This is a genomic window from Actinoplanes couchii (genome assembly GCF_016862075.1).
Lineage (GTDB): Bacteria > Actinomycetota > Actinomycetes > Mycobacteriales > Micromonosporaceae > Actinoplanes > Actinoplanes couchii.
Map to the genome: position 1 here is coordinate 1 of NZ_BOMG01000100.1, position 48516 is coordinate 48516.

Sequence of the window (48516 nt, forward strand, 5' to 3'; positions counted from 1 at the left end):
GGCGCTTCCGGCCTTTCCGCCTCTCCCGGCCGTCCTGGTGCTTCCGGCCCGTCCGCCCCTTCCGGCCCCCAAGCACAGCCCAGGCCCACCTCACCTGCTCCCGGAACTCCGCTGGCGTCGTCTGCTCGGCCGGATACGGAGCCGGCTGCCGGAGCGCAGGCATGGCCTGGTAACCCCGCATCGCCGGGCGCCGGGACATCCTGGTCCGGCGGCGGGCAGGCGTGGCCGGGCGAATCCGTCCCGGCATGGCCCGGCGAGATGCCCGGACCGGCCGAAGCCTGGCCCGGTGAGACCGGCGGATGGTCCGCCGAGGCCGTCGACGCCCCTGGTTGGCAGGACGCGGCCCGCCAGGCCCCGCCCCCGGTCTCCGGTGTTCCGGGTTCAACGCCGACTTCCGGCGGCCCCGGCTCATCCCAGGTCCCCGGTGGCCCAGGTTCACCCTCGGCCGCGGATGGCGCCCACTCACTACTTCATTCCGACATTTCCGGTACGTCGGGAGCCTCCCGCTTCGACCCCCATCCCCCGACCGGCGGCTCCGCTTTCCCGAACCGACCGCACCAGAACGGTGCCCCGTCGAGGGACTCCGGCGCCGACCCTAATCTCCCAGGCCTGTCATCCGAGGCCCCGTCGGCGAGCACGTCTCCGTGGGCCCCCATCAGCGGCCCACCGGCAACGCCCTTCCACCGTCCCGCAAGCAGCCAGGATCCGAGTGCGAGCCGACCACGCAACAACCTGACCAGCCGGGACACCGCCGCCACGGCAACGCCCCGACCGCAGCCCACCGAGACCACGGGCGCATCCCCGGTCAGCGATCCGGCGGACATGCCTCCGGCCTCGCCGGACGAGCGACCCCAGCACTCATCCGCCGAACACCCCGGGTTGCCGCACCCCGACCACCTCACCACCCATCAGGCCGGAGCCGGCAACCACGCAGACCAGCCCGACAGCGCTGCCCGACGACCCGGAGCCGGTGATCCGGCGGCAGACCAGCCGCACCCCACCGCAGGCGGCACCGCAGAGGCACCCGAGTCCACCGAGGATGCCCTGCTCACTGCCCCGAAGGCGACGGTCCGAGGAAGGTATCCCCTAGCCGGAACAGCAGATCTCCCCACAGTGCCGAACGAGGAGAACCCGCCCCGGCCCGACCCCGCGGTAAAGCAACCCAGCGACGCACCCACCTCAGGGCCCGCCACGGATGCACCCACCCCAACGGTGTCTGCGGCACTCACCCGGCCCGTGACTTCGCACGATGATGCGGACGACCCTGTTCGAGGACCGGCCGCCAGGCCCGAGCCACTCTCGAGTAGCACCGAGCCACCAACGAACAGCACCAGCGCGGACACCGATCCCGAACCGGCCGACCCGATCCAGGCAGATTCCGTCCTGAAGAACAGCCCCGAAAGCGACCCGGTCGAGAAAACCAGCCGATCCGAGCCGTCACCAGACCCGGCATCGAACGAGAACACCCCCGGACAACCCGAAGGGTCAGCGGCCGGAGGTTTCGTAGGCTCCTGGCCCGGAGGCTGGGGACGAACCGATCCCGCCACCCTGTGGCCAACAGCAGCCACCGCACCGGAAAAGTCCCCGCCCCCGTCGGCCACAACGGATCCCACGCCAACTTCCGCCCCCAGCCCAGCCGAGCCCAGCACCACCCATCCCAACATCACCGATCCTGGTACCGACAGGCCCGAGAGCAACAAGCCCGGTACCGACCAGCCTGGTACCAACCAGCCTGGTACCGACCAGCCTGGTTCTGGCAAACCTGATGCCAACAAGCCTGGTACCGGCAAACCTGAGAGCAAAAAGCCTGGTACCAGCCAGCCTGGCACCGAAAGTCCTAGTACCGAAGGATCCGACCTCAATAGCCCAGACCCCAACAGACCCGCCATTGACAGTCCTGGTACCAGCAAAGCTGGTACCGGCGGTCCTGGCATCGGTGAACCTAAGCTCGATGCGCCTCGCCCGGAGGGTCCTGGATTCGAAGGACCCCGATCCGACGGACCTGGTTCTAATGGACCTGGTTCTGACAGACCTAGTTCTGACGGACCTAGTTCTGACGGACCTGGATCAACCGGACTTGGATCAGACGGACCTGACTCAGACGGTCCTAGTACCGGCGGGCGCAGTCTGTCCATTCCGGCCCAACGGCGCCCCGCGGAGGACCAGGAGCCTCCCAGCGGCAATGCGTCACCGGAGCAGGTCGGAGCGGTTCAAGGATGGTTCGCGGACGTGGGAACCGCCTCAGGAGGCGCCAGCCCAGCCAACACGGCCCACACAGCCAGCGTTGCCCGCACAGACGATGCGGCCCACACAGTCAATGCGGTCAACACCACCGAAACCGTGACCACCGGCAACATCGAACGGACGGACGCTCCTTCGCCGGTGCATGGATCCGCGGCGGGTTCAGACTCCAAACCTAAGACCGGCACTGGGACTGGGACTGGGATTGAAGCCGGGACTGAAGGTAGGACTGAGACTAGGAACGGATCCGGGGCCGAAGGTAGGACCGAGGCTGGGACCGGGGTCGGGAGTGGGGCTTCGGGGTGGGGTGGGGTAGGAACGGCTGCTGGGGCTGAGGTACCGGTCGGTGGGGTGAGTGGTCCGTGGGGATCTTTGCCTCCGCGGGCAGAAACAGCAGCCGACAGCCACGGATCGCAGTGGGCCGTGAGGTCTTCCGGCCAACGGCCTGACGATCATGGGCAAGGTTGGCGTTCTCCGGTCGATCCCGGAGATGGAGGGCAAACTCCGGGCCCGGGTAGAGGCGACCAGCAAACGCCGGGCGGAATCGGAGGCAGTCCGCAAACGCCTGACGAGCACGGCGATGGCTGGCGAATGCAGGCCAGCTACGGCGATCGACAGCAAACCCCGGATGAGCACAGCGATGGACAGCCAACGCCGAGCGGGCATGGCGATGGACAGCCAACGCCGGATGGGCACGACGATCGGCAGCAAACGTCGGGTGGGCATGGTGATGGGTGGCCGGCGGCGGACGGGCTTGGTGCGGGGCGGCAGTGGGCTGCGGAACGGGGTGGGAGTGGGCCCTGGGCCGGGCGGCGCGACGAGGCTGACGGGTGGGGTGAGCAGGAAGCTGCTGGAGGTGCCGGAGCTTCTGGGAACTGGTCCGGGTCTTCGGGGGGTGAGTGGCCTGCCTCGCCGGCTGCCGGTGAGTGGCCTACCTCGCCGGCTGATGCCTGGCCGGGTTCTTCGGCTGCGGCCTGGCCCGGTTCTCCGGCTGGGGCTTGGCCTAGTTCTCCGGCTGGGGCCTGGCCTACGACGGATCCGTGGGCTCATGGGACGGGTGGTTCCGCCTACCCCCGGGGGCCGCAAGGGGACGGTGGCACGGAACCGGATGGCACGGCTGGAGGCTATCGCGCTTCCGGGCAAGGTAGTGCGATTGAGCGTGATGACGCCGCTGAGGAATTCGGCTGGGCTCATGGGGCTGCTGGATATCCCACTGGATCGAGCTATTCGAGCGAGTCCGGGTATCCCGGCGCGCCTGGTGGAACCGGGGATCCGAGCGGGTCCGGGTATCCCAGTGGGCCGGGACATCCCGGCGGGCCTGGACACCCGGGCGGGCCGGGACACTCTGGTGGGCCGGGGCACTCTGGTGGGCCTGGATATCCCGGTGGGCCGGGGCACCCCGGCGGGTCGGGATATTCCGGTGGGGGTGGGGGGAACGGCTGGGGTGAGGGGCCGGCCCCGGGTGAGGTGGAGAGGGCGCGCGGCGGGCGGAAGCGGCGGGTTGCTCTGGTTGCGGGTGGGGTTGTTCTGCTTCTGCTGCTTGCTGGTGGGGCCTATGTGGGGATTCGGTTCGCGGCGGATCGGGGGGCGGGGGGCGATACGGCTGGGCGGCCTGCTCCTACCGCTACCGAGAACGAGCCGCCTGCTGGTGGGCAACCCACTGCGCCGGCCACGGAACCGGCGGGGACTCAGGCTCCGGTTGTCAGTCTGGCGAAGCCTGTGGTTCTCGAGCAGATCAAGCTTGGGCGTGAGCCTGAGGGGATCGCCGTATCGCCGGACAATCGGACGCTCTACGTCGCTGATCAGGATTCCAAGGACGTGCACTTCGTCGATGTTCGGTCCAAGCAGGTCAGTGCGGTCAAGGTGCCGAACACTCCGCGGTTCCTTGCGCTCTCGGCGGATGGATCCCGGCTCTACGTCTCGCTCTTCGAGGATGACTTCACCGGGAACGGGATGGCGGTCATCGATACCGCCGGCAAGAGTCTTGTCAAAACCATTCGGACCGGGCCCCGGCCGTTCGAACCGGCTGTCGCGCCGGACGGGCGCGTGTGGCTGCCCATTCACAACGGGGCCCGGGTGGAGATCTACGACGACAAGACACTCACCGAGGCCGCCCGGATCTCGGTTCCGCCGAATCCGCACTGGATCGTTTTCACGCCGGACGGGAAGACCGCCTTCACCGCCAATCATGAGTCGAATCAGATCTCGGTGGTCAACGTGGCGGATCGGCTCGTACTCAAGAATTTCAAGGTCGGGAAATCACCGCACGCGCTGGCCGTCACGCCGGACGGGGCCAATCTGGTGGTCACCAACTACGACCTCGACACGGTGGAGGTCTACGACACCGGGAATCAGCGGCTGGTCCACAAGGTGAACGTGGGCAAGGAACCGCAAGCGGTGATGATCTCCTCGGACGGGAAACACGCCTACATCGTCAACGAAGGGTCGGACAACATGTCGGTCATCGATCTGAAGACCGGCAAGGTGGTGTCGGTGGTGAACGTCGGTGACAGCCCCCGGGTCAACGCGCTGTCACCGGACGGGCTGCGACTCTACGTGACGGACGGGCGGGGGAAAACGGTTACCGTTCTGCGAACCACTGAGGAGTGACGAATCCCTGGTAGCGTCGCGTCATGTCGACGGATTCCGGGATTTCTCGCGGTCTTCTCCACACGTTGTCGGGGCGCGAGCTGGCCACCTTCGCCGACCGGCATCAGCGGTCGCGGGCCGCCTACGACCGGGCGGACCACCTGTTCGGGCGGGTTCCGATGACGTGGATGAACAAGGCCGCCGGGCGGTTCCCGATCCATCTGGCGACGGCTCGCGGGAATCGGATCACCGACGTCGACGGCAACGAGTTCATCGACTTCGCTCTCGGTGACACCGGGGCGATGGCCGGGCACTCCCCCGCCCTGGTGGTCGAGGCCGTCACCCGGCGGATGAGTGATCTCGGTGGGCTCAGCACCATGCTTCCGACCGAGGACGCCGCGGTCGCCGCCGGGGAGCTGGCGCGCCGGTTCGGCGTACCACAGTGGAGTTTCGCCCTGACCGCGACCGACGCCAACCGGTGGGCGATCCGCCTGCTCCGGGCCGTCACCGCGCGTCCGAAGATCCTGGTGAACAGTTTCTGCTATCACGGTTCGGTCGACGAATCGCTGATCGTTGTCGGTCAGGACGGGCGCGGCGTGAGCCGGGAGGGCAACGTCGGCGCGCCTGTCGACGTGACTATGACGAGCCGGGTCGCCGAGTTCAACGATCTCGCCGGGCTGGAACGGGAGCTGGCGCACGGCGACGTGGCCGCGGTGCTGATGGAACCGGCGCTCACCAACATCGGCATCGTGCTCCCCGAGGACGGGTACCTTGCCGGGGTCAGGGCTCTGACCAGGAAATACGGCACCTATCTGATCAATGATGAGACGCACACGTTCTCGGCCGGGCCGGGTGGGGCGACCGCGTTCTGGGGGCTGGAACCGGACGTCGTCACGATCGGCAAGGCGATCGGGGGCGGGGTGCCGGTCGGGGCGTACGGCCTCAGTGATGATCTTTCGGAGGTTCTTCTCGGGCGTCCTGACCTGGACCTCGTCGACATGGGCGGGGTCGGTGGCACACTGGCCGGCAATCCGGTGTCGATGGCCGCGACCCGGGCCACACTGACCGGGGTGCTGACCGCCGAGGCTTTCGACACGATGATCGTCACGGCATCGGCGTTCGCCGACGGACTGATCAAAATCATCCGCTCGTACGATCTACCCTGGTCGGTCAGCAGGCTCGAGGCCCGGGTCGAGTACCGGTTCGCCGATCCGGCACCGCGCACCGGAACCGAGGCGGCGGCGAGTGCGGACGGTGAGCTGGAGGACTTCCTGCACCTCTATCTGGCGAACCGGGGTGTGCTGCTGACGCCGTTCCACAACATGGCGCTGATGTGCCCGCAGACCTCGATGGCCGACGTGGCGCGCCACCACGAGATCTTCGACGCGGCGCTCGGCGAGCTGACCCGCGCGTGAAAGCCGGCCGTCGGAGGGGTGGGGCCGGCGTGTGAAAGCCAGCCGGCGGAAGGGTCAGGCTGGCGCGTGAATACCGGCCGCTGGAAGGGTCAGGCTGGCGCGTGAATACCGGCCACTGGAAGGGTGGGGGCCGCGCGGGTTGCTGGGCGCGGGGTGGCGGGGGAACCGGCTGGTCAGCGAGAGAACCGGCTGGTCAGCGGGAGAACCGGCTGGTCAGCGGGAGAATCGGCTGGTCAGCGGGGGCGGTAGGACTCGCGGGCCTCGATCAGTTCCGGCAGGTGGGTGCGGCACCAGTCGCGGGCGGCGTCGATCAGGGTCAGCAGGCTGCGGCCGAGCGGGGTCAGCTCGTACTCGACGTGTGGTGGATTGGCCGGGAACTCGCGCCGGACGACCATGCCGTCGCGTTCCATCGCCCGTAGCGTCTCGGACAGCACCTTTCTGGTGATCGTCCGTAACGGGACCAGCAGCTCACCGAAACGGCGCGGGCCAGGCTCCAGGCAGATCACGATCATCGCGGTCCACTTGTCGCCGATCCGGAACGGCAGCATCGTCGTCGGGCAGACGGGATCGAACACCGGGCCGCTCTCGGTCGCCGTCACGATGCCCACCGTAACGCCGGTACCGTTGCGGTAACCAGGGGGCACGCGGTTAGCGTCCGGGCCATGAGCAGCTCCGACAGTTCAGCGATCGTCGTCTTCGGCGCCGGCGGGCGGGCCGGGCGGGCGATCACCGCCGAGGCGCAGCGCCGTGGGATCCGGGTGACCGGGGTGGTCCGGGATCCGGGCGGGCATCCGGGGCTCACCGCCGACCGGGTCGTCGCCGGTGACGTTCTCGACAGCGCCTCGGTGGCCGCCCTGGTCCGGGGGCATGGGGCGGCGGTTCACGCGGTGTCGCCCGCCTCCGGGCCGGAAGCATTGCAACGACTCGGGGTGCTGGACGACCGGTTCTTCGTCACGGCTGCGGGGGCGCTGCTGGCGGGGTTGGAGTCGTCCGGCGTACCACGGCTGATCGTGATCGGTCTTTTTGCCAATCTCGTCGATGCCGGGGGCCGGCCGTTGTTCGAGGATCCCGCGGTGTTTCCTCCGGAGTTGCGGCGGTTCGCGGTGGCCCACACCGCTGGGCTGGATCATCTCCGGGGCGCCGGTTCTCCCGTCGACTGGCTGATGCTCACCCCGCCGGGCCGGTTGAGCCCGGACGCGCCTCGGACCGGCGGGTATCGCACGGGTGGGGACCGGGCCGACGGGGTGACACTCTCCTATGCGGACCTGGCGGTGGCGGCTGTCGACGAGATCGTCAGCCCCGTCCACCATCGGACCCGGATCGCCGTCTTCGACTGAACGTGAGCCGGTCGTTGACTGAACGTGAGACGGTCTGCGGAAACGGGACGGGCGGGAGTCAGCGGAAGCGGGGCGAGGCGAGGCGGGACGGGCGGGAGTCAGCGGGACGGGACGGGACGGAGTCAGCGGAAGCGGGACAGGGCGAAACGCGGGTCGGGGGCGGCGTCGCCGATGGCCAGGGCCGCGGCCGTCTCGCCGGTCAGGGCCGCGAACTTGGCGCCGTGGCCCGAGCACGGGGAGGCGATGACCAGCGGGCCCACCCGGTCCAGGATGAAGTCCTCGTCGGGGGTGTTGGTGTAGAGGCAGCTCGCCTCGGCCACCGGGGCCGGGTCCAGGCCGGGCAGGAACTCCCGCACGAACCGGGTCACGATGTCCCGGGACGCCGGGTCGATGACACGGTCCCGGCTGGTGGCGGTGGTCGGGCGGCCGCCGTTGTGCTGGGCGACCTTGAACGCGGGCTCCGGGCCGCCGTCGGCGCCGGACGGCAGGCCGTAGATCTGGGTATCGGCGTTCTTGTAGACGAAGACCGGCCAGTCCGGCGACGGGTCGATTCGGGTGAAGTGGAAGACCTGCTGCTGGGTGACGGTCAGCGCGGGCAGGGTCAGCGGCAGGCCGGGTGCCAGGTCCGGCAGCCACGGGCCGGCCGCGATCACCACGGTTCCGGCCGTGATCACCGGGCCGGCGGAGGAGGTGTGCCGACGCGTTCCGGCATCGGAGGTGGTGTGCAGGCGCGTTCCCGCATCGAAGGTGGTGTTCAGCCGCGTTCCCGCGTCGGAGGTGGTGTTCAGCCGCGTTCCCGCGTCGGAGGCGGCGTGCAGCCGCGTTCCGGCGTCGAAGACGGTGTGCAGACGCGTTCCCGCGCCGGACGGGACGATGCTCGTAACCCGGGTGTTGTCGAGAATCGTGGCGCCCAACTCCCCGGCCCGGCGGGCGAAAGCGGCCACCGCCACGTCAGCGTTCACGTGACCGGCCTGCGGATGGTGCAGCACCTGGCCCTCGAAACGCATGCCGGGCCAGCGTTCGGCGGCCTCCCCGGCGGACATCAAGGTCGACACGATGCCCTCGGCGGCCAGCTTCGGGGGCAGGGCGGCCACGTTTCGGCCGGCTCCGTGGTCGACGGCTCCGGTCAGGCGTACCAGCGCGGTGGAGGTGTCGTCCTCGGCCCGCGACCAGGAGTCGAACGCCCGGCCGGTGAGCCGCAGGTAGAAGGGGTCGTCGTAGACGCGGCGGACGATCCGGGACGTGCCGTGTGAGCTGCCGTGGGAATGGCCGATCGGGTAGGCCTCGATCAGCGCCACCGGGACTCCGCGGCGGGCCAGGGCCCAGGCGGTGGCGGCACCGGTCAGGCCCGCGCCGACGACCGCCACCTCGACGTCGATGTCACTCACCGCGACCGCCCGGGATCCCGTCGGTGCCGCCCCGCCGGCGGGTGATCTTGCGCTCGTCCATCCGCTCATTGTGTCCGAGGCCCCGGCGGCGGCGGGTGTGGGAGGGTGGGGTCATGGGCTTTCGTGACTTGCACTCGGCCGGGATCTTCCTCATGCCCAACGCCTGGGACGTCGGTTCGGCGCGGATGCTGGAGGCGGCCGGTTTCCCCGCGGTGGCCACCACCTCGTCGGGGCTGGCCGCCAGCCTCGGCAAGCTGGACCAGCAGGTGACCAGGGACGAGCTGGTCACCCACGTGGCGGCGGTGGCGTCGGCGCTGACCGTGCCGTTGAGCGTCGACGGGGAGCGGCTGTTCGACGACGTCGCCGGGACCGTCGATCTGCTGGCCGGGGCGGGCGCGGCCGGGGTCTCCATCGAGGACTACGACCCGGTTCTCGATCAGGTGGATCCGATCGAGGTCGGTGTCGAGCGGGTCGGGCAGGCCGCCGAGGCGGCGAAGCGGCACGGGCTGGTGCTGACCGCGCGGGCCGAGAACCTGCTGTACGGGCAGACCGATCTGGACGACACCATCGCGCGGCTGATCGCGTACCGGGACGCCGGCGCGGACGTGCTGTTCGCGCCGGGTCTGGTGGCCGCCGAGGACATCGAGCGGGTGGTGACCGCGGTCGAGGCGCCGGTGAACGTGCTCGCGTTCCCGGGCACCCCGAGCGTGCCGGAGCTGGCGAAACTCGGGGTGCGCCGGGTGTCGGTCGGTGGGTCGCTGGCGTGGGCGGCGTACGGCGCGCTGCGGGACGCCGCCATCGAGCTGCTGGAGTCGGGGACGACGACCTACCGGTCCCGGGGGCTCTCCTCCAGCGAGGTGGAGGCCGCGTTCCAGCGCTGATCGTTGTCGGCCAGCGCGAGACCGGCACGGTGCAGCAGCGCGACGGCGTCGGTCTCGCCCGGTTCGGCGACCGCGATGCCGAAACCGGCGCGGGGCTGCACCATCAGGTCACCGATCGGGACCGGTTCGCGCATGGCGGCGCGGATCCGGGCGACCACCGCGTCCGGCTGGGCCGGGTCGCCGATGTCCTGCAGGACGATCGCGAACAGGTCGCCGCCGAGCCGGGCGACCAGGTCGGTGCCGAGGACGTTGGACCGCAACATCCGGCCGTACGCCCGGCGCAGTTCGTCGCCGTAGTCGGAGCCGTCCAGTTCGGTCAGCACCACGGCGACCGTTTTCGGCCCGCGCGCGTTGCGGGCCAGCGCCACGGACAGCCCGGTGTGCAGGCCGCGCCGGTCGAAGAGCCCGGTCAGCGGGTCGCTGGCCGGTTCCGGCAGGGCCACCTTCGGCTTACGGAGCCGCCAGGTGACCACCGCCGCGATCGCCGCGAGCACGGTCAGGTCCAGGATCAGCAGGATCAGCTCGGACTGCTCCGGCATGCCGATCACCTCGGCGTCGGCGTGCACCGTGATCAGAGCCGCGGACAGGCCGATGGCCAGTAGCAACGTGATAGGTCCGGGTCGGGACATCGCACCTCCCATGCAGGTTTTCCCGGGCCGCCTGATCGGTGGCCCGGGGCCCGTCATGAGAAGTTCTCGGCGCGAGTCGTGTGCGCGGCCACAAAATCCGGATCGATGTCAAAACCCAGACCGGGCCGCTGCGGTACGCCCACCCAGCCGTCCCGGCAGACGACCGGCTCGGTGGTGACGTCGCGGGCCCAGTACTTGTCCGAACCGGAGACGTCGGACGGGAGCGTGAAACCGGGCAGGGCGCTGAGGGCCACGTTGGCGGCCCGGCCGACGCCGAACTCGTGCATGCCACCGCACCAGACCGGGATTCCGTGCCGGACCGCCAGGTCGTGGGCCCGTACCGCCCGGGTCAGGCCACCCATCCGGGAGACCTTGATGTTGACGATCCGGGCCGCTTCCAGGTGCAGTGCGGTGGCCAGGTCGCCGATCTCCTCGATCGACTCGTCCAGGCAGATCGGGGTGGTGATCCGTTTCTGCAGTGCGGCGTGGGCGAGCAGATCCCGGGGTGTGTACGGCTGCTCGATCATCAACAGCCGCCGTTCGTCGAGCTGTTCAAAAATGGACATCTCCTCCGACGGGTAGGCACCGTTGGCGTCGACCTGAAGTCCCAACTCCGGATATCTCGCCTTTACCGCCTCAACCGGTTCGACATCCCACCCGGGCGCGATCTTGAGCTTGACCCGGCGATACCCCTCGGCCACCCGCAGCCCCACCTGCTCGACCAGGTCGTCGATCGTCGGCTCGATACCCAGCGACACCCCCGCCTCGACCTTCGCCCGCTCGCCCCCGAGAGCCGTCGCCAGCGGCACACCCCTCGACCGCGACCACAGATCCCACGCGGCCATGTCGAACCCGGCCCGGGCGAACCAGTTCCCGCGCACCACGGGCAGCTCGGACGGATGCTCCCACGGCGTGCGCAGCAGCATCGGCGCGAGATGGTCCCGGGCCACCGCCCAGCAGCTCTCCACCGTCTCGGCGCAGTAGAACGGGCCGCTCGGCGACGCGATCTCGCCCCAGCCGGCCGCCCCGTCGCTGTCGATCAGGGTCACCAGGATGTGTTCGAGTTCCCGTTTGGCGTGCGAGCTGGTCCGGAACCGGTGCACCAGCGGCAGCCGGACCCGGCGCAGTTCGACACGGTCAATCCTGAACATCGTGCTCCACGTACAGTCCGAGACCGGCCGCCAGCGCGTCCCGTTCGCGCAACCGGCGGCCGGCGCCCTTGGAACTGGCGATGGTCAGCGTGGCGAGCAGGTGCAGGGCGAGCACGACCGAGGTGGGCGAGGTGGCGTAGGAGGCGCTGTCGGCGCCGATCACGATGCCGGCCGCGGCCACCCCGGTCAGCGGAGCGCCGTCGGCGTCGGTGATCAGAACGAGCTGCCCGTCGTTGCGGGCCCAGGTCTCGGCGATCTCCACGGTCTCCCGGCGGTACCGCGCCATCGACACGGCGATCAGCAGGTCACCCTGGCGGACGTCGCTGAGCACGTCCAGGGCGCGCAACGAGCCGTCGCCGATCAGGTGCACACCGGAGAGCCCGGCGCTGAGGTCGGTGGCGAGCATCGACGCGTAGGCGAGGGACTTGCCGTACCCGAGCAGGAACCGCCGCCGGGCCGACACGATCAGGGCGGCCGCCCGCTCGATCTCGTCGTGGTCGGCGGCCCGGGCCAGCGCCTTGTCGAACTCGGTGCGCTGCTGGTCCAGGACCCGCTGTTTGAGGACCCGGGCCGAGCGCCGCTGCACGTGCCTGTCGAACCGTTCCGACGGGCTGGTCACGACCCGGCCTCGAACGTGTAGACCACCCGGCCGTCGCGCTGATCGACCCCGGTCAGACGGCCGCCGGCGGCGAACCGCTCGCGCAGCCCGGTGCGCAGCCGGGAGCGGGAGCCGGCCGGCGCCTCCACCGGCGGGAGCGGGGCGCCGGGTTTGCGGGCGTGCCACAGGTCCCAGCTGACCAGCACCCGGTCGGTGTCGTCGCCGTAGTAGTCGGGCAGGAACCGGATCCCGGCGGCGCCGAGGACGCCCAGGTTGAAGTGGGCGTTGCGGATCGCATACGGATCGAAGGTCCAGCGCATGGTCCGCGCGCCGGTCGCCCGGGCCACCGTCGCCTGAGCCTGTTTCAGCAGCCGGCCCACCCCACGGCCCTGCGCTTCCGGGGCGACCACGGCGGCCTGCGAGTAGTGGTAGACCTCGCCGTTGTCGACGGCGGAGAACCCGTAGCAGAACCCGACCACGGTGTCGCCGGCGAGCGCCCCGATGACCGAGCCGGAGTTCTCCCGCAGGGCGGCGAGCAGCCGGGGGCTGACCCCGAACTCGGGTTGGGTGTAGCCGAAGACCGAGCGGTAGAGCGCCGACCCGGCAGTCCATTCGGCCAGCCCGGACAGCTCGCGGACGACGACTTCCATGAGCGCCCCCTGGGCAGAGATACGAATCGTATGACCGCCATCGTGTCAACATCAGCGCTCGTTGACAACGCATTCACCGAGACTTAGCGTTCGCATATGTTGGAGGCGTTGCATCGTTACACGCTGCTGGAATCGCCCACCGGAGACGCCCGGGCGCTGGCCGCGCTCGCCGCGGTGCTGGAGGCGGACGCCGCGCGGGCCGGTCTGCACACCGCCCGCGAGCCGCATCCGACCGGTGACCACCTGATCTGGTCGCTGCCCGGCCGGGGCGTCACCGGCCCGCCGCTGCTGCTGCTCAGCCACTACGACACCGTGTGGGCGACCGGCACCCTGACGGAGATGCCGTGGTCGGTGCGGGGTGACGTGGTGCGCGGGCCGGGGGTCTACGACACCAAGGCCGGGATCGCCGTCCTTCTCGCGGCGGTCGCCGCGCTTTCCGAAGATCAAGTTCCCCATCCGCCGGTACGGGTGATCGTGGTCGCCGACGAGGAGATCGGCTCGCCGACCGCGGGTGACCTGGTGCGCGCCGAGGCGGCACAGGCGTCGGCGGTGCTCGGCCTGGAGCCGCCGCACCCCGGCGGGGCGCTGAAGACCGGCCGCCGGGGCAGCACCCGGGCCCGGATCACGGTGACCGGGGTGGAGGCGCACGCCGCCCTCGACCCGGACGCCGGTGTCAGCGCCATCGACGAGCTGGTGGATCAGCTGGTGCGGGTGCGGTCGCTGGTGTCGGACCGCCCGGTGCTGCTGAACACCGGAACCATCGCCGGGGGCGGCCGGACCAATGTGGTCGCCGGCCGGGCGCACGCCGACCTGGGGCTACGGTTCACCGATCCGGCCGACGAGGAGGCGGTGCTCGGCGCGCTGCGGGCCCTGGAACCGGTGCGCCCGCGGGCCCGGATCAGCACCGAGCTGCTGTCGCACCGGCCCACCTGGCGGCCCGGTCCGGCCGGGGACGCCCTGCTGGAGCGGCTGCGGGTGATCGCCGCCGGGATCGGGCAGACCCTGGAGGGCCGGCCGGCCGACGGCGCCGCCGACACGAACACCACCGGGGCGCTGGGCCGCCCGACCGCCGACGGGCTGGCGCCATGGGGCGGGGGCGCGCACGCCCGTACCGAATGGGTGTCGTCGACCGGCATGTCCACCCGAAAAGAACTACTGACGTCGATATTGACATCGCTCGTTTAACTGGGCAGACCCTGGGTATCCCCCGGGCGGCCTAGGGGGCATTCATGATGAGTGATGAAGATCGCCGTGTGATAGCCGAACTGGAACAACGCATCCTGCTCAGTGACCCGGACTTCGCCCAGCGGATGGCCACCGGCCCGCGCGAGGTGCGGTTCCCGGCCGTGTCGGTGCTCTGCGCCGGCCTGTTCATCCTGGTCCCCCCGGTGATGCTGCTGTTCGGCTGGCCCGGTCTGATCATCGTGGTGGACCTGTTCATCGCCGCGCTGGTGGCGGTCGTCCTCAACCGGCGGTCACCGCGGTCGCCGTGACGATCCCCTCCGAGTCGGCGACACCCTGCACGGTCACCGTGATCCCGGCCAGCAGCTTGTCCAGGGTGACCACCTGACTCAGCTTGACCGTGGTGGAGTCGCCGGTGCGCACGGTGACCGTCTCCCCCGCCTCGGTCTGCACGTAGAGGGTGGTGCCGTCGACCAGCTTGACGGTGCCGGTGGTGCCCCGGCCCGGGGCGGGACCGGGCATCCGCTCGGCGGCCACGGGCGCTTCGGTGGGCGTACCCCAATGGCGGTTGGCTGCTATCCCGCCCAGGAAACCACCGATCAGCAGAGCCACCCCGAGCAGGCCGATCGTGGTCCGGTTCCACCAGCGGCGCGGCGCCACGGCGGCCAGCTCCTCGGTCAGCTCGGGCGGGGTCCCGGAACGCGGCAGGACCTCGGTCTCGTGGTCGGTGGAAGTCACGGCTCGGGCCCCTATTCGTAGCGGAATGCGTCGATCGGGCGGAGGCGGGCGGCCCGGGCGGCGGGCAGGCCACCGAAGAACAGGCCGATCACCACGGACACCCCCAGGGCGAGCACCACCGAACTGGGTACGATCACCGGCTGCACGCCGACGATCGAGAACCGGCTGCCGATCATCGCGGCGGCCACCCCCAGCCCACCGCCGATGACGCTGAGCAGGGTGGCCTCGATCAGGAACTGGGTCAGGATCACCCGGCGGGGCGCACCGAGCGCTTTGCGGATGCCGATCTCCCGGGTCCGTTCGGTGACCGTGACCAGCATGATGTTGGTGATGCCGATGCCACCGACCAGCAGACTGATCGCGGCCACCGCCCCGAGCAGGGTGGTGAACGTGTCGGCGGTCTCGGTCTGCGTCTCCAGCAGCTGGGAGGCGTTCTGGATGCGGTAGGTCGCCGAGCCGTCGCTGCCCGCCGGAACCCGCTGGTTCAGGACCGTGGCGATCTGCGACTGGACGGTGTCGACCTTCGCCGCGTCGTCCGCCTCGACCAGGATCGAGCTGAGCGGCCCGTACCCGGCGAGCACCTGCCGGACCGCGCTGATCGGGGCGACCACGGTGTCGTTCGCGTCGCCGAACCCGGTCGCGCTCTTCTCCCCCAGCACCCCGGCGATGGTGAACAGCGCCCCGCCGACGGTGACCTGCCGGCCGACCGGGTCCACACCGGAGAACATCTCCTCGGCCACCGTCTGCCCGATCACCAGCACCCGGCGGGCCTGCGCCTCGTCGTCGGCGGTGAACGCGGCGCCGGACGCGACCGGGAAGTTGGCGGCGGCGAACCAGGTCGCGGTGGTACCGACGAACGAGGCGACCTCGTGCTCGGCGCCCTCGTAGGTGAGCGTGGCCGAGGTGCTGACCACCGGCGACACCGACTTGACGTCCGGGGCGAGCATCGGATCGTCGAGGGCGTCGGCGACCCGCACGGTCAGGCCGCCGTCGCCCCGGCTGGTGCTCATCACGGTCAGCGTGTTGGTGCCGAGCGCCTCGATCCGGCTCGCGACCGCCTGCGCCGACCCGTTGCCGACCGCCACCAGCAGGATCACCGCGGCGACACCGATCAGGATGCCCAGCATGGTCAGCGCGGACCGCAGTTTGTTGGTCCCGATCCCGCGCAGCGCGAACCGGACGATCTCCGCGAAGTTCATCGCGCCACCACCGCCGCGTGCCGCCCGGTCGGCCGCTGCGGCGCGTCCGAGGAGATCCGGCCGTCGAAGAGCTTGACCAGCCGGTCGGCGCGGGCGCCCACCTCCTCCTCGTGCGTGATGAGCACGATGGTCCGGCCGGTCGCGTTCAGGTCGTCGAGCACCGCCAGCACCTCCTCGGTGGCGTGGCTGTCCAGGTTTCCGGTCGGTTCGTCGGCGAGCAGCAGCGCCGGCTCGGTGACCAGCGCGCGGGCCACCGCCACCCGCTGCTGCTGGCCGCCGGAGAGCTGATTCGGCTCGTGCTCGGCCCGGTCGGCCAGACCCACCAGATCCAGGGCGGACATCGCCCGGCGGTGCCGTTCGGCGGCCTTCATGCCGGAGTACGCCAGAGGCAGCTCGACGTTCGCGACCGCGCTGGTCCGGGGGATCAGGTTGAACGACTGGAAGACGAAACCGATCAGCCGGTTCCGGGCCAGGGCCAGCTGCTCGTCGCTGAGTTCCCGGACGTCCACCCCGTTCAGCAGGTAGCGGCCGGTGGTCGGCACGTCCAGGCAGCCCAGGATGTTCATCAGCGTCGACTTGCCGGAGCCGGACGAGCCCATCACCGCGACGTACTCGCCCGCGTCCACCGACAGGGTCACGCCGTCGAGGGCGCGGACCTCGGTGTCGCCGCGCCCGTACACCTTGGTCAGTTCCCGGACGTCCAGCACCGGCCGCATGATCAGCGCCCGCCCGTGCCGCCGCCGGGTGGCCCGCCCTGGCCGCCGCCACCGGGGAATCCGCCGGTGCCGCGGCCGGTGTTCCCGGTCGTGGCCACGGTGGTCTCCGGGATCACCACCCGTTCACCGGCGGTCAGCCCTTCGGTGATCTGCGACGCGTCGTCCCCGGCCAGCCCCACCGTCACCGGGCGGACCTCCCGGGTGCCGGCCGCGGTGAGCGTGGTGACCGACCGGCGGTTGCCGGTGCTGGTGATCGCCGCCGGGTTGACCATGACGGCGTCCGCGACGGTGCCCGTCACCACCGACACGCTCACCGTCTGACCCGGCTTGGTCCCGGCCGGCGGGGTCGGCAGGCTGATCGTGACGCCGTAGGTGACGACGTTGTTCGTGGTGGTCGCGGTCGGGTCGACGGCGACCACCTTGCCGGTCGTGGTGGCGCCGCTCAGCGCGTTCCACACCACGGTGGCGGTCTGCCCGGCCTTCAGCTCGGTCGCGGCGGACTCCGGGAACGCCGCCGTGATCTGCAGTTTCGTCAGATCCACCAGGTCCACGAACCCGCCGGTGGTGCCCTGCCCGGAGACCGTCGACGACCCGCCGAGACTGCCGTTGATCGCGACCACGGTGCCGGCCATCGGGGCCAGCAACCGGGTGCCGGCCACCGCGGCCTCCGCCTCGTCCACGGCGATCTCGGCCTCGGCCACCGCGTTCGTGGCGGTGCCGGTGTCGGTGGCCGCGATCTCCGCCCGGTCCAGGGAGGCCTTCGCGGCGTCCCGGTTCGCCCTCGCCAGGGCCAGGTCGCGCTGCGCGTCGGTGGGGTCGACCCGGGCCAGCAGCGCGCCGGCCGCCACCGCCCGGCCCACCTTCGCGCTGATCTGGGTGACCGTGCCCGCCGTGGTGAACGTCGCGGTCGCGGTGGCGGCACTGGCCACCGCCCCGTCCGCGGTCACCGTGCGGGTCACCGTGCCCTGCGAGACGGTCACCGTGCGGATGCCGGACGCACTCGCCCCGGTCGTCTCGGAGGTGTCCCGCAGCAGGGTCCAGCCCCAGACCCCGGCACCGACGATCAGCAGGGCCAGCAGGGCGTTCACCGCCGTACTGGGGCGTCGAAGCGCTTTCACACCGACATCATGCCTTCCGGGCGGTTCGTGTCGCTCACAATCGGAAAGGGTTCACCCGTCACCAGGACCGGACCACCCGGTCGCCCTCGGCCAGGCCGTCCAGGATCTCGGTGTACTGGTCGCCGCGCAGGCCGACGGTCACCAGCCGCTCCGACGAGCGGCTGCCGCTGCGCAGCAGAACCGTGCCGGCGCCGCTGGACACGTCGTGCACCGCCGTCGACGGCACCCGCAGCGCCGCCGCCACCTCACCGGTCCGTACCTTGACCTGGGCACTCTGGCCGAGCAGCAGGTCGCTGGGCGACTCGGCGAAGGAGACCAGCACGCCGTAGCGGACCAGGGTGCCGTCCGAGGTGCCGACCGGGTCGACCTGCACCACCCGGCCGGACCGGATCACGTCCGAGTCGGCCAGGGTGATCGTGGCGCTCTGCCCCGGTGTCAGCGCGCCCGCGTCCGCCTCCGGAAATTCGGCACGGACCTGCATGGTGTACGTGTCGGCCAGGCTCACGAAACCGGAACCCCCGCGCACCTGATCGCCGACACTGCCGGAGACCGCCACCACGGTCCCGGCGATCGGCGCGGTGATGGTGGCGCCGGATTTCGCCTTGGTGGCCTGCTCCACGGCCCGGGCGGCCCGGTTGATCTGCTGCTCGGCGGCGAGGATGCCGTCGTTCCCCCGGGCCGGGAAGCCCTGGGTGGCGCAGGGAGTGGCGGCCGCCCTGCGACCGGCGGGGCGGGGCATGATCTCGTCGGCGCTTTCGGTGGCTGTGGCGCTGGCGCTTTCGGTGGCTGTGGCGCCGGCGCTTTCCGGGGCGGGCGTGGACAGGATGATGACGTCGTCCGTGATCACCGCGTCGGTGGCGGCAACGGCGGGGGTGGCCGCTGGAATGGCCGCCGGGGTGGCGGCGGTGCGGGCCGGGCGGGCGCAGGTCGCGGCGCTGGCCGTCGCGCGGACGTCGGCGGCGGTCGCCGTGCCGAGCCGGGCCCGGGCCTCGGTGAGCTGGGCGTTCGCGTCGCTGACGGCGTCGGTCACGTCGGTGCCGTCCAGGGTGGCCAGGGTCTGCCCTTTGACCACCCGGTTCCCGGCGCGGACCGGCACGGTGGCGACGGTGCCGTTCACCCCGAACGCCAGGGTGCGGGTGGTGGCGGGCTCGACCGTGCCGGTGGTGGCGACGTCCAGGGTCACCGCACCCCGGTCGGCGACCGCGACCACCACGGCGGACACCGGGACCTGTCGCTGCTGGCCGAGCGCGAGGATCACCCCACCGGAGACCGCGGCCAGTACGACGAAACCCGCGCCGATCCACCGCACGCGCCGATCACGCCGCCGATCGTCCGATTCGTCGCTCATGTAGATGAATTGTGACGGGCGGTGCGGGTCATTCGTACCGAAAAGCGGGTTTGATCTCTAAAGGGCGATCAGCGGTGGAATCGCTTCGTAGAGTGAGGGCGTGCCGCTGACCGGTTACCGACCGTGGTCCGTGAAGGCCCTGCTCCGGACGGGTGTGACGCTCGCGCTGCTGGGCGTCGTCGCGGTCGGTTCCCTCGGGGTGCTGCGCAACGGCGTGACGCTGCGGCAGGAGGCCGCCGTGCGGGAGTCGGTGGCGACCCTGGACCGGATCGGTGCGGTGCAGGCCCTCTCCGACGTCGCACTCTTCCGGGCGGGCGCCGCCGGGCTGGATCCGGCGTATCGACTGAACCCGGCCGGGGACGTCGCCACGCTTCGTAAGGCCCTCGCCAGGGTCCGGGAGCGCGAACAGGTCCGGCTGGACCGGCGGCTCGGCGACCTGCGGGGCGAGGCCCGGACGACCCGCTGGCTCATCGGCTGGGCCACTGTCGCCGTCGGTCTGATCGTCCTGACCGGCGCGCTCCGGCTGCGGCGCCGGCTCACCCCGGCCACCGGAACGCCGCCGCCGTCCCCGTCTTCAGGTGTGTCTCCCCCTTCAGCCGCGTCTTCGTCTCCGGCGCCGCACACGCGGTCGCTGCTGGTGCTGGTCGCCGAGGACGATCCGGTCGATCAGCGGCTGGACCGGCGGCTGCTGGAACGGCTCGGGCACCAGGTGGTGACCGTCGGGGACGGGGAGGCCGCGGTCGAGGCCGTGCTGCGGGACCGGTTCGACCTGGTGCTGATGGGGTCGGGGCTGCTCGTGCTGGACGGTCCCGCCGCCGTTCGGCTGATCCACGCCGACCCGCCGTCGCGCGGGCTGCCCCGGATCGTCGCCGTCTGCTCCGACGCCGGTGAACACGAGGAGTTCGTCACGGCGAAGGTGGACGGGGTGCTGGCCCGGCCGCTCGACGCCGGCGAGCTGGAGGTCATGCTGGCCCGGTCGGCCGCCTTCCGGGACGTGCGGGCGGCCGCCCCGGACATCCGCACCTCGGACGACCCGGACGGCAGCGCCTCGGACGGCCCGGCCGGCGGCGCTGGGGACGGACTGGTCAGCGGTCGCCGAGCAGGTAACGGGTGACCATGTCGACCAGTTCGCTCTCGAAAGTGGGCACCGGAACCCGGCCCGGGTCGGCCATCAGCTTGTGCGTGTTGATCTCGACGGTGAACAGGATCAGGTCGGCGGCAACGGCCACGTCCCCCACCCGGACGTCGGGATGGCGGGTCAGCAGGTCCCGGATCTGAGCCGTCCGGGTCCGGCCGTGCCGGTCGATGGTGTCCAGGAGCTCCTGGGAGAGCGGCGCCTCCTCGATCATGATGCGCAGCAGCTGCGGGTCCTCGCTGTGGTTGTCGATCGCGTCGCGGACCAGCGCCCGGACCGTGGCCCTCAGGGTGCCGGGCGCCAGGTCCAGGTCGGTGGCCGAGGTCCAGGTGCCGCGGTCGATGTGCCGGATCAGCAGCTGGGCGAGGATGGCGTCCTTGTTCGGAAAATACTGGTACAGCGAGCCGATCGAGATGCGGGCCCGCTCGGCGATCCGGTTGGTGGTGCCGGCCGCGTAACCGTGCTCGGTGAAAACGTGAGCAGCGGCGGTCAGGATCCGATCCCGGGTGAGCTCGGCGCGGACCTGGCGGGGCTCGCGACGTGGCTGAAGACGACGGTCGGCCGACGGCATCCAGGGACCTCCGGGACTGGGTGAAAGCGAGTAGCCAAATAGCTGAGCTATTACTCACAATAGTGCAGTGAGCAGCAAAAACAAGAGCATCCTGACAACCGTGCAGCAGGTCGAGGCGGTCGTCGGCCGGCCCGCGGCGGTGGTCATGCGCAAACAGATCAGCGCCCTCGACGACGGCTGCCGGCTGATCCTGGAGCGCAGCCCGGTCGCGGCGCTCGGCTACCGCGACGGCGCGGGCGTGAGCACGACGGCCTTCGTCGGCGGCCGGCCCGGATTCGCCCGGATGGCGTCACCCACCCGGATCGTGTTCGACCTCCCACCCGGCGCGCGCGGACCGGTCTCGCTGTTCTTCCTGCTCCCCGGGGTGGGCGAGGTGCTGCGGGTCAACGGGACCACGACCGGCGCCGAGGTCACCGTCGCGGAGGCATTCGTGCACTGTGCGCAGGCCGTGCTCCGGTCCCGGCTGTGGCAGGCGCCCGCCCCGGCGGCGCCGGCGCCCGCGGTGCCCGGCGACGGTCCGCTGGCCGGGCCGGGAGTGGCCCGGTTCCTGGCCGCCGCGCCGTTCCTCGCCGTCTCCACCTGGGACGGCCGGGGAGGCAGCGACACCAGCCCGCGCGGCGACCAGGGCGCGGTGGCCCGGATCCTGGACGGGCGCACGCTCGTCATCGCCGACCGCAAGGGCAACAAACGCGCCGATACGCTGCACAACCTGCTGTCCGACGACCGGCTCTCGATGGCGGCGCTGGTGCCCGGCCGGGGCGCGGTGCTGCGGCTCCGGGGACGGGGCGCCCTCACCGACGATCCGGAGTTGCTGGCGACCCTCGCCCTGCGCGGGATGCCACCGCACGCCGCGCTGGTCGTCGATGTCGAGCACGCCGAGGTGTCCGAGGGCGGGGCGGTGACCGAGGCGCGGCTGTGGTCACCCGGTGGGCACGTCGTCCCCGGTGAGATGCCGGACATGATGGTGCTCGCGTCCCGTCATCTGGCGGCCGGGACCAGGCGGGGCGGTGGCCTGCTGCGGGCGGTGGCGGCGATCCCCGGGATCGACCGGCTGCTGAATCGGCTGATGGCCGGGGCGTACCGGTCCAGCTTGCGCAAAGAGGGGTACGCCGACGGGACGCTGCGGGAGGTGCGGGTCGCGGCGGTCCGGCGGGAGACGCCGAGCGCGGTCACCCTGGTGCTGGCGGATCCGGCGGGCGGGACCTTCGACTTCCGGCCCGGCCAGTTCTTCACACTGGTCACCGAGGTGGGCGGCAAACCGGTGCGGCGGGCCTACTCGGCGTCGTCGGCACCCGGCTCGAAGCACCTCGAAGTCACGGTGAAACGGGTCGAGGGCGGCCTGTTCTCCACCCACGCCCACCGGCTGCGCGCCGGGAGCAAGCTGGCGCTGCTGGGCCCGTCCGGCACCTTCCACCTGCACCCGTCGAGTCCGTCGGGGCCGCGTCCCCCGACGCTGTCCGGGCCGCTTCCCTCGGAGCCGGCGGGACCGATCTCCACAGCGCAGGCGGGACCTTTCTCCTCAGCGCAGGCAGGGCCGTCGGGGTCCTTCCGCCCGGAATCCGCGGTGGACGTCGTGCTCGTCGCGGCGGGCAGCGGGGTCACCCCGATGATGAGCATGATCCGGGCGCGGCTCGCCGGTCCGGAGCTCGGCCGGACCGCCCTCCTTCTCAGCAACCGCGACGAAACGGAGATCATCTTCGCGGCCGAGCTGGCCCGCCTCGCCGCCGGGAACCCGGACCGGCTGTCGGTCACCCACGTCCTGACCCGCCGGGACGGGCGGCTCGACGCGCCCGGCGTCCGGCGCTGGCTGGCCGAGGTAGCACCCGCCGAGGACGCGCACTACTACGTCTGTGGTCCCGAACCGCTGATGGACATCGTCCGGTCCTTGGCGCCTGACAAAAAAGTGCACAGCGAGCGGTATGCCGCGGGCCCGGTCACGGTGGCGACCGAACCGCAGGAGATGACCGTACGGGACAGCGGTGTGATGGTGGGCTCCGCCACGGTCGAACCCGGTCAGACCCTGCTCGACGCGGGGCTCGCCGCCGGGCTGCCGATGCCGTATTCGTGCACCGCCGGGGGCTGCGGCGAGTGTGCGGTCCGGCTGGTCGAGGGCGAGGTCACCCGTACCGAATCGGACGGCACCGTGCTCGCCTGCGTGACCTGTCCCCTCTCGGCGGTGAAACTCGATATCGGAGCCTGAGGCCGCCACCTAGGGTTCCGGTATGACCGAGAAGATGATCAAAGTAGGTAATGACACGCTGTGGGCGGACGACAGCGGTGACGGTCCGCCCCTGGTGCTGGTGCACCCGGGTGTGGGCGACTCACGGGTGTGGGATCCGATCCTGCCGGAGCTGCTGAGGAAGTACCGGGTGATCCGCTACGACGCCCGCGGTTTCGGGCGTTCCCCGGCGCCGACCGAGCGGTTCGTCCGGCTCGACGACCTGATCGCGGTGCTGGACCACTTCGGGGTGGACCGGGCTCCGGTGGTCGGCTGCAGCATGGGCGGGGACGCCGCGCTGGGCCTGACGATCACCCGGCCGGAGCGGGTGTCCGCGCTGGTGCTGCTCTGCCCGGGGATCTCCGGTTTCCCGGTGCCGGAGACCGACCCGGCGGTGCGCGACGCCTACGCCGCGGCGGAGAAGGAGGGGTTCGACGCGATCGTCGAGGTGTCGCTGAGCGTCTGGGCCCGGGCCGGGCGCACCCCGGAGGTGGTGGACCTGCTCCGGTCCGGGGTGCGCGGCTGGATGGCCGAGGAGGACTGGGAGCTGCCCAATCCGGAGGTGTTCGACCGGCTCGGTGAGATCGCCGTGCCGACGTCGCTGCTGGTCGGTGACTTGGACGTGGCCTGGATCGTGGACGCCGCCCGGCAGGCCGCGACCCGGATCCCGGGTGTCGAGTTCGTCGAGGTGCCGGGTGTCGATCACCTGCCGTCGGTGCGGGTTCCGGAGCGGGTGCTGGAGTTGATCGAGGCCACCGTCAAGCGCTCGGCAGGATGATGACGTGCAGGTGACGGGGGCCGTGCACACCTTCGACCCGGTTGAGTTCGATGTCGCTGGTGGCGGACGGCCCACTGATCCAGGTCAGCGGGCGGCCCGGGGTCAGCCGGGCGACGGCGTCCGGCACCGAGGCGACCACCTGTTCCGGCCGCAGCACGATGATGTGCACGTCCGGCAGCAGGGTGATGATCCGCCGCCCCTGGTCGGGTGAGGCGTCCAGCACGATGGTCCCGGTCTCCGCCACGGCGACGGCCGCGGCGGTGAGGACGGCAGCGGCCCCGGCGATGCGATCCGGCGCCAGGCCGTCGTCGGCCAGGGCACCCTCCGGGCGCCATTCTTCGAGCAGCCCTTTCGGTACGATCACCGCCCCGCTGTCTCCCGCCCCGCTGTCCCCCGCTCCGTTGGCTCCCGCCCCGCTGGCCCCCGCGATCATCCGCGCCGTCGCCGCGACGTCGGCCTCAGCGACCCGGTGCACCTCGGCCTTGTAGTCGACGAGCCGATCGATGAAAACGTCCAGATCGGCCGTGTTCGACCCGGCCGCCCGATAGTGACGCGGCACCGGTGGGGTCACCGGCGCATCGTTCAGCGCGGCCCGAACCCGGCCGAGGATCAGTTCCCGCGAGCTCATCGATCCTCTTTCAAGCCCTGAGCCGAGGCTGAGGGTGGGGGTGGGGGTGGGGGTGGGGGTGAAGGCGACGCCGAGGGCGAGGGTGGGGGTAAAGGCGACGCCGAGGGCAAGGTCGGGGGCGAGGGCGACGCCGGGGGTGACGGCGAGGGCGAGGGCGGGTGGGTTTCGGACCACCAGTCGCGGAAGGTTTGTTTGGGGAAATCGGGGAGGTCTCGGGAGGCGGTCCAGCCGGTCAGGGGTGGGGGCAAGGCTCGGCCGCGGCGGCCGGCGATGCGGGCTAGCTTGGCGGCTCGCTGGGCGGAGGCGTACAAGCGCGGGCGGTCCATGATCTTGGCGGCCGCGGACATGGCGGCGCGCTCGGCGGGCGGGTGTGGCACCTGGTCGCGGAGGTGCACCAGCAGCGCCGGGATATCGATCTTGACCGGGCAGGCGTCGAAGCAGGCCCCGCAGAGTGACGACGCGTACGGCAGCGAGGCGTTGTCGGCGACCCCGGTGAGCTGCGGTGACAGCACCGCTCCGATCGGGCCGGGGTACACCGAGCCGTAGGAGTGGCCGCCGGTCCGTTCGTAGACCGGGCACACGTTGAGGCAGGCCGAGCAGCGGATGCAGTGCAGCGCCGACCGCCCGACGGTGTCGGACAGGACCGCGGTGCGCCCGTTGTCGAGCAGCACCAGGTGGAAACTCTGCGGCCCGTCACCGGGCGTGACCCCGGTCCACATCGTGGTGTACGGGTTCATCCGCTCGCCGGTCGACGCCCGCGGCAGCAGTTGCAGGAAGACTTCCAGTTCACGCCAGGTGGGCAGCACCTTCTCGATGCCCATCACGGTGATCAGGGTGTCCGGCAGGGTGAGGCACATCCGCCCGTTGCCCTCGGACTCGACGACACCGAGCGTGCCGGTGTCGGCGATCGCGAAGTTGGCGCCGCTGACCGCGACGGTCGTGGACAGGAACGTCTCGCGCAGGTACCGGCGGGCGGCGGCGGCCAGCACCGCCGGGTCGTCGGTGAGTGCCGGGTCGACGCCGGGCATGGCGCGCAGGAAGATCTCCCGGATCTCGGAGCGGTTCCGGTGGATCGCCGGGACCAGGATGTGGCTCGGCTTGTCCTGGCCGAGCTGCACGATCAGCTCGGCCAGGTCGGTCTCGACCGGGGCGATGCCCGCCGCTTCCAGGGCTTCGTTGAGGCCGATCTCCTGGGTGGCCATCGACTTGACCTTGATGACGCGATCAGAACCGGTCTGCTTCACCAGGTCGGTGACGATCCGGTTGGCCTCGTCGGCGTCGGCGGCCCAGTGCACGACCCCACCGGCGGCGGTGACCGTCTCCTCGAGCTGTTCCAGCAGCTCGGGAAGCCGGGACATGACATCGGTCTTGATCGCCGAGCCGGCGTCCCGCAGCAGCTGCCAGTCGGGCAGCTCCGCGATCACCTTGCCCGATTTGCCACGAATAGTCGTCGTAGCATGTCGTAAATTTCGTCTCAACTGGTCATTTTTCAGCGCCGCTCGAGCGGCAACCGGAAACGACTCGTCGCCCCGCAGATGACCGACTCCCCGAGGAGCAGTGGCAGGCATGCCCAGAAATGTCGTCACGACAACTCCGTGGAGGCAAGGATCTCGGCCAGGTGAACCGTCCGAATTCCGGTCTTATTTCGCGACAAACCACCGTTTATATGCATCAGGCATGAGGTATCGCCCGCCGTGCACACCTCCGCGCCTGTCGCGACGACATTGGACATCTTGTCGGCAAGCATCGCCGCAGAAGTCTCAGCATTCTTGATCGAGAACGTGCCGCCGAACCCACAGCACTGCGCGGCGTCCGGCAACTCCACCAGGTCGATCCCGCGAACCTGACGGAGCAGACGCAACGGCTTGTCACCGACCCGCGTCATCCGCAGGCTGTGACAGGTCGGGTGGTAGGTGACCCGATGCGGGTAGTAAGCCCCCACATCCTCCACTTCGAGCACGTCGATCAGCAGCTCGGACAGCTCGTAGGTCCGCGCCGCGACGCTCTCCGACCGGGACGCGAGCCCGGCGTCACCGTACTTCGCCGCCACCATGCCGTGCTGATGACGGATCGACCCGGCGCACGACCCGGACGGGACCACGATCACGTCGTACCGATCAAAAGTGGTCGCAAATCTCTTGACGAGCGGAAGCGCGTCCTTCTGGTATCCGGTGTTGATGTGCATCTGCCCGCAGCACGTCTGCTCGGCCGGGAAGACCACCTCGTGCCCGAGCCGCTCCAGCAGCCGCACGGTGGCCTTGGCCGCCTCCGGGAAGAGCGTGTCGGCCAGGCAGGTGGCGAAGAACGCGATCCGCATCGGTCATCCCCCCACTCGTGCCGCGGCGGCGTCCCACGCCCCGATCGTGGCGGCCGGCTGGTAACGGACGATCCGCTGGGTCTGGCGGACCAGGGCCCGCATCGCGTCCAGCCCGCCCTCGACGACCCCGGCGGCACGCGCCTGCACGAGCAGGTTGCCGATCGCGGTCGCCTCGACCGGCCCGGCCAGCACCGGCAGCCCGCAGGCGTCCGCGGTCAACTGGCAGAGCAGCTCGTTCAGCGCTCCCCCACCGACCAGGTGCACCACGCCGACCGCACGCCCGGCTAGCTCGCCGGCCTGCCGGACGGCCCGCCGGTGGGCGAGCGCCAGACTGTCCAGGATGCAGCGGACGACGGTGGCCCGGTCGGCGTCACCGGGCAGCCCCGCGGTTTTCCGGAGGCGGTCTTCCATGTCGCCGGGCGGCATGAACACCGGATCGTCCAGGTCGACGACGTGTGCCAGCGCCGGTTTCGCGGCCGCCTCGGCCAGCAGTGCCGGCAGATCGGGCGAATCCCATTCGCGCAGGCACTCCTGCAGCGGCCACAGGCCCATGACGTTGCGCAGGTAGCGGATCGTCGAGTCGACACCGCCCTCGTTGGTGAAGTTGGCGGCCCGCGACTGTTCACTGAGCACCGGAGCGTCCAGTTCCAGACCGACCAGGGACCAGGTGCCACAGCTGATGTAGGCGAAATCGGTCCCGTCGGCGGGCACGGCCACGACCGCGCTGGCCGTGTCGTGCGAGCCGACCGCGACCACCGGGGTGCCCTCGAACAGCCCGATCCGGTCCCCCGGGTGCCGCACCGGGGGCAGCAGCGTGGATCGCAGGCCCAATTCGGAGATCAACGGCCAGGACCATTCGCGGGTACGCACGTCGAGCAGCCCCGTGGTCGACGCGTTGGTGTACTCGGCGCCGATCTCCCCGGTCAGCCAGTAGGCCAGCAGGTCGGGGATCATCAGCAGCCGGTGCGCCGCCGTGTACTGGGCCGTCGGCTCGGCCGCGAGCAGCTGGTACACCGTGTTGAACGGCAGTTTCTGCAGCCCGCAGATGCCGTAGATGTCCCGCACCCGGTCGGCGATCCCGTCGGTGCGGGAGTCCCGGTAGTGCACCGGGTTGCCGAGCAGCGCGCCGTCGGCGTCGATCAGCCCGTAGTCGACGGCCCACGAGTCGATGCCGATGCTGCGCACCGGACCGGCCTTGCGCAGCCCGTCGAGCACTCCGCGGTAGAGCGACAGGATGTCCCAGTGCAGAGTCCCGTTGACGCGAACCGGCTCGTTGGCGAAGCGGTGGACCACTTCCAGTTCGAGGTGGCCGTCTTCAAAGCGGCCGACCACGACGCGCCCCGAGGACGCGCCGAGGTCGACAGCTGCGAAAGCGTCGCTCATCGCAGGAACGCCGCGGCGACACCCGCGTCCACCGGGACGTGCAGGCCGGTGGTGTGGGTCAGGTCGCCGCCGGTGATGGCGAAGACCGCGTTGGCGATGTGCTCCGGCAGCACCTCACGCTTGAGCAGGGTGCGCTGCGCGTAGAACTCGCCGAGTTTCTCCTCCGGCACCCCGTAGACGGCGGCCCGGTCGGCGCCCCAGCCCCCGGCGAAGATGCCGGAACCCCGTACGACGCCATCGGGGTTGATGCCGTTGACCCGGATGCCGTGCGGGCCCAGCTCGGCCGCCAGCAGCCGGACCTGGTGCGCCTGGTCCGCCTTGGCCGCGCCGTACGCCACGTTGTTGGGTCCGGCGAAGATCGAGTTCTTGCTGGAGATGTAGATGATGTCGCCGCCCATGCCCTGCGCGATCAGCACCCGCGCGGTCTCCCGGGACACCAGGAACGAGCCCTTCGCCATCACGTCGTGCTGCAGGTCCCAGTCGCGGGCGGTGGTGTCCAGCAGCGACTTCGACAGCGACAGACCGGCGTTGTTGACGACCAGATCGACACCACCGAAAGCCAGGACCCCCTGTCGTACGGCGTCAGCGACCGCGTCCTCGTCGGTCACGTCCAGGCTGACCGCGACCGCCACGTCGGGGCCACCGATCTCGGCGGCCACCCGTCCGGCGGCCTCGGTGTCCCGGTCGCTGACCACGACACACGCGCCCTCGGCGGCCAGTCGCAGCGCGATCGCCCGGCCGATGCCCGAGCCCGCGCCGGTGACCAGGGCGATCCGGGTGGCCAGGGCCTTCGGCTTCGGCATCCGCTGGAGCTTGGCCTCCTCCAGGGCCCAGTACTCGATCCGGAACTTCTCCGCCTCGTCGATCGGGGCGTACCGGGAGATCGCCTCGGCGCCGCGCATCACGTTGATCGCGTTGACGTAGAACTCGCCGGCCACCCGGGCGGTCTGCTTGTTCGCGCCGAACGAGAACATGCCGACGCCCGGGACCAGCACGATCGCCGGGTCGGCGCCGCGGATCGCGGGGCTGTCCGCGGTGGCGTGCCGCTCGTAGTAACCGCGGTAGTCCTCGCGGTACGCCTCGTGCAGCTCCGTCAGACGGGCGACCACCTCGTCCAGGGGCGCGTCCGGTGCGGTGTCCAGGACGAGCGGCTTGACCTTCGTACGCAGGAAATGATCAGGGCACGAAGTGCCGAGTGCGCCCAGCTCGCCGACCCGCTCGCTGCCCGCGAACTCCAGGACCACGTCGCTGTCGGTGTAGTGGCCGACCTGGGCGCGGTCGGTGGAGGCGAGCCCGCGGATCACCGGGAACAGTGCGGCGGCGCGCTCTTTTCTCTCCTGGCCTGCCAGCGTCTCGACGATCCTGGGTCCGAACGGCTCGCTCCGGCCGTTCTCCGCGATGTAGGCCGCCGCCCGGTTGATGATCTCGTTGGAGTTGGCCTCGCACTCCTCGCTGGTCGCGCCCCACGCGGTGATCCCGTGACCGCCCAGGATCACGCCGATGGCCTGCGGGTTCGCCCGGTACGCGGCGGAGATGTCCAGGCCGAGCTGGAATCCGGGACGCCGCCACTCCACCCAGAGCACCCGGTCGCCGAAGATCTCCTTGGTCAGCGCGGGGCCGTCGGCGGAGGTGGCGATCGCGATGCCGGAGTCCGGGTGCAGGTGGTCCACGTGCGGGGCGTCGACCAGGCCGTGCATCGCGGTGTCGATGCTGGGGGCCGCGCCGCCCTTGCCGTGCAGGCAGTAGTCGAACGCGGCGACCATCTCGTCCTCGCGGTCCAGCCCCGGGTAGACGCCGGTCAGGGCGCGCAGCCGGTCGAGGCGCAGGACGGCCAGGCCCTTCTCCGTGAGTGTGCCGAGATCGCCGCCGGAGCCCTTGACCCACACCAGGTCGACCGCCTCGCCGGTGACCGGGTCGGTGTCGGTGCCCTTGGCGGAGGTGTTGCCGCCGGCGTAGTTGGTGGTCTTCGGGTCCGCGCCGAGGCGGTTGGAGCGGCCGATCAGATCGGTGACTACGGGGTTGGTCATGAGTCCGCTTCCCTGTCGGGGGTGAAACGTTTCAGAGTTACGGGTAGATTACGGGCGCTCTTTCCCCCGGTCAAGGGCGATCTCTCAAGGCGGCCGACGGGCTGCCGATTCAGCAGACGTGCAGACCATGTTCCCGGTGACGCCCCTGGCGCGAGCGGCGATCGTCGCTCAACTCGAGGAACTCGAGCTGCTGATCGCCCGCGACTTCCAGACCGTCTCCGCCCCCGCCGCCGTCCTCGAACTCCAGGCCCGCGAACACGGCTGGGCCGACCTCGTCTGGCGCACCCAGCTGATCATCGCCGACGTCGCCGGACGCCGCGGCGACATCGCCGAGCAGGGCCGGGTCGCCCGGCGTGCCAACATGTGGGCCGAAGAACACGGCGACGACGTCCTGCTGGCCCGCAGCCACCGGCAACTCGCGGTGGTGTTCCGGCGGCTCGGCGACTACGCGCAGGCCCTCGTGCACGCGGTCGCCGGACTCCAGCACGCCGGCCCGCTGCCCGCCCGGCTCCGGTGCAGTCAGCTGATCACCCTGGCCATCGCCCTCGACCTGAACGGCCGCTTCGACGACGCCCGCCGCCGGTTCACCGAGGCGATGCGGATAGCCGACGACAACGACGACGCCCACCAGGCGCTGACCATCCTCAACAACATGGCGTTCACCGCGTACGAGAACGAAGAGGTCGACGAGGCGAACACGCTGGCCCGGCAGATGCGCACCCTCTCCGGCACCAGCGGCATCCCGCTCGACGGGCTCTACCTGGACACCCTGGCCCGGATCCTGATGATGCAACGGCGCTGGGCCGAAGCCGAGGCGATCCTCCGGCCGATCCTCGACGACCCGTCCGGGCCGCTGCTCAGCGAAGGCGACAGCCTGCCCGAATGCCTGCTGACACTGACCGAGATCTACGCCGCCCAGGGCCGGCACGCGCTCGTCGGCGAAACCCTGGACACCGCCGGGCGGCTCTGCGCCGAACGCGGGCTCGGCTCGCACGCCGCGCGGGTGCACCGGGCGCGGGCCGAGTGGTACGCGACGGCCGGCGACTACCGGGAGGCGTACCAGGAGTACCAGATCTACCACGAGCGCACCGAGGCACTGCACTCCGCGGAACGGGAGGCCCGGGCGTACGCCATGCAGGCCCTGTTCGAGGCGACCGAGGCGCGCCAGGCGTCCGACCGGTTCCAGGAGATGGCCGAACGGGACGCTCTCACCGGGCTCTTCAACCGCCGCTACCTGGACGAGAAGCTGGCCGCGACACTGGCGGCGGCCCGGCGTACCGGCGAATCCACGGCCCTGGCGATCATCGACCTTGACCATTTCAAACGTATCAACGACACGCTGTCGCATGCGGCTGGGGACGAGGTGCTCCGCGAGATCGGGGTCCTGTTGCGCTCCTTCGCCGCCACCTCGCCCGCCGCCGCCCCGTCCACCGCTGCCTCGCTCTCCGCCGCCGCGTTCGACGCCGCCTCGTCCGCCGCTGACTCGTTGGATACCGCCGCGTTCGACGCCGCCTCGTTTGCCACCGTCGCGTTCGACACCGCCGCGTTTGCCGCCGCCGCGGAAATCCCGGCTCGCCTCGGCGGTGAGGAGTTCGTCCTGCTGCTGCCCGGTGCCGATGCGGCGGCCGCGCATGCCCGCGGGGAACAGTTGGCGGAGCTGATCCGGTCCCGCGACTGGAGCCCGGTCACCGGCGGCCTGCCGGTGACGGCGAGCATCGGCATCGCCGCGTGCGAGGCCGGCGAACTGTCCCCGAGCGTGTTGCTGGGGCAGGCCGACGAGTGGCTCTACAAGGCCAAACGCAACGGGCGGGACCAGGTCCGGTCAGTTCTGCACAGTTCCTGCGCCACCTAGGGACTTCGCTCCTACGCCGCTCTCTCCTGCGCCGTTCACTCCTACGCTGCCCTCTCCGGCGACGCCTTCTCCTGCGACGCCTTCTCCTATGCCGCCTTCTCCGGCGCCGCCCACTCCTATGCCGCTCAGGAACTCCTCGAAGGCGCGATCGACGCGGGCCACGTCGCCGGTCGACTCGACGTCCATGATCAGGCCACGGATCACCGCGAGCACCAGGGTGCCCAGCTCAGGACGGCCGATGGTGCCCAGGCCCTGCTCCAGCGGCTGCAGCCAGTCGACGGTGGCCTCCCGGCGAAAACCCGGCCACAGCTTCTGCTCGGCGTCGTCGCGGAGCTTGCCGAACATGCTCAGGTACGGTCGCCCGGCCTCACCGGTCATCATCCGCCACGCGGTGCGCAGCGTGGTCAGATAGGGCTCGCCCGGGCGGGCGGCCAGCAGCTCCCCGAACAGGTCACGTTGCCGCCGCCGGGCCCGGATCAGGGTCTCCCGCAGCAGCCCGTCCCGGGTCCGGAAGTGGTAGATCAGCATCCGGGTGGACACGCCGGCCGCCGTCGCGAGCGGCTCCAGCCGATCCGGCAGCCCGTTCGCCAGCGCATGATCCACGCAGGCGTCCAGGATCCGGTCGCGAATCTCGGGCTGTTTGTGCCGTCCCATGGCGGAACTTTTTCACGTAACTGGCGGTACGTCTATCGTTGGTCTTCCTGGCCCGTAGCCATTCTTTCCTTCGTCAGAGGAGCTGAACTCATGCGTGTTGTCTTCGTTCACGGGGCCTGCGTTCGCGACGGCTCGTGGTGGTGGCACCCGACCGCGGCCATACTCGCCGAGCGCGGCATCATCAGCGTCGCCCCGGCCCTGCCGAGCTGCGGCGAGGGCGGTCTCTCCTCGGACGGCCTTTCCTCGGACCGCCTTTCCTCGGGTGGCCTTTCGTCCAGCGATCTTTCGTCCGGCGGCCTTTCGTCCGGCGGCCTTTCGTCGGCCGATCTTTACCAGGACGTCGCAGCGGTCCGGGCCGTCCTCGAAGCGAGTGACGAGCCGACGGTGATCGTCGGGCACAGTTACGGCGGCATCGTCGCCGCCGAGGCCGCAGTCGGCGCGCAATCGGTCCGGCACATGGTGTTCGTGTCCAGCTACCTGCCGTTGCCAGGCGAATCGCTGTCCACGTTCGGTGCCCCCGAACCCCCGCCGTTCCTGGACTTCGACCCCGAGGGAGGCACATTCGGCGGAGTCCCCGAACTGTTCGCCGAGACGTTCGTCCAGGACTGCCCACCGGAGATCATCAAGGCTGCGCTAGAACGCCTGACCAGGCAGAACATCGCGGTCCTCCAGCAGCCGGTGCAAGCCGCGGCCTGGCCCGACCGACCCAACACGTATGTGGTCTGCACCGAGGACAACGGCACTCCGGCAACGGCCCAGCGAGAGTTCGCCCGCCGAGCCGACAAGGTGCTGGAACTGAAGTCCGGCCACCACCCGTTCCTGTCCCAGCCAGAGGCCGTCGCCGACATCATCACAGCCATCGCCAACCGCTGACGAGGTCACCGCCCCTCCGACGCCCACCCCTCTCGGACCTTCTACTCCCGCCTGTCCCGGGCCTTCTACTTACGCCAGTCCCGGGCCGTCTGTTCCCAACCCGTCCTGGACCTCCCACTCCCGCCAACCCCGGGCTTTCTGCTCCCGCCCGTCCTGGGCCTCCTACTTCCGCAGGTCCCGGGCGTTCTGTTCCCGCCCGTCCCGAGCCGGAGCCGCTCGGGACGGGTCGCCGGGTATGTGGCCCCACGCCAACCGCCGCCTGATCGCCTCCCCGATCCAGATCAGATCGCTGACCGGCCCGGCCCGGACGAAATGGCCGGTCCGGAGCAACCGATCCGTATCCGAGGTCACCGACGCCTCCAGCGATTCATCATCGGGGGCGGTCAGGTCGGCGAGAAGCTCCGCGACCTCGGCGACCAGCAGGGACGGCTCGCCGAGCAGGGCACGCAAGGTGGGCAGGACCAGATCCGGATCTCCGGTGGCCGCCGCCGCCGCACGCACTGCCGGATCGGGATCGTCCAGCGACGGAGGCCGCTCGGCAGAAACCGCCCGCCGAACAGGTTCAAGCAGCTCACCGTCGGTATGCCGCGGATCAGCAACCATCCCCAACAGCCAGACCAACCCGGCACGATCGTCCCCGGCCCGATCGATCCCAGCCTCGACGGACCCGGCCCCGGACCCGGACCTGGCCCGATCGATCTCAGCCTCGACGGGCCCGGCCCCGGACCCCGCACCGGACCCGGCCCCAGGCCCGAACCCGGCCTCACGCCCGGAGCCGGAACCGGCAAAACCAGGCATCGACCCGCCGCTGGAACGGGCGCGTTCAGCGAGAGCCGGAATGGCGGCGAGAGTTTCCGGGAGGAGGGTGCCCTGCGGGAAAATCAGGTCAGTGATCGTATAGAGGTCGGCCGCGCGGAAGTCGACCATATCGAGGTCGGCCGAGGGAGAACCGGCCGCGTCAAGGTCGGCCGAGGGACAACCGGCCGTGCCGAGGTCGGCCGAAGGAAAACCGGCTTTTGTCCAGCGCGGCCGCACAAAAGCCGGCCGCGCTGAGATCAGCTGCGGGAGAGCCGGCCGCGTCGAGGTCAGGCGTGGGAGGGACGGACGCGGGAGGGACGGGCGTGTGGGGTGGGTGCATCTAGCGGCCCCCAGCCGACGTCGACGGCAGGTTCTCGCCGCCGTGCCAGGAGGTCCACAAGGCCGAGTACGGGCCGTCGGCCGCGACCAGTTCGTCGTGGGTGCCGAGTTCGATCACGCGGCCTCCGTCCATCACCGCCACCCGGTCGGCGTCGTGGGCGGTCTGCAGGCGGTGTGCGATCGCGATGACCGTGCGGTCGTGCAGGACGGCGGCCAGGGAGCGCTCGGCGGCGCGGGCCGCGGTCGGGTCGAGCAGGGCGGTGGCCTCGTCGAGGATGACCGTGTGCGGGTCGGCGAGGACCACCCGGGCCAGGGCCAGCTGCTGGGCCTGGGCGCCGTCGAGCGGATTCTCGCCCAGGTCGCGGTCGAGGTCGTCGGCCCAGTCGGCGCCGACGGTGCGCAGTGCCTCGGTCAGGCGCTCGTCGGGGGCGTCGGCCATCAGGTTCTCCCGCAGCGTCTCCCGGAAGACGTGGTGCTCCTGGGTGACCAGGACGACGTGCCGGCGCAGCTCGTGCGGTGGCAGGTCGGCGATCGGGACGCCGCCGACGGTGACGGTGCCGGCGGTGGGGCGTTCGACGCCGGCGATCAGGCGGCCGAGGGTGGATTTGCCGGCGCCGGAGAGGCCGACGACGGCGAGCCGTTCGCCGGGACGGACGGTCAGGTCGACGTCGTGGAGGACATCACGGCCCTGGTCGTACGCGTAACGCACGGCCCGCACCTCGATCCGCTCGGTCTCCGGCATCCGGTCGGCGAACGGTGGCGGGGCGGGCACGGCGGCGATCCCCTCGACCCGGGCGAAGGCGGCCCCGGCGCTCTGCAGCTGGTCGAGGTAGATCAGCACGCTGTCGATCGGGCCGACGAGCTGGCGCAGGTAGAGCACGGCGGCGGCGACGGTGCCGATGCTGACCCGGCCGTCGAAGTAGAGCAGCCCGCCGAGGAGCAGGACGAGCACGGCGGGGAGCGCGTACGACGTCTCGGCCGCCGGGAAGAAGACGCTGCGCAGCCGCAGGGTGGCGAGCCGGGTGCGCCGGGTCTCGGTGAGGGCTTCCTGCCCGGCGGCGAGCCGGTGCCCGGCGAGCCCGAACGCCTCGATGGTGCGGGCGCCGGAGGTGGTGGCGGCGAGTTCGTCGGCGAGCCGCGAGTTGGCCTCGCCCTCGAGCAGGTAGGCGGCCCCGGCCCGGCGCAGGTACCACCGGGTGACGAACCAGATGCCGGTGAACCCGACGAAGCCGACCAGACCGAGGACCGGGTCGAGGACGAGCACCGCGATGATCAGGAAGGCGCCCTGGACGACGGCGACGAAGATGGTCGGCAGGACGTCGCGCAGCGCGGTGGCGATCGAGTCGACGTCGGTGCTGCCGCGGGCGGCGAGGTCACCGGCCGGGACGCGTTCGATCACGGCGGCGGGCAGGTTGACGGCCCGTTCCAGGAACGTCTCCCGGATCCGGGCGGCGGTGCGCTCGCCGAACCGGTAGGCCACCGCGAGCGCCCACCGCGACAGCAGCAGCTGGACGACCGCGCAGCCCAGCACGGCGAGGGCGAGCCGGTCGACGTGCCCGTGGCCACCACCGGCGGCGACGGTGTCGATGACCCGACCGAGCAGCCAGGGGCCGCCGAGCCCGGCGAGCGCGGCCAGCGAGCTGAGGGTGAGCATGCCGGCGACGACCCGGCGGTCGGCGGCGACCAGGGCGGCGGCGGCCCGGCCGACCCGGCGCTGGTCGGCGATCGGGAGTGTGGCGGTCATCGGGTCACCAGCGCCCGGTAGCCCGCTTCGGTGGCGAGCAGCTCGCGGTGGGTGCCGGAGGCGGCGACCCGGCCGTCGACCAGCCAGTGCACGGTGTCGGCGCGGTCCAGCAGCACCGGTGAGGTGGTGGCCAGGACGGTGCCGCGGCCGGCGCGGGCGGTGCTGAGCCGGTCGGCGATGGCGGCTTCGGTGTGCGCGTCGACGGCCGATGTCGGTTCCGGGGCGAGCAGCATCTCCGGGTCGGCGTAGACGGCGCGGGCCAGCCGGACCCGTTGCCGCTGCCCGCCGGAGAGGTTGCGGCCGCCCCAGGTGACCGGGCGGTCCAGGTCGTCGCCGACGTCGTGGGCGACCGCGGTGGCCAGGGCCCGGCGGATCCGGTCGTCGTCGGGGTCGAGGCGGCCGGCGACGATCTCGCGCAGGGTGCCGGCGAACAGGTCGGCCTCGTGGTCGGAGACCAGGACCCGGTCCCGGATCTCGGTGGTGTCGATGCCGTCGAGCGGGCGGCCGGCCCAGGTGGCGGTGGTCGGGCCGTAGGCGCCCAGCCGGTCGAGGACCTCGGCGGCGTCGGCGGGCCGGGAGCCGGCCAGGGCGGTGAACCGGCCCGGCTCGGCGCACACTCCGGACACCGGGTCGTGCAGGACGGACGGGCCGGGTGGTGCGGGTTCCCCGGCCGGGTCGTCGACGGGCAGCCGCAGGAACTCGGTCAGCCGCCGGGCCGCCACCACACCGTGCGTGACGTCGAACCCGACGAAGATCAGCACGTTCACCGGGATGACGACCATGGCGGTGTAGCCGTACACCGCGACCAGCTCTCCGGGGGTGAGCTGCCCGTCCACCGCCATCCGGGCGGCCAGCCAGATGACGACGCCGATGAAGACGGCCGGCAGGCCCTCGCCGAGGGCGCCGATCCAGCTGGATGGGCCGCCGACCCGGTAGCCCTGGTCCCGCAGCGCGGTCGACTCGCGCCGGTAGCGGTCCAGGTGGACCTCCTTGCCGCCGAGCCCGTTGAGGATGCGCAGGCCGCCGATCACGTCGAGCAGCCGCCCGTTCACCGTGCCCTGCCGCTCGCGGTAGCGGGAGCCGGCCCGCTGGGTGCGGCGCAGCAGCGGGCCGACGATCAGCACCAGCGCCGGCACCCCGATCATGATCACCGCGGCGAGCAGCCCGGAGATGCCGGCCAGGGTGATCGCGATGATCGTGCAGGCGACCACCGACGCCACCCCGACCCCGCCGGCGTTCATCGACCGGCTGATGGTCCACACGTCGGAGATGCCGATGGTGACCACCTCACCGGCGGTGACCCGCCGGGGCAGGGCCGCGCCGAGCCGGGTGGCGTGGGTCATCACCAGGTCGGCGGTGATCAGCGCGGCGGCGATCCGCAGTTTTGTCATGCTGCGGTGCCGCATGATGCCGAGCCAGGCGCTGCCGGCCCCGACGGCCAGGACCACGCCGGCCCAGGCGAAGAGCACGGCGGGCCGGTGCGGCACCAGGCCGCGGTCGATGGCCTGCGAGATGAGGTACGGCGTGAGGGCCATGCTGGCGAACCAGAGCGACCCGAACATCGCGCCGAGCGCCACCCGCCCTTTCACTCGCCGGGCCAGCCACCACAGGTATCTCACGGGTCCGCGCGCATCCACAACCGACATGCTGCCGCACCGGTACCCGCAGATGTCACCCGATTTTCACCGGTTCTCCCACCCGCCGGCGCACCGCGACCACCACGATGATCGCCGCGACCAGCGCGAACCCGCCGGCCAGGACGGTGGCGTCGCTCAGCCCGTCGGCATACGTTTTCTGCTGCTGGAAGAACGTGCCGTAGATCGCCACACCGAAGGCGAATCCGAGCTGCCGGAACGTGTTCAGCGCCCCGCCGGCCATGCCGCTGCGTTCCCGGGGGACCTCGGCCAGCACCGCCGACGACAGCACCGGCATCACCACGCCCGAGCCCAGCCCGACCAGGATCAGTCCCGGGATCAGGGCGAACGCGCTGTCGCTGACGATCGTCTGGGCGAACGCCCCGGCCCCGATCAGCGCCAGCCCGCCGCCGATCGCGATCCGCGGGTTCACGCCCTGCAAGTGCCGCCCGGCGAACACGCCGACCAGCAGGGCCGCGCCGCTCAGCGGCAGCGCCCCGATCAGCCCGGCGTCGACCGGGCCGTAGCCGAGCACCTGCTGCAGCCAGGTGGTGGTGTAGGGCAGGTAGGCGAAGGCGGCCGCCTGGCACAGGAACGCCGCCACGATCATCCCGGCGAACGGGGCCTGCCGGAACAGTCCCAGATCCAGCATCGGATGGCTGGACCGGTGCTCGACCAGCACGAACAGCGCGATCCCGGCGAGTCCGGCGGCGAGCGGGCCGAGCACGGTGAGGCTGGTCCAGCCGTCCTCGACGGCACGGATCAGGCCGTAGGTGATCGCGGTCGCGGCCAGGGTGAACGTGACCGTGCCGGGGATGTCGAAACGGCCGGCCCGTGCGGCGCGGGACTCGGTGACCGTACGCAGGGTGAACCAGACCGCGGCCACGCAGACCGGGAGGTTGACCAGGAAGATCCAGCGCCAGCCGAAATGCTCGGTGAGCAGGCCGCCGGCCAGCGGTCCGGCCGCGGTGGCGGCGCCGCTGACCGCGCCCCAGACGCCGAACGCGACGCCGCGGTCCGGGCCCTGATAGGTGACGTTGAGGATGGCCACCGTGGTCGCGAACATCGCGGCGCCGCCGACCCCCTGCAGCACACGGGCCGCGACCAGGGCGTTCGTGGTCGGCGCCAGCGCGCAGACCAACGAGGACAGAGCGAAGACCACCAGCCCGGCGACGTACGTGATCCGGCGCCCGTACCGGTCCGCGAGCGCGCCCGCACCCAGCAGCAGGGCTGCCAGCGCCAGGGCGTAGCCGTCCAGGACCCAGGCCAGATCGTGCGGCCCGGCCTCCAGGTGACCGGCGATGCTGGGCAGGGCGACGATCACGATGGTGACGTCGACGAGCAGCAGGAAGGTGCCGAGACAGACGGCAATCAGGGGTAACCACTTACGCATGCGCCGAAGAATGCCGCCCGGACCGCGAAGACGCCGACGTTTTCCGGCCATCCTTGCGGATCTCGACATCAAGATACGCTCGGCCGGTGGAATTCGACACGCTGGATCAGCAGATCGTGCACGCGCTGCGGGTCGACGGCCGGGCCGGTTACCGGGAGATCGGCGCGGCCCTCGGCGTCTCCGACCAGACGATCGCCCGTCGTTACCGCAAACTGCGGGAGACCGCCGGCGTACGCGTGATCGGCCTGCCGAATCCGATCCGGCTCGGCTACGAGACCTGGATGCTGCGGCTGCACACCGGCCCGGACATGGCGATGACCCTGGCCCGGGCGCTGGCCCGGCGCTCCGACACCAGCTGGGTGTCGCTCTCCTCCGGCGGCACCGAGGTCGCCTGCAACGTGCGGGTTCCGGCGCACGCCGACCGGGAGTCGCTGCTGCTGGAGAAGCTGCCGCGCACACCCCGGCTGGTGTCGGTGAGCGCGCACTGCCTGATCCACCACTTCGTGGGTGGCGTGGTCGGCCCGGACCGGCACGACGACTCGCTGACCCGGGCCCAGATCGAGCTGCTCACCCCGGCCGGGCCACCGCCGCCGTACTCGCACGTCGGCCCGGTGCCGGCCACCTCCGCCGCCGGGCCGCCGGTCCGATTGTCCGGCGAGGACGACGCGCTGCTGGAGGCGCTGGCCCGGGACGGCCGGACCGGGTATGCCGAGCTGTCGACGGCGACCGGCTGGCCGGAGTCGACGGTCCGCCGCCGGATGCGGGAGCTGCGCGGCAGCGGCGCGTTGTACTACGACGTCGAGCTGAAGTCGTTCATGTTCGGCTTCCTCGCCCCGGTCCAGTTGTGGCTGACCGTCGCGCCGGCGCATCTGGCCGCGGTCGGGCAGGCGCTGACCGAGCACGAGGAGGTGGTCTTCGCGGCCGCCACGACCGGTGCGACCAATCTGGTGGCGATCGTGGTGTGCCGGGACATGCCCGCCTTCTACCGGTACCTGACCGAGCGGGTCAGCGGCCTGGACGGGGTGGACCGGGTCGAGTCGGCGCCGCTGCTGCGACACGTCAAACAACTCGGCTCGGTGACCGGCATGTTATGAACCGATGCCGGGCGTGAACATCCCGTTACGGTTTCCCGGAAACAGCAACGGATCACCGGGCCCACCCGTCCATGATCTGTGAAGGGCCGTACGCCGGCCCCGGGCACGGATGTAGCGGCGGCACCGGTTCGGGCCGTCGCCGAGGTGGGCGGGGACGCGGTTCGCTTCCCCGCCCACTGCACCGTCTCAGGGGCGCTCGGTCCGGGTCGGGTTGCCGCGGACCAGGTCGTCGTGGATGCGCCAGCGGGCCGTCTCCGCCGCCTTCCCGGCCGCCGCGTCGCCGGACTGCAGGCGGTCGCGGATCAGGCGCAGGGCGATGCTCCGGTTCAGGCTGAACTGGCGCTCGGTGTCGACCACCACCACCGTCCCGGTCGGGCGGTGGGTGGCCCGGACCGCGGTGCTGGCCTTGTTGCGGTGCTGGCCACCGGGCCCGCCGGTCCGGCACGGCACGATGTCGACGTCGCGTTCGTCGAACACCGTGCGCACCTCGCCGAGGTCGCAGGGCTGGGCGGTGACGTACCAGTTCTTCCGGCCGGGACCGGTCCGGTAGGGGCTCGGCGCCTGCCAGCACAGCGTCCCGGTCCAGGTGGCGGCGAACTCGTCCGCCGTCGCGCCGGTGATCTCCAGCAGCACCGACCGGAACGTGCCGGGCCGGTCCCCGGCGACCGTCTCCAGTCGCCGGGTCGTCACGTCGTGCCGGGCCGCGTCGGACTCCAGGCGGCGGGCCAGCCGGGCCAGCGCCCACGAACACTCCTCCGGCCCGCGACCGGCGGACATCATCAGGTGCACGGTCATCGTCGCTCCTCCCGGCGGCCCGGTGGACGGACCGGAACCGGCCTCTGATCCCGGACCACCAGCGCCGGGCGGCGACGGGGCAGGAACCCGACCACACACGGCCGGCGGCTCACCGGCGACCACCCCGGCGGGCCTTCCAGTGGCTGACCCGGTGCCGGCGGGCGGACGCCGGCGTGAAACGCGCCGACCGCCACGACGACCGCTCGCCACGGCGGGACCGCAGCCGGTGCAGGCGGCTGATCGCCTGCTCGTCGAGCACGGCCAGGACCAGCCGGGACACCGGCGGACGGTAGACGACCTGCGGCGGGAACGGGATCATCGGCGGCCTCCCCGGCGGGACGGGACGTCGGCGGTCTTGTAGGTGACCATGGGCAGGGTGCTGACGATCGGGGTGGCCAGCCGGTGACCGACCAGGTCGCCGATCACCTGCTCGATGCGCTTGTAGGCGGTCGGCGCCTCCTCGAACAGGAGCTGACGGTCGCCGCACACGACCAGCGAGCCCACCGCCGTACGCCGCAATTCTTCGACCGTGTGTTTGGCCTTTCCGCGGCGCAGAGCGTCGGCCCGGGACATCTTGCGGCCCGCGCCGTGCGCGACGGAGCGGCCGGCCTCGTCCGGGGAGTGCCCGGCGACCAGGAAGGAGTGGGTGCCGCGGGTGCCGGCGATCAGCACGTCGTGCCCGTCGCCGGGTGCGGCGCCCTTGCGGTGCAGGTAGGCGCCGTCGCGGACCTCGACCGCGTTGTGGCAGACGTCGGTGACCGGGTCGCCCAGCTCGGCGCCGAGCGCGCCGGCCACCCGCTCGGCCATCAGCCGCCGGTTCAGGTGGCCCCAGCGGACCGCCTCGTCGTGCGCGGCCAGGTAGGCCGGCGGATCGGCGGCCGGGCCCGCGCCGTGCACCGAGGTGTGTGCGCGCAGGATCCGCTCGCCGAGGCCGCGGGAGCCGCTGTGCACGATCAGGACCAGGTCGCCGGCGGTGAGCCCGAGGCGGTCGGCGTGGCCGGCGTCGAGCACCTCGTCGACCTTGGCGAGCTCGACGAAGTGGTTGCCGCGCCCGACGGTGCCGAGCTGGTCGAGGTAACCGGCCGGGACGTCGAGACCGTCCAGCTCGGACGGATCGACCGGCTGGTCCAGGTCGGGGAAGCGGGCGGCGAGCCGCTCCGGGACGGCCTTGCGGATCCGGATCGGGAAGACGGCGATGCCGCAGCCGATGTCGGAGCCGACCAGGAACGGGTAGAGGGTGGTGGAGAGCATGGCGGCGCCGATCGGGGCGCCCTTGCCGGGGTGCAGGTCGGGCATCCCGGCGACGTGGATCATGCCGTCCAGGGCGGCCACCTGGTGGCACTGGTCGACGGCGTCGGTCTCGATCCAGCTGCCGGGCGCGGCGAAGATCGTGACGGTGGCGGACATGGCGGAGCGCTGCTGAGACAAAATCAGCTCTTCTTCCGAAAGATCGCATGACGGAGGGCACGCCGGGCGGGATCCGCGGGCGAGTGTTCTGGGGGAGTCACCTCAGTACGTCATGGCGACCACCCTGGCCGACTCCCCGGCGGGCCGCAACCGATTAACGGGCGTGACATACCGCCGGGACAGGGGCCCGGCCGGGATTACCCAGTCTTGTTACCGGCGGGTTAACTAATCGACATCAGTGAATACCCGGAGCCCCACCACCACCAGGGAGTTCCCATGCCCGTTCCCACCCGTCGACGGAAAGCATCGCTACTGACCGTGGTCTGCGCCGCGGCAGCCGCCGTTCTGGCGACCCCGGCCACCCCGGCCGTCGCCGCCAACCCCTACGAGCGCGGCCCGGCACCCACCAACGCCAGCATCGAGGCGTCCCGCGGCACGTTCGCCGTCGCCTCGGTCACCGTGGCCCGGTCCAGCGTCTCCACGTTCGGCGGCGGCACCATCTACTACCCGACCGACACCAGCGCCGGCACGTTCGGCGCGATCGCCATCTCCCCCGGCTTCACCGCGTCCCAGTCCAGCATCGCCTGGCTCGGCCCCCGCCTCGCCTCCCAGGGCTTCGTGGTGATCACCATCGACACCAGGAGCACCCTCGACCAGCCGGACAGCCGCGGCACCCAGCTGCTCGGCGCCCTCGACTACCTGACCGGGACCAGCTCGGTGCGCACCCGCATCGACGCCGCCCGCCTCGGCGTGATGGGCCACTCGATGGGTGGCGGCGGCAGCCTCGCCGCGGCCCGCACCCGCCCGGCCCTGCAGGCGGCGGTCCCGCTGACCCCCTGGCACGGCACCAAGAGCTGGTCCACGGTGCGGGTGCCCACGATGATCATCGGCGCGGAGAACGACACGGTCGCGCCGGTGGCCTCGCACGCCGAACCGTTCTACACCAGCCTGACCGCCGCGCCGGAGAAGGCGTACCTGGAGGTCAACAACGCCACCCACTCGGCGCCGACCGAGGGCGGCAACGTGACTGTCGCGAAGTACGCGCTGAGCTGGGTGAAGCGCTTCATCGACGACGACACCCGGTACGACCAGTTCCTGTGCCCGGCGCCGTCCGGAACGACCATCGAGGAGTACCGGGCGACCTGCCCGCACACCTGATCCACCACACCGAGACGGGGTCCGGCAGTCGCCGCCGGGCCCCGTCCACCTATTTCCCGGGAACCCGGTAACAGGGGGACGAGACCATCAGGCTCACCGCTCTCCCCTCCCCGGTGGCGAGCAGCACGTCGAACTCGTCGCCGAACCCGGCCTGGAACTCCCCACCGCCGGACGGGAACGACCGCTCGCTCCGCAGCGTCCAGCCGCTGTCCACCAGCGAGCCCTTCACCTTGGCCATGACAGCCGCATGCTCCGCGGCGGGGATCAGCATCTGGTAGATCCCCTGGATGTAGTAGATCTCGTCGATGTCGGACGACTCCCCGAAACGTCCGTCACAGGGCGACACGCCGGCGTAGCTCCGACTGAACTCCGCCGCACCGGCCGCCGCACGGACCACGTCGGCCTGCTGGTTCACCCGCTGCCTGGCCTCTTCCTGGCTCATCTCCCGCATGTCCTCCCCCTCCCCGGAGCAGCCTGTCACCAGGCACAGCGTCAGGCTGAGCCCGCCGGCAACCGTCCACAATGTCCGGATCATGTCGTTGGCGCCTTCCCGTGTTCCAAACCGACCTCCTCGTACCGACCGAGGATGATCTTGACCTGGTTGTTCAAGCTCTGGGAGTCCCGCTCCCAGTAGGCGCTGTGTCCCTCGGTGTCCACCACGAACCGGTTCGCTCCGAAGTCGGCGTCACTCGGCTCGTTGCCATGGATGAACGGGATGCTGCCGGCGAACCCGGCGATGTGGTCACCGTCCGCCTGCCCCGCCCAGACGTGCCGGGGGTCGATACCGAGATCAGCGGCCTCGTCGGTGTGCATCCCCGGGCTGCCCGCGGCGATGATGTCGTCCACCGCCAGGCCGTTCCCGTCGAGGGCCGCCTCCGCGACCACCGTCGATCCGTAACTGTGGCCGATCACCGAGAGATGTGACTGGTCCGAGGTGTGGGTGGCGCGCAGGCCGTCGGTGAACCGGTCGAGAGCGGCCCCTCCGCCCTCGGACCGTTCGTAGCCGACCGCGCTGGCGTTGAGCTCCGGGGCGTCGTATCCCAGCCACATGATCGCCGCGACCGTGCCGGGTGTCTCGCTGCGGCTCTCCGCGAGCTGATGGATGTTGACGACCCGATTCATGTCGTTGCTGACGTCGCCCAGGTCGGTGCCGACTCCGGGCACCCACACCGCCGTGTGCCGGGCCGTGTCCGGGTTGCCGACCGACATCACCACCTTGCCGTCCCCGGCGCCGTCGATCCCGAGCAGCATCCCGTCCGCGCCCAGCTCGGCCAGCTTGCGCTCCACCTTGCCGAGGTCCCCGGACTCGGCCCGGATCGTGTCCAGCCGGTCGAGCAGCCCGGACAACTCGGGGCTGACGGACGGCCCGAACAGGCGTCCGCGCAGCTCCTCGCGTACCCGCGCGATCTCCGCCTCGACCATCGCCTGCTGCGCGGCGAGCGCGTTCTGCAGCCGCCCGAGCTGGATCCGGTTGGCCAGGTCCCGGTCGGTGGCGGGCACCCCGTCGAGCCACCCGACCACGTCCGGCATCTCCCGGATGGCCTGCTCCTGCTGCTGCGGGGTGAGCGCCTCCCACCACGTGCGGACGTCGGCGGGCGGCCGGCCCCGCTGCGCCTCGACGGTTCCCCGGGTCACCCCGGGCAGCACCGACCGCCCGAACCCGGTGCCCGCCGCGGGCAGGTTCGCCCGGATCGCGGTGGTGGTCGACTCGTCCAGGGCCCGCGCGCGTTCCACCACCGCCCCGAGGTCGGCGACGATGCCGTCCGAGTCCGCGGCGGTGGGCGGAACCCGGACGGCTCCGGTGGCGACGTCGACGATCAGGCCGGCCCGGCGGGCGGCGGCGACGATCTCCTCGGCGGTCTGCCGCAGCTCGCTGACGGCGTGGGCGTGCCGGTCGAGCGCGTCGAAGATCCGCCGGGCCGGGTTGCAGCTGTTGCTGACCTCGGCGCGCAGCCGGGTGGCGGTCGCTTCTGCGGCCTGCGCGCCGTCGCCGACCGGCCAGCCGAACGCCAGGTCGCGGGTGCCGCGGATGAACTCCTCGGCGCTGTCGTCGATGCGGTCGGCCAGGCCGCGCCAGCCGGACGCCATCGCGTGCCACGGCCCGGGGTCGGCGTTGAGCAGCTGCTGCAGGGTGACGGCGCTCATCGCGGGATCCGGTGGATGTCGCGGGCCGCCTCGTCGTCGGTGGCCCCGATCAGCCGGCCGGCCGACTCCACCTCGCCGCCGAAGAGCCGGACCGCCTCGGCCAGGCCGGTCAGGTGGCCGTCCCAGGCGACGGCCGCGTCCCGGACGGCGGCGGTCGCGTCCCAGCCCCGCTGATCGCCGAGGGCCAGGTTGCCGCGGGACGCGGTGCGGGCGTCACCGAGGGTGGCCGCGGCGGTCCCGACAGCGGTGGCGACGTCCGCCAGGAACCGGACGTCGGCCGAGAACTGTGGCTGCGTCATGCACGGCAGTACACCGCGCGGGGCCGCCCGGTTCAGTCGATGAGCCACCGGTGCAGAGCGGACCCGTACGGCGAGAAGATCAGCAGGGTCAGCAGCGCCCAGACCAGCATCCAGCGCCGGCTGCGGGGCCGGAACAGGGCCAGCACGAAACCGATCAGCGGCAGGAACCACACGTAGATCACGAACGCGGCGGGCAGCCCGACGACCCACAGCATCGGGCCGGACGGCAGCGAGTCCTTCGGGTCGCCGAGCCGGTCCAGCCCGGGATCGAACAGCGCGCCCCAGTCACCGGTCGCGAGGACCGCGCAGAGCAGGCTCCCGAACTGCCCGACCAGATAGACGGCCACCAGCACCCCGTGCAGCCACGTCCGCCAGGCCGGCGCTTGATCCACTCGTGTCACGGCCCGCAACCTACCAAAGCGTCGCAGGCCCCTCCGGTTCCAGAGCCTGCGGTACGGGCAGCGGCTCCAGCTCCGGCACCAGCGCCCGTACCTCGTCGTGGAAGCGCCGGCACAGCTCCGGGGCGTCGGCGTTGTCCGGGGTGTGCACGAAGAACGTCGGCGTCCGGCCCTCCCGCAGCCAGCCGGCGACGATCGGCACCCAGCGCTGCCATCCCTCGATCGTCCGGGCCGGGTCGTCGCGCCCCAGGTAGCGGATGATCGGGCGGTCGGTGAGGGCGGCGGTGCGCAGCGGCATGCGCGGTTTCTTCAGCCACGCCTCCCGTTCACCGTCACTGGTCGGCGGCGTCCGGAAGAACGCGGTGGTGTCGAACGGAACCCACTCCGCCCGGGATTCGGCGAGTCGCGCCGACAGTTCCCGCGGATCGTGGAAGAAGGCCGGATCGCGCACTTCCACGGCGTACCGGAAATCGGTCGGCAGGCCCCGCAGGAACCGCGAGAGAATCGGCAGATCGCCGGGTCCGAAGGATCCCGGTAATTGGATCCACAGGGCATGCACCCGATCACCGAGCGGTTCGATCACCCGATAAAATTCGGACAACACTTCAACGTCGGACAATTGTCGTACGTGGGTGGCCTCGCGTGGCAGCTTCAGCACGAACCGGAAGTCCGGTGACGTCTGATCCGCCCAGCTCCGGACGGTGTCGAGGGCCGGCGTCGCATAGAAGGTGGTGTTCCCCTCCACCGCGTCGCACCATCCGGAATACGAGCGCAGCCGATCCGACGAACCGATGAAACGGCCCTGCCACGATTTCAGGCTCCACATCGCACAGCCGACGTGCAGCCGCATCACGCACCCCACCGATCGTCGTGGACGGCCGCGCTCAACGGGCGCCGCCGCCGCCATCCGTGCCGTTCCAGATCCGGCACCTCCGCCAGGTGGCTGACCGGGCCGAGACACAGCCAGGCCACCGGGCGGATGCCGGCCGGAATGCCGAGCAGCCCGGACAGGAACTCCTCCCGGTAGAACGACACCCAGCCCACTCCGAAACCCTCGGCGGTCGCGGCCAGCCACAGGTTCTGCACGGCCAGGCACACCGAATAGAGGCCGGCGTCCGCGATGGCGTGCCGGCCCAGAATCGACGGGCCGCCACGTGCCGGGTCGTAGGTGACCACGATCGACAGGCTCGACTCCCGCACGCCGTCGATTTTGATCCGGTCGAACCGGGCCTTCTCCTCGCCGGTCAGGGTGGCCGCGAAGACGTCCCGTTCGGTGTGCACGTGGTGGTGGAAGTCCTCTTTGATCCGCGGCGAACGGATCACCACGAAATCCCACGGCTGGGAGAGGCCGACGCTGGGGGCGGCGTGGGCGGCGGTCAGAATCCGGTCGAGCACGGCGGGATCGACCGGGGCTCCGGTGAACTCGGCGCGGACGTCGCGGCGCCGGAAAATCACCTCGTACAGGTCCCGGATCACCGATCGAACGCTACCAGCGGGCCGTTCTCCGGTTCCTTCGCGCCCGACCACTTCCGGTCAGCCCTCGCCTTGACCCATGCTTTCCTACCGCCTTGCTATTTCCGCCGCCTTCCCACCCTCCCGCCCGGTCAGCCGCGGACGGTTCCCGTCGACGTCAGCCGCGGACGGTTCCCGTCGACGTCAGCCGCGGACGGTTCCCGTCGACGTCAGCGGCGGACGG

General features: G+C 71.3%; 45 protein-coding genes. 13 read left to right on the forward strand and 32 right to left on the reverse strand.

The window, feature by feature from the left end; all coding sequences use genetic code 11:
* Positions 1-858 precede the first annotated feature (858 nt).
* Positions 859-996, reverse strand: coding sequence for a hypothetical protein (locus Aco03nite_RS40125; RefSeq protein WP_203806011.1), 138 nt, complete (start codon positions 994-996; stop codon positions 859-861).
* Between the two features lie 2802 nt (positions 997-3798).
* On the opposite strand from Aco03nite_RS40125, the gene Aco03nite_RS40130 reads away from it, so the two are divergent.
* Positions 3799-4851, forward strand: coding sequence for a YncE family protein (locus Aco03nite_RS40130; RefSeq protein WP_203806013.1), 1053 nt, complete (start codon positions 3799-3801; stop codon positions 4849-4851).
* A gap of 23 nt (positions 4852-4874) precedes the next feature.
* Positions 4875-6245, forward strand: coding sequence for a transaminase (locus tag Aco03nite_RS40135; RefSeq protein WP_203806015.1), 1371 nt, complete (start codon positions 4875-4877; stop codon positions 6243-6245).
* 233 nt (positions 6246-6478) lie between these two features.
* Here the strand turns inward: Aco03nite_RS40135 and Aco03nite_RS40140 are convergent, their stop codons facing one another.
* Complete coding sequence (locus Aco03nite_RS40140; RefSeq protein ID WP_239145837.1) at positions 6479-6844, reverse strand: winged helix-turn-helix transcriptional regulator; 366 nt, start codon at positions 6842-6844, stop codon at positions 6479-6481.
* 63 nt (positions 6845-6907) lie between these two features.
* On the opposite strand from Aco03nite_RS40140, the gene Aco03nite_RS40145 reads away from it, so the two are divergent.
* Complete coding sequence (locus Aco03nite_RS40145; protein WP_203806017.1) at positions 6908-7582, forward strand: NAD(P)-dependent oxidoreductase; 675 nt, start codon at positions 6908-6910, stop codon at positions 7580-7582.
* Positions 7583-7704: 122 nt separating this feature from the next.
* On the opposite strand, the gene Aco03nite_RS40150 is transcribed toward Aco03nite_RS40145, so the two are convergent.
* Positions 7705-8970, reverse strand: coding sequence for an FAD-dependent oxidoreductase (locus tag Aco03nite_RS40150; RefSeq protein WP_203806019.1), 1266 nt, complete (start codon positions 8968-8970; stop codon positions 7705-7707).
* Between the two features lie 113 nt (positions 8971-9083).
* On the opposite strand from Aco03nite_RS40150, the gene Aco03nite_RS40155 reads away from it, so the two are divergent.
* Positions 9084-9851, forward strand: a complete 768-nt coding sequence (locus Aco03nite_RS40155; protein WP_203806021.1) for an isocitrate lyase/PEP mutase family protein — start codon at positions 9084-9086, stop codon at positions 9849-9851.
* Here the strand turns inward: Aco03nite_RS40155 and Aco03nite_RS40160 are convergent.
* From Aco03nite_RS40160 to Aco03nite_RS40175, 4 genes are read right to left on the reverse strand one after another with little or no spacing between them, the layout of a single operon-like run.
* Positions 9797-10480: a GGDEF domain-containing protein gene (locus tag Aco03nite_RS40160; RefSeq protein ID WP_203806023.1), complete on the reverse strand. Its 684-nt coding sequence runs from the start codon at positions 10478-10480 to the stop codon at positions 9797-9799. The genes Aco03nite_RS40155 and Aco03nite_RS40160 overlap by 55 nt on opposite strands.
* A 53-nt stretch (positions 10481-10533) precedes the next feature.
* Positions 10534-11631 (reverse strand): o-succinylbenzoate synthase, encoded by a 1098-nt coding sequence (gene menC / locus Aco03nite_RS40165; RefSeq protein WP_203806025.1) that lies wholly within the window; start codon positions 11629-11631, stop codon positions 10534-10536.
* Entirely contained in the window at positions 11618-12250 is a 633-nt protein-coding gene (locus Aco03nite_RS40170) for a MurR/RpiR family transcriptional regulator (protein ID WP_203806027.1), read from the reverse strand. The genes menC and Aco03nite_RS40170 overlap by 14 nt, the downstream gene beginning before the upstream one ends.
* Positions 12247-12879 (reverse strand): GNAT family N-acetyltransferase, encoded by a 633-nt coding sequence (locus Aco03nite_RS40175; RefSeq protein WP_203806029.1) that lies wholly within the window; start codon positions 12877-12879, stop codon positions 12247-12249. Before Aco03nite_RS40175 ends, Aco03nite_RS40170 begins: the two co-directional genes overlap by 4 nt.
* 96 nt (positions 12880-12975) lie before the next feature.
* Here Aco03nite_RS40175 and Aco03nite_RS40180 point away from each other — a divergent pair, with 96 nt between their 5' ends.
* Positions 12976-14064 (forward strand): M20/M25/M40 family metallo-hydrolase, encoded by a 1089-nt coding sequence (locus tag Aco03nite_RS40180; protein ID WP_203806031.1) that lies wholly within the window; start codon positions 12976-12978, stop codon positions 14062-14064.
* Positions 14065-14111: 47 nt separating this feature from the next.
* On the forward strand, positions 14112-14372 hold the full coding sequence (locus Aco03nite_RS40185; RefSeq protein ID WP_275415953.1) for a DUF3040 domain-containing protein: 261 nt from the start codon (positions 14112-14114) through the stop codon (positions 14370-14372).
* Here the strand turns inward: Aco03nite_RS40185 and Aco03nite_RS40190 are convergent.
* From Aco03nite_RS40190 to Aco03nite_RS40210, 5 genes are read right to left on the reverse strand one after another with little or no spacing between them, the layout of a single operon-like run.
* On the reverse strand, positions 14344-14799 hold the full coding sequence (locus Aco03nite_RS40190; protein ID WP_203806035.1) for a hypothetical protein: 456 nt from the start codon (positions 14797-14799) through the stop codon (positions 14344-14346). The genes Aco03nite_RS40185 and Aco03nite_RS40190 overlap by 29 nt on opposite strands.
* An 11-nt stretch (positions 14800-14810) precedes the next feature.
* Positions 14811-15998: an ABC transporter permease gene (locus Aco03nite_RS40195; protein ID WP_203806037.1), complete on the reverse strand. Its 1188-nt coding sequence runs from the start codon at positions 15996-15998 to the stop codon at positions 14811-14813.
* A complete protein-coding gene (locus tag Aco03nite_RS40200) occupies positions 15995-16714 on the reverse strand; it encodes an ABC transporter ATP-binding protein (protein ID WP_203806039.1) in 720 nt (239 codons plus the stop codon). The genes Aco03nite_RS40195 and Aco03nite_RS40200 overlap by 4 nt, the downstream gene beginning before the upstream one ends.
* A gap of 2 nt (positions 16715-16716) precedes the next feature.
* Positions 16717-17832, reverse strand: coding sequence for an efflux RND transporter periplasmic adaptor subunit (locus Aco03nite_RS40205; RefSeq protein WP_239145839.1), 1116 nt, complete (start codon positions 17830-17832; stop codon positions 16717-16719).
* Between the two features lie 58 nt (positions 17833-17890).
* Positions 17891-19180, reverse strand: coding sequence for an efflux RND transporter periplasmic adaptor subunit (locus tag Aco03nite_RS40210; protein ID WP_203806041.1), 1290 nt, complete (start codon positions 19178-19180; stop codon positions 17891-17893).
* Between the two features lie 100 nt (positions 19181-19280).
* On the opposite strand from Aco03nite_RS40210, the gene Aco03nite_RS40215 reads away from it, so the two are divergent.
* Positions 19281-20294 carry a response regulator gene (locus Aco03nite_RS40215; protein ID WP_203806043.1) on the forward strand — a complete coding sequence of 338 codons (1014 nt, stop codon included), beginning with the start codon at positions 19281-19283 and terminating at the stop codon, positions 20292-20294.
* Here Aco03nite_RS40215 and Aco03nite_RS40220 read toward each other — a convergent pair.
* Positions 20266-20886: a TetR/AcrR family transcriptional regulator gene (locus Aco03nite_RS40220; protein ID WP_203806045.1), complete on the reverse strand. Its 621-nt coding sequence runs from the start codon at positions 20884-20886 to the stop codon at positions 20266-20268. The genes Aco03nite_RS40215 and Aco03nite_RS40220 overlap by 29 nt on opposite strands.
* Before the next feature lie 67 nt (positions 20887-20953).
* On the opposite strand from Aco03nite_RS40220, the gene Aco03nite_RS40225 reads away from it, so the two are divergent.
* Complete coding sequence (locus Aco03nite_RS40225; RefSeq protein WP_203806047.1) at positions 20954-23086, forward strand: 2Fe-2S iron-sulfur cluster-binding protein; 2133 nt, start codon at positions 20954-20956, stop codon at positions 23084-23086.
* A gap of 22 nt (positions 23087-23108) precedes the next feature.
* Entirely contained in the window at positions 23109-23882 is a 774-nt protein-coding gene (locus Aco03nite_RS40230) for an alpha/beta fold hydrolase (protein ID WP_203806049.1), read from the forward strand.
* Here Aco03nite_RS40230 and Aco03nite_RS40235 read toward each other — a convergent pair.
* Genes Aco03nite_RS40235 through Aco03nite_RS40255 form a run of 5 tightly spaced genes read right to left on the reverse strand, consistent with a single transcriptional unit; the run spans position 23863 to position 30237 of the window.
* Entirely contained in the window at positions 23863-24510 is a 648-nt protein-coding gene (locus Aco03nite_RS40235) for a LutC/YkgG family protein (protein ID WP_203806051.1), read from the reverse strand. The two genes, Aco03nite_RS40230 and Aco03nite_RS40235, sit on opposite strands and share 20 nt — an antisense overlap.
* Positions 24507-26096 (reverse strand): LutB/LldF family L-lactate oxidation iron-sulfur protein, encoded by a 1590-nt coding sequence (locus Aco03nite_RS40240; protein ID WP_239145840.1) that lies wholly within the window; start codon positions 26094-26096, stop codon positions 24507-24509. Before Aco03nite_RS40240 ends, Aco03nite_RS40235 begins: the two co-directional genes overlap by 4 nt.
* Positions 26093-26827, reverse strand: a complete 735-nt coding sequence (locus tag Aco03nite_RS40245) for a (Fe-S)-binding protein (protein ID WP_203806053.1) — start codon at positions 26825-26827, stop codon at positions 26093-26095. The genes Aco03nite_RS40240 and Aco03nite_RS40245 overlap by 4 nt, the downstream gene beginning before the upstream one ends.
* A 3-nt stretch (positions 26828-26830) precedes the next feature.
* Positions 26831-28210 carry a rhamnulokinase gene (locus Aco03nite_RS40250; protein ID WP_203806055.1) on the reverse strand — a complete coding sequence of 460 codons (1380 nt, stop codon included), beginning with the start codon at positions 28208-28210 and terminating at the stop codon, positions 26831-26833.
* Complete coding sequence (locus tag Aco03nite_RS40255) at positions 28207-30237, reverse strand: bifunctional aldolase/short-chain dehydrogenase (protein ID WP_203806057.1); 2031 nt, start codon at positions 30235-30237, stop codon at positions 28207-28209. The genes Aco03nite_RS40250 and Aco03nite_RS40255 overlap by 4 nt, the downstream gene beginning before the upstream one ends.
* Before the next feature lie 136 nt (positions 30238-30373).
* Here Aco03nite_RS40255 and Aco03nite_RS40260 point away from each other — a divergent pair, with 136 nt between their 5' ends.
* Positions 30374-32089 (forward strand): GGDEF domain-containing protein, encoded by a 1716-nt coding sequence (locus tag Aco03nite_RS40260; protein ID WP_203806059.1) that lies wholly within the window; start codon positions 30374-30376, stop codon positions 32087-32089.
* On the opposite strand, the gene Aco03nite_RS40265 is transcribed toward Aco03nite_RS40260, so the two are convergent.
* Positions 32060-32692: a TetR/AcrR family transcriptional regulator gene (locus Aco03nite_RS40265; RefSeq protein WP_203806061.1), complete on the reverse strand. Its 633-nt coding sequence runs from the start codon at positions 32690-32692 to the stop codon at positions 32060-32062. The genes Aco03nite_RS40260 and Aco03nite_RS40265 overlap by 30 nt on opposite strands.
* Between Aco03nite_RS40265 and Aco03nite_RS40270 the strand changes: the two genes are divergently transcribed.
* Positions 32684-33616, forward strand: coding sequence for an alpha/beta hydrolase (locus Aco03nite_RS40270; protein ID WP_239145841.1), 933 nt, complete (start codon positions 32684-32686; stop codon positions 33614-33616). The genes Aco03nite_RS40265 and Aco03nite_RS40270 overlap by 9 nt on opposite strands.
* A gap of 162 nt (positions 33617-33778) precedes the next feature.
* Here Aco03nite_RS40270 and Aco03nite_RS40275 read toward each other — a convergent pair whose 3' ends face one another.
* From Aco03nite_RS40275 to Aco03nite_RS40290, 4 genes are all read right to left on the reverse strand, one after another.
* Complete coding sequence (locus tag Aco03nite_RS40275; RefSeq protein ID WP_203806063.1) at positions 33779-34117, reverse strand: hypothetical protein; 339 nt, start codon at positions 34115-34117, stop codon at positions 33779-33781.
* A 637-nt stretch (positions 34118-34754) separates the two neighbouring features.
* Positions 34755-36497 (reverse strand): ABC transporter ATP-binding protein, encoded by a 1743-nt coding sequence (locus tag Aco03nite_RS40280; protein WP_203806065.1) that lies wholly within the window; start codon positions 36495-36497, stop codon positions 34755-34757.
* On the reverse strand, positions 36494-38059 hold the full coding sequence (locus tag Aco03nite_RS40285) for an ABC transporter transmembrane domain-containing protein (RefSeq protein WP_203806096.1): 1566 nt from the start codon (positions 38057-38059) through the stop codon (positions 36494-36496). The genes Aco03nite_RS40280 and Aco03nite_RS40285 overlap by 4 nt, the downstream gene beginning before the upstream one ends.
* A 109-nt stretch (positions 38060-38168) precedes the next feature.
* Positions 38169-39524 carry an MFS transporter gene (locus Aco03nite_RS40290; RefSeq protein WP_203806067.1) on the reverse strand — a complete coding sequence of 452 codons (1356 nt, stop codon included), beginning with the start codon at positions 39522-39524 and terminating at the stop codon, positions 38169-38171.
* 86 nt (positions 39525-39610) lie between these two features.
* Here Aco03nite_RS40290 and Aco03nite_RS40295 point away from each other — a divergent pair, with 86 nt between their 5' ends.
* Positions 39611-40618: an Lrp/AsnC family transcriptional regulator gene (locus tag Aco03nite_RS40295; RefSeq protein WP_203806069.1), complete on the forward strand. Its 1008-nt coding sequence runs from the start codon at positions 39611-39613 to the stop codon at positions 40616-40618.
* Positions 40619-40804: 186 nt separating this feature from the next.
* On the opposite strand, the gene prfH is transcribed toward Aco03nite_RS40295, so the two are convergent.
* The 3 genes from prfH to Aco03nite_RS40310 form a co-directional block, all read right to left on the reverse strand.
* On the reverse strand, positions 40805-41413 hold the full coding sequence (gene prfH, locus Aco03nite_RS40300; RefSeq protein ID WP_203806071.1) for a peptide chain release factor H: 609 nt from the start codon (positions 41411-41413) through the stop codon (positions 40805-40807).
* Between the two features lie 109 nt (positions 41414-41522).
* Positions 41523-41732: a hypothetical protein gene (locus tag Aco03nite_RS40305; RefSeq protein WP_203806073.1), complete on the reverse strand. Its 210-nt coding sequence runs from the start codon at positions 41730-41732 to the stop codon at positions 41523-41525.
* On the reverse strand, positions 41729-42820 hold the full coding sequence (locus Aco03nite_RS40310) for an RNA ligase RtcB family protein (RefSeq protein ID WP_203806075.1): 1092 nt from the start codon (positions 42818-42820) through the stop codon (positions 41729-41731). Before Aco03nite_RS40310 ends, Aco03nite_RS40305 begins: the two co-directional genes overlap by 4 nt.
* Before the next feature lie 276 nt (positions 42821-43096).
* On the opposite strand from Aco03nite_RS40310, the gene Aco03nite_RS40315 reads away from it, so the two are divergent.
* A complete protein-coding gene (locus Aco03nite_RS40315; RefSeq protein ID WP_203806077.1) occupies positions 43097-43978 on the forward strand; it encodes a poly(ethylene terephthalate) hydrolase family protein in 882 nt (293 codons plus the stop codon).
* 49 nt (positions 43979-44027) lie between these two features.
* Here Aco03nite_RS40315 and Aco03nite_RS40320 read toward each other — a convergent pair whose 3' ends face one another.
* Genes Aco03nite_RS40320 through bluB form a run of 6 tightly spaced genes read right to left on the reverse strand, consistent with a single transcriptional unit; the run spans position 44028 to position 48293 of the window.
* Positions 44028-44513: a hypothetical protein gene (locus tag Aco03nite_RS40320; protein WP_203806079.1), complete on the reverse strand. Its 486-nt coding sequence runs from the start codon at positions 44511-44513 to the stop codon at positions 44028-44030.
* Positions 44510-46123 carry an alpha/beta hydrolase gene (locus Aco03nite_RS40325; protein ID WP_203806080.1) on the reverse strand — a complete coding sequence of 538 codons (1614 nt, stop codon included), beginning with the start codon at positions 46121-46123 and terminating at the stop codon, positions 44510-44512. The genes Aco03nite_RS40320 and Aco03nite_RS40325 overlap by 4 nt, the downstream gene beginning before the upstream one ends.
* A complete protein-coding gene (locus tag Aco03nite_RS40330) occupies positions 46120-46422 on the reverse strand; it encodes a hypothetical protein (protein ID WP_203806082.1) in 303 nt (100 codons plus the stop codon). Before Aco03nite_RS40330 ends, Aco03nite_RS40325 begins: the two co-directional genes overlap by 4 nt.
* 32 nt (positions 46423-46454) lie before the next feature.
* Positions 46455-46823, reverse strand: coding sequence for a hypothetical protein (locus Aco03nite_RS40335; RefSeq protein ID WP_203806084.1), 369 nt, complete (start codon positions 46821-46823; stop codon positions 46455-46457).
* 10 nt (positions 46824-46833) lie between these two features.
* Complete coding sequence (locus tag Aco03nite_RS40340; protein ID WP_203806086.1) at positions 46834-47670, reverse strand: DUF72 domain-containing protein; 837 nt, start codon at positions 47668-47670, stop codon at positions 46834-46836.
* Positions 47670-48293 (reverse strand): 5,6-dimethylbenzimidazole synthase, encoded by a 624-nt coding sequence (bluB, locus tag Aco03nite_RS40345; protein WP_203806098.1) that lies wholly within the window; start codon positions 48291-48293, stop codon positions 47670-47672. Before bluB ends, Aco03nite_RS40340 begins: the two co-directional genes overlap by 1 nt.
* Positions 48294-48516: the final 223 nt, after the last annotated feature.

What these genes read in the sequence shown, in the direction of transcription:
- Aco03nite_RS40135 (WP_203806015.1), top strand. Translation starts at nt 4,875, where the DNA reads ATGTCGACGGATTCCGGGATTTCTCGCGGTCTTCTCCACACGTTGTCG.
- Aco03nite_RS40145 (WP_203806017.1), top strand. Translation starts at nt 6,908, where the DNA reads ATGAGCAGCTCCGACAGTTCAGCGATCGTCGTCTTCGGCGCCGGCGGG.
- Aco03nite_RS40155 (WP_203806021.1), top strand. Translation starts at nt 9,084, where the DNA reads ATGGGCTTTCGTGACTTGCACTCGGCCGGGATCTTCCTCATGCCCAAC.
- Aco03nite_RS40160 (WP_203806023.1), bottom strand. Translation starts at nt 10,480, where the DNA reads ATGTCCCGACCCGGACCTATCACGTTGCTACTGGCCATCGGCCTGTCC.
- menC (WP_203806025.1), bottom strand. Translation starts at nt 11,631, where the DNA reads ATGTTCAGGATTGACCGTGTCGAACTGCGCCGGGTCCGGCTGCCGCTG.
- Aco03nite_RS40175 (WP_203806029.1), bottom strand. Translation starts at nt 12,879, where the DNA reads ATGGAAGTCGTCGTCCGCGAGCTGTCCGGGCTGGCCGAATGGACTGCC.
- Aco03nite_RS40180 (WP_203806031.1), top strand. Translation starts at nt 12,976, where the DNA reads ATGTTGGAGGCGTTGCATCGTTACACGCTGCTGGAATCGCCCACCGGA.
- Aco03nite_RS40185 (WP_275415953.1), top strand. Translation starts at nt 14,112, where the DNA reads ATGAGTGATGAAGATCGCCGTGTGATAGCCGAACTGGAACAACGCATC.
- Aco03nite_RS40195 (WP_203806037.1), bottom strand. Translation starts at nt 15,998, where the DNA reads ATGAACTTCGCGGAGATCGTCCGGTTCGCGCTGCGCGGGATCGGGACC.
- Aco03nite_RS40200 (WP_203806039.1), bottom strand. Translation starts at nt 16,714, where the DNA reads ATGCGGCCGGTGCTGGACGTCCGGGAACTGACCAAGGTGTACGGGCGC.
- Aco03nite_RS40210 (WP_203806041.1), bottom strand. Translation starts at nt 19,180, where the DNA reads ATGAGCGACGAATCGGACGATCGGCGGCGTGATCGGCGCGTGCGGTGG.
- Aco03nite_RS40220 (WP_203806045.1), bottom strand. Translation starts at nt 20,886, where the DNA reads ATGCCGTCGGCCGACCGTCGTCTTCAGCCACGTCGCGAGCCCCGCCAG.
- Aco03nite_RS40230 (WP_203806049.1), top strand. Translation starts at nt 23,109, where the DNA reads ATGACCGAGAAGATGATCAAAGTAGGTAATGACACGCTGTGGGCGGAC.
- Aco03nite_RS40235 (WP_203806051.1), bottom strand. Translation starts at nt 24,510, where the DNA reads ATGAGCTCGCGGGAACTGATCCTCGGCCGGGTTCGGGCCGCGCTGAAC.
- Aco03nite_RS40245 (WP_203806053.1), bottom strand. Translation starts at nt 26,827, where the DNA reads ATGCGGATCGCGTTCTTCGCCACCTGCCTGGCCGACACGCTCTTCCCG.
- Aco03nite_RS40250 (WP_203806055.1), bottom strand. Translation starts at nt 28,210, where the DNA reads ATGAGCGACGCTTTCGCAGCTGTCGACCTCGGCGCGTCCTCGGGGCGC.
- Aco03nite_RS40255 (WP_203806057.1), bottom strand. Translation starts at nt 30,237, where the DNA reads ATGACCAACCCCGTAGTCACCGATCTGATCGGCCGCTCCAACCGCCTC.
- Aco03nite_RS40270 (WP_239145841.1), top strand. Translation starts at nt 32,684, where the DNA reads ATGATCCACGCAGGCGTCCAGGATCCGGTCGCGAATCTCGGGCTGTTT.
- Aco03nite_RS40280 (WP_203806065.1), bottom strand. Translation starts at nt 36,497, where the DNA reads ATGACCGCCACACTCCCGATCGCCGACCAGCGCCGGGTCGGCCGGGCC.
- Aco03nite_RS40285 (WP_203806096.1), bottom strand. Translation starts at nt 38,059, where the DNA reads ATGTTCGGGTCGCTCTGGTTCGCCAGCATGGCCCTCACGCCGTACCTC.
- Aco03nite_RS40290 (WP_203806067.1), bottom strand. Translation starts at nt 39,524, where the DNA reads ATGCGTAAGTGGTTACCCCTGATTGCCGTCTGTCTCGGCACCTTCCTG.
- prfH (WP_203806071.1), bottom strand. Translation starts at nt 41,413, where the DNA reads ATGACCGTGCACCTGATGATGTCCGCCGGTCGCGGGCCGGAGGAGTGT.
- Aco03nite_RS40305 (WP_203806073.1), bottom strand. Translation starts at nt 41,732, where the DNA reads ATGATCCCGTTCCCGCCGCAGGTCGTCTACCGTCCGCCGGTGTCCCGG.
- Aco03nite_RS40310 (WP_203806075.1), bottom strand. Translation starts at nt 42,820, where the DNA reads ATGTCCGCCACCGTCACGATCTTCGCCGCGCCCGGCAGCTGGATCGAG.
- Aco03nite_RS40315 (WP_203806077.1), top strand. Translation starts at nt 43,097, where the DNA reads ATGCCCGTTCCCACCCGTCGACGGAAAGCATCGCTACTGACCGTGGTC.
- Aco03nite_RS40320 (WP_203806079.1), bottom strand. Translation starts at nt 44,513, where the DNA reads ATGATCCGGACATTGTGGACGGTTGCCGGCGGGCTCAGCCTGACGCTG.
- Aco03nite_RS40325 (WP_203806080.1), bottom strand. Translation starts at nt 46,123, where the DNA reads ATGAGCGCCGTCACCCTGCAGCAGCTGCTCAACGCCGACCCCGGGCCG.
- Aco03nite_RS40330 (WP_203806082.1), bottom strand. Translation starts at nt 46,422, where the DNA reads ATGACGCAGCCACAGTTCTCGGCCGACGTCCGGTTCCTGGCGGACGTC.
- Aco03nite_RS40340 (WP_203806086.1), bottom strand. Translation starts at nt 47,670, where the DNA reads ATGCGGCTGCACGTCGGCTGTGCGATGTGGAGCCTGAAATCGTGGCAG.